Origin of the sequence: Paenibacillus qinlingensis, assembly GCF_031455095.1 — a bacterium.
Classification (GTDB): Bacteria; Bacillota; Bacilli; order Paenibacillales; family NBRC-103111; genus Paenibacillus_E; species Paenibacillus_E qinlingensis_A.
Genome location: NZ_JAVDSB010000003.1, coordinates 230687 through 287659 on the forward strand (window position 1 = coordinate 230687; position 56973 = coordinate 287659).

At 45.1% G+C, this 56973-nt stretch carries 63 protein-coding genes and 1 other annotated feature (1 of these 64 running past the window's edge); of the genes, 49 read left to right on the plus strand and 14 right to left on the minus strand.

Annotated elements, in window-relative coordinates; all coding sequences use genetic code 11:
* Positions 1-54: 54 nt before the first annotated feature.
* Positions 55-1398, plus strand: a complete 1344-nt coding sequence (locus J2736_RS11780; protein WP_310226722.1) for an APC family permease — start codon at positions 55-57, stop codon at positions 1396-1398.
* A 1-nt stretch (position 1399) separates the two neighbouring features.
* Here the strand turns inward: J2736_RS11780 and J2736_RS11785 are convergent, their stop codons facing one another.
* The 3 genes from J2736_RS11785 to J2736_RS11795 form a co-directional block, all read right to left on the minus strand.
* On the minus strand, positions 1400-2287 hold the full coding sequence (locus J2736_RS11785) for a LysR family transcriptional regulator (protein WP_310226725.1): 888 nt from the start codon (positions 2285-2287) through the stop codon (positions 1400-1402).
* 80 nt (positions 2288-2367) lie between these two features.
* Positions 2368-3126 (minus strand): twin-arginine translocase subunit TatC, encoded by a 759-nt coding sequence (gene tatC / locus J2736_RS11790; protein ID WP_310226726.1) that lies wholly within the window; start codon positions 3124-3126, stop codon positions 2368-2370.
* A gap of 25 nt (positions 3127-3151) precedes the next feature.
* A complete protein-coding gene (locus tag J2736_RS11795; protein ID WP_310226729.1) occupies positions 3152-3385 on the minus strand; it encodes a MerR family transcriptional regulator in 234 nt (77 codons plus the stop codon).
* A 221-nt stretch (positions 3386-3606) separates the two neighbouring features.
* Here J2736_RS11795 and J2736_RS11800 point away from each other — a divergent pair, with 221 nt between their 5' ends.
* The 5 genes from J2736_RS11800 to J2736_RS11820 all read left to right on the plus strand — a co-directional run bounded on the left by J2736_RS11800 (position 3607) and on the right by J2736_RS11820 (position 7695).
* Positions 3607-5214: a flavin monoamine oxidase family protein gene (locus tag J2736_RS11800; protein WP_310226731.1), complete on the plus strand. Its 1608-nt coding sequence runs from the start codon at positions 3607-3609 to the stop codon at positions 5212-5214.
* A gap of 17 nt (positions 5215-5231) precedes the next feature.
* A complete protein-coding gene (locus J2736_RS11805) occupies positions 5232-5795 on the plus strand; it encodes a RidA family protein (RefSeq protein ID WP_310226733.1) in 564 nt (187 codons plus the stop codon).
* 21 nt (positions 5796-5816) lie between these two features.
* A complete protein-coding gene (tatA, locus tag J2736_RS11810) occupies positions 5817-6029 on the plus strand; it encodes a twin-arginine translocase TatA/TatE family subunit (protein ID WP_056609959.1) in 213 nt (70 codons plus the stop codon).
* A 205-nt stretch (positions 6030-6234) separates the two neighbouring features.
* Positions 6235-7080, plus strand: a complete 846-nt coding sequence (locus tag J2736_RS11815; protein WP_310226737.1) for a helix-turn-helix domain-containing protein — start codon at positions 6235-6237, stop codon at positions 7078-7080.
* Between the two features lie 105 nt (positions 7081-7185).
* The gene (locus tag J2736_RS11820; RefSeq protein ID WP_310226739.1) at positions 7186-7695 is read left to right on the plus strand and encodes a hypothetical protein; all 510 of its coding nucleotides are present in this window, start codon (positions 7186-7188) and stop codon (positions 7693-7695) included.
* Between the two features lie 96 nt (positions 7696-7791).
* On the opposite strand, the gene J2736_RS11825 is transcribed toward J2736_RS11820, so the two are convergent.
* The gene (locus J2736_RS11825) at positions 7792-8862 is read right to left on the minus strand and encodes a bifunctional 3-deoxy-7-phosphoheptulonate synthase/chorismate mutase (RefSeq protein ID WP_310226741.1); all 1071 of its coding nucleotides are present in this window, start codon (positions 8860-8862) and stop codon (positions 7792-7794) included.
* Between the two features lie 230 nt (positions 8863-9092).
* Between J2736_RS11825 and J2736_RS11830 the strand changes: the two genes are divergently transcribed.
* Positions 9093-9680, plus strand: coding sequence for a hypothetical protein (locus J2736_RS11830; protein ID WP_310226743.1), 588 nt, complete (start codon positions 9093-9095; stop codon positions 9678-9680).
* Positions 9681-9691: 11 nt separating this feature from the next.
* Here J2736_RS11830 and J2736_RS11835 read toward each other — a convergent pair whose 3' ends face one another.
* On the minus strand, positions 9692-10711 hold the full coding sequence (locus J2736_RS11835) for a LacI family DNA-binding transcriptional regulator (RefSeq protein ID WP_310226745.1): 1020 nt from the start codon (positions 10709-10711) through the stop codon (positions 9692-9694).
* Between the two features lie 129 nt (positions 10712-10840).
* Between J2736_RS11835 and fucU the strand changes: the two genes are divergently transcribed.
* Both fucU and J2736_RS11845 read left to right on the plus strand, forming a co-directional pair.
* The gene (gene fucU / locus J2736_RS11840; RefSeq protein WP_310499100.1) at positions 10841-11266 is read left to right on the plus strand and encodes an L-fucose mutarotase; all 426 of its coding nucleotides are present in this window, start codon (positions 10841-10843) and stop codon (positions 11264-11266) included.
* Positions 11267-11346: 80 nt separating this feature from the next.
* Complete coding sequence (locus J2736_RS11845; protein ID WP_310226747.1) at positions 11347-13137, plus strand: L-fucose isomerase; 1791 nt, start codon at positions 11347-11349, stop codon at positions 13135-13137.
* A 61-nt stretch (positions 13138-13198) separates the two neighbouring features.
* Here the strand turns inward: J2736_RS11845 and J2736_RS11850 are convergent, their stop codons facing one another.
* Positions 13199-14149, minus strand: a complete 951-nt coding sequence (locus J2736_RS11850; RefSeq protein WP_310226750.1) for a hypothetical protein — start codon at positions 14147-14149, stop codon at positions 13199-13201.
* A 155-nt stretch (positions 14150-14304) separates the two neighbouring features.
* On the opposite strand from J2736_RS11850, the gene J2736_RS11855 reads away from it, so the two are divergent.
* From J2736_RS11855 to J2736_RS11890, 8 genes are all read left to right on the plus strand, one after another.
* Positions 14305-14760 carry a cupin domain-containing protein gene (locus J2736_RS11855; RefSeq protein WP_310226751.1) on the plus strand — a complete coding sequence of 152 codons (456 nt, stop codon included), beginning with the start codon at positions 14305-14307 and terminating at the stop codon, positions 14758-14760.
* A gap of 172 nt (positions 14761-14932) precedes the next feature.
* Positions 14933-15283: a hypothetical protein gene (locus J2736_RS11860; RefSeq protein WP_310226754.1), complete on the plus strand. Its 351-nt coding sequence runs from the start codon at positions 14933-14935 to the stop codon at positions 15281-15283.
* Positions 15284-15349: 66 nt separating this feature from the next.
* Positions 15350-15610, plus strand: coding sequence for a hypothetical protein (locus J2736_RS11865; protein ID WP_310226756.1), 261 nt, complete (start codon positions 15350-15352; stop codon positions 15608-15610).
* A 242-nt stretch (positions 15611-15852) separates the two neighbouring features.
* Positions 15853-17175 (plus strand): response regulator, encoded by a 1323-nt coding sequence (locus J2736_RS11870; protein WP_310226757.1) that lies wholly within the window; start codon positions 15853-15855, stop codon positions 17173-17175.
* 107 nt (positions 17176-17282) lie between these two features.
* Positions 17283-18710 (plus strand): extracellular solute-binding protein, encoded by a 1428-nt coding sequence (locus tag J2736_RS11875; protein WP_310226759.1) that lies wholly within the window; start codon positions 17283-17285, stop codon positions 18708-18710.
* An 85-nt stretch (positions 18711-18795) separates the two neighbouring features.
* Positions 18796-19710, plus strand: a complete 915-nt coding sequence (locus J2736_RS11880; protein WP_310226762.1) for a carbohydrate ABC transporter permease — start codon at positions 18796-18798, stop codon at positions 19708-19710.
* Positions 19707-20588: a carbohydrate ABC transporter permease gene (locus J2736_RS11885; protein ID WP_310226764.1), complete on the plus strand. Its 882-nt coding sequence runs from the start codon at positions 19707-19709 to the stop codon at positions 20586-20588. Before J2736_RS11880 ends, J2736_RS11885 begins: the two co-directional genes overlap by 4 nt.
* A gap of 184 nt (positions 20589-20772) precedes the next feature.
* Positions 20773-22515 carry a sensor histidine kinase gene (locus J2736_RS11890; protein WP_310226766.1) on the plus strand — a complete coding sequence of 581 codons (1743 nt, stop codon included), beginning with the start codon at positions 20773-20775 and terminating at the stop codon, positions 22513-22515.
* Between the two features lie 9 nt (positions 22516-22524).
* Here the strand turns inward: J2736_RS11890 and J2736_RS11895 are convergent, their stop codons facing one another.
* On the minus strand, positions 22525-23391 hold the full coding sequence (locus J2736_RS11895; RefSeq protein WP_310226768.1) for an AraC family transcriptional regulator: 867 nt from the start codon (positions 23389-23391) through the stop codon (positions 22525-22527).
* A 130-nt stretch (positions 23392-23521) separates the two neighbouring features.
* Between J2736_RS11895 and J2736_RS11900 the strand changes: the two genes are divergently transcribed.
* Positions 23522-25024, plus strand: a complete 1503-nt coding sequence (locus J2736_RS11900) for an L-fucose/L-arabinose isomerase family protein (RefSeq protein ID WP_310226770.1) — start codon at positions 23522-23524, stop codon at positions 25022-25024.
* Positions 25025-25105: 81 nt separating this feature from the next.
* Here J2736_RS11900 and J2736_RS11905 read toward each other — a convergent pair whose 3' ends face one another.
* A complete protein-coding gene (locus tag J2736_RS11905; protein WP_310226772.1) occupies positions 25106-25300 on the minus strand; it encodes a hypothetical protein in 195 nt (64 codons plus the stop codon).
* Between the two features lie 210 nt (positions 25301-25510).
* Here J2736_RS11905 and J2736_RS11910 point away from each other — a divergent pair, with 210 nt between their 5' ends.
* The 3 genes from J2736_RS11910 to J2736_RS11920 all read left to right on the plus strand — a co-directional run bounded on the left by J2736_RS11910 (position 25511) and on the right by J2736_RS11920 (position 27511).
* Entirely contained in the window at positions 25511-26512 is a 1002-nt protein-coding gene (locus J2736_RS11910; protein WP_310226774.1) for an LLM class flavin-dependent oxidoreductase, read from the plus strand.
* Positions 26513-26635: 123 nt separating this feature from the next.
* A complete protein-coding gene (locus J2736_RS11915; protein ID WP_068670960.1) occupies positions 26636-26851 on the plus strand; it encodes a hypothetical protein in 216 nt (71 codons plus the stop codon).
* Between the two features lie 186 nt (positions 26852-27037).
* The gene (locus J2736_RS11920; RefSeq protein ID WP_310226777.1) at positions 27038-27511 is read left to right on the plus strand and encodes a GlcG/HbpS family heme-binding protein; all 474 of its coding nucleotides are present in this window, start codon (positions 27038-27040) and stop codon (positions 27509-27511) included.
* Between the two features lie 33 nt (positions 27512-27544).
* Here the strand turns inward: J2736_RS11920 and J2736_RS11925 are convergent, their stop codons facing one another.
* The 4 genes from J2736_RS11925 to kduI are packed head-to-tail and all read right to left on the minus strand — an operon-like array spanning position 27545 to position 30808.
* Complete coding sequence (locus J2736_RS11925) at positions 27545-28378, minus strand: sugar phosphate isomerase/epimerase family protein (protein WP_310226779.1); 834 nt, start codon at positions 28376-28378, stop codon at positions 27545-27547.
* Entirely contained in the window at positions 28379-29131 is a 753-nt protein-coding gene (kduD, locus tag J2736_RS11930) for a 2-dehydro-3-deoxy-D-gluconate 5-dehydrogenase KduD (protein ID WP_310226782.1), read from the minus strand.
* 53 nt (positions 29132-29184) lie between these two features.
* Entirely contained in the window at positions 29185-29940 is a 756-nt protein-coding gene (locus tag J2736_RS11935) for a DeoR/GlpR family DNA-binding transcription regulator (RefSeq protein WP_310226784.1), read from the minus strand.
* Between the two features lie 34 nt (positions 29941-29974).
* A complete protein-coding gene (gene kduI / locus J2736_RS11940) occupies positions 29975-30808 on the minus strand; it encodes a 5-dehydro-4-deoxy-D-glucuronate isomerase (RefSeq protein ID WP_310226786.1) in 834 nt (277 codons plus the stop codon).
* A 206-nt stretch (positions 30809-31014) separates the two neighbouring features.
* On the opposite strand from kduI, the gene J2736_RS11945 reads away from it, so the two are divergent.
* From J2736_RS11945 to J2736_RS11985, 9 genes are all read left to right on the plus strand, one after another.
* Positions 31015-31194: a hypothetical protein gene (locus J2736_RS11945; RefSeq protein WP_310226788.1), complete on the plus strand. Its 180-nt coding sequence runs from the start codon at positions 31015-31017 to the stop codon at positions 31192-31194.
* A gap of 108 nt (positions 31195-31302) precedes the next feature.
* Positions 31303-32211, plus strand: coding sequence for a helix-turn-helix domain-containing protein (locus tag J2736_RS11950; RefSeq protein ID WP_397340655.1), 909 nt, complete (start codon positions 31303-31305; stop codon positions 32209-32211).
* A gap of 107 nt (positions 32212-32318) precedes the next feature.
* The gene (gene melA, locus J2736_RS11955) at positions 32319-33824 is read left to right on the plus strand and encodes an alpha-glucosidase/alpha-galactosidase (RefSeq protein ID WP_310226792.1); all 1506 of its coding nucleotides are present in this window, start codon (positions 32319-32321) and stop codon (positions 33822-33824) included.
* 130 nt (positions 33825-33954) lie between these two features.
* The gene (locus J2736_RS11960) at positions 33955-34272 is read left to right on the plus strand and encodes a cupin domain-containing protein (protein WP_056609861.1); all 318 of its coding nucleotides are present in this window, start codon (positions 33955-33957) and stop codon (positions 34270-34272) included.
* A gap of 75 nt (positions 34273-34347) precedes the next feature.
* Complete coding sequence (locus J2736_RS11965; RefSeq protein ID WP_310226794.1) at positions 34348-34674, plus strand: L-rhamnose mutarotase; 327 nt, start codon at positions 34348-34350, stop codon at positions 34672-34674.
* 197 nt (positions 34675-34871) lie between these two features.
* Positions 34872-35771, plus strand: coding sequence for a prenyltransferase (locus J2736_RS11970; protein ID WP_310499101.1), 900 nt, complete (start codon positions 34872-34874; stop codon positions 35769-35771).
* A 35-nt stretch (positions 35772-35806) separates the two neighbouring features.
* A complete protein-coding gene (locus J2736_RS11975; RefSeq protein ID WP_310499102.1) occupies positions 35807-36535 on the plus strand; it encodes a DUF6081 family protein in 729 nt (242 codons plus the stop codon).
* A gap of 120 nt (positions 36536-36655) precedes the next feature.
* A complete protein-coding gene (locus tag J2736_RS11980; RefSeq protein WP_310226796.1) occupies positions 36656-37414 on the plus strand; it encodes a C1 family peptidase in 759 nt (252 codons plus the stop codon).
* A 27-nt stretch (positions 37415-37441) separates the two neighbouring features.
* Positions 37442-37582, plus strand: coding sequence for an N-acetylmuramoyl-L-alanine amidase (locus J2736_RS11985; RefSeq protein ID WP_310226798.1), 141 nt, complete (start codon positions 37442-37444; stop codon positions 37580-37582).
* A gap of 168 nt (positions 37583-37750) precedes the next feature.
* Here J2736_RS11985 and J2736_RS11990 read toward each other — a convergent pair whose 3' ends face one another.
* On the minus strand, positions 37751-37957 hold the full coding sequence (locus tag J2736_RS11990) for a DUF1657 domain-containing protein (RefSeq protein ID WP_310226800.1): 207 nt from the start codon (positions 37955-37957) through the stop codon (positions 37751-37753).
* A 181-nt stretch (positions 37958-38138) separates the two neighbouring features.
* On the opposite strand from J2736_RS11990, the gene J2736_RS11995 reads away from it, so the two are divergent.
* The 18 genes from J2736_RS11995 (at position 38139) to leuS (ending at position 55747) form a co-directional block, all read left to right on the plus strand.
* Positions 38139-38999: a DUF421 domain-containing protein gene (locus J2736_RS11995; protein ID WP_397340539.1), complete on the plus strand. Its 861-nt coding sequence runs from the start codon at positions 38139-38141 to the stop codon at positions 38997-38999.
* 24 nt (positions 39000-39023) lie between these two features.
* A complete protein-coding gene (gene spoVAC, locus J2736_RS12000) occupies positions 39024-39494 on the plus strand; it encodes a stage V sporulation protein AC (protein ID WP_310226801.1) in 471 nt (156 codons plus the stop codon).
* 4 nt (positions 39495-39498) lie between these two features.
* Positions 39499-40518 carry a stage V sporulation protein AD gene (gene spoVAD / locus J2736_RS12005; RefSeq protein WP_310226803.1) on the plus strand — a complete coding sequence of 340 codons (1020 nt, stop codon included), beginning with the start codon at positions 39499-39501 and terminating at the stop codon, positions 40516-40518.
* Entirely contained in the window at positions 40515-40865 is a 351-nt protein-coding gene (spoVAE, locus tag J2736_RS12010; protein ID WP_310226805.1) for a stage V sporulation protein AE, read from the plus strand. Before spoVAD ends, spoVAE begins: the two co-directional genes overlap by 4 nt.
* A 576-nt stretch (positions 40866-41441) precedes the next feature.
* Entirely contained in the window at positions 41442-42401 is a 960-nt protein-coding gene (locus J2736_RS12015) for an AAA family ATPase (protein ID WP_310226807.1), read from the plus strand.
* 4 nt (positions 42402-42405) lie between these two features.
* Positions 42406-43692 carry a DUF58 domain-containing protein gene (locus J2736_RS12020; RefSeq protein WP_310226810.1) on the plus strand — a complete coding sequence of 429 codons (1287 nt, stop codon included), beginning with the start codon at positions 42406-42408 and terminating at the stop codon, positions 43690-43692.
* Positions 43685-45916 (plus strand): transglutaminase TgpA family protein, encoded by a 2232-nt coding sequence (locus J2736_RS12025; protein WP_310226812.1) that lies wholly within the window; start codon positions 43685-43687, stop codon positions 45914-45916. The genes J2736_RS12020 and J2736_RS12025 overlap by 8 nt, the downstream gene beginning before the upstream one ends.
* Positions 45917-45976: 60 nt before the next feature.
* Positions 45977-46753, plus strand: a complete 777-nt coding sequence (locus J2736_RS12030; protein ID WP_310226814.1) for an alpha/beta hydrolase — start codon at positions 45977-45979, stop codon at positions 46751-46753.
* A 135-nt stretch (positions 46754-46888) separates the two neighbouring features.
* Positions 46889-47383 (plus strand): YqeG family HAD IIIA-type phosphatase, encoded by a 495-nt coding sequence (locus J2736_RS12035; RefSeq protein ID WP_310226816.1) that lies wholly within the window; start codon positions 46889-46891, stop codon positions 47381-47383.
* 8 nt (positions 47384-47391) lie between these two features.
* Positions 47392-48507 (plus strand): ribosome biogenesis GTPase YqeH, encoded by a 1116-nt coding sequence (gene yqeH, locus J2736_RS12040; RefSeq protein WP_310226818.1) that lies wholly within the window; start codon positions 47392-47394, stop codon positions 48505-48507.
* A gap of 17 nt (positions 48508-48524) precedes the next feature.
* The gene (locus tag J2736_RS12045) at positions 48525-49388 is read left to right on the plus strand and encodes a shikimate dehydrogenase (protein ID WP_310226820.1); all 864 of its coding nucleotides are present in this window, start codon (positions 48525-48527) and stop codon (positions 49386-49388) included.
* A gap of 20 nt (positions 49389-49408) precedes the next feature.
* Positions 49409-49702 (plus strand): ribosome assembly RNA-binding protein YhbY, encoded by a 294-nt coding sequence (gene yhbY, locus J2736_RS12050; RefSeq protein ID WP_310499104.1) that lies wholly within the window; start codon positions 49409-49411, stop codon positions 49700-49702.
* Positions 49703-49714: 12 nt separating this feature from the next.
* Complete coding sequence (locus tag J2736_RS12055) at positions 49715-50302, plus strand: nicotinate-nucleotide adenylyltransferase (RefSeq protein WP_310226822.1); 588 nt, start codon at positions 49715-49717, stop codon at positions 50300-50302.
* The gene (yqeK, locus tag J2736_RS12060) at positions 50292-50864 is read left to right on the plus strand and encodes a bis(5'-nucleosyl)-tetraphosphatase (symmetrical) YqeK (protein WP_310226824.1); all 573 of its coding nucleotides are present in this window, start codon (positions 50292-50294) and stop codon (positions 50862-50864) included. The genes J2736_RS12055 and yqeK overlap by 11 nt, the downstream gene beginning before the upstream one ends.
* Before the next feature lie 19 nt (positions 50865-50883).
* Positions 50884-51231 (plus strand): ribosome silencing factor, encoded by a 348-nt coding sequence (gene rsfS / locus J2736_RS12065; protein WP_310226826.1) that lies wholly within the window; start codon positions 50884-50886, stop codon positions 51229-51231.
* Positions 51228-52124, plus strand: a complete 897-nt coding sequence (locus tag J2736_RS12070; protein ID WP_310226828.1) for a CvfB family protein — start codon at positions 51228-51230, stop codon at positions 52122-52124. The genes rsfS and J2736_RS12070 overlap by 4 nt, the downstream gene beginning before the upstream one ends.
* A gap of 1 nt (position 52125) precedes the next feature.
* The gene (locus tag J2736_RS12075; RefSeq protein WP_310226830.1) at positions 52126-52887 is read left to right on the plus strand and encodes a class I SAM-dependent DNA methyltransferase; all 762 of its coding nucleotides are present in this window, start codon (positions 52126-52128) and stop codon (positions 52885-52887) included.
* Positions 52888-52961: 74 nt separating this feature from the next.
* Positions 52962-53205, plus strand: a binding site (T-box leader).
* A gap of 82 nt (positions 53206-53287) precedes the next feature.
* Positions 53288-55747 (plus strand): leucine--tRNA ligase, encoded by a 2460-nt coding sequence (leuS, locus tag J2736_RS12080; protein WP_310226832.1) that lies wholly within the window; start codon positions 53288-53290, stop codon positions 55745-55747.
* Between the two features lie 28 nt (positions 55748-55775).
* Here the strand turns inward: leuS and comER are convergent, their stop codons facing one another.
* Positions 55776-56609 carry a late competence protein ComER gene (gene comER, locus J2736_RS12085; protein ID WP_310226835.1) on the minus strand — a complete coding sequence of 278 codons (834 nt, stop codon included), beginning with the start codon at positions 56607-56609 and terminating at the stop codon, positions 55776-55778.
* A 184-nt stretch (positions 56610-56793) separates the two neighbouring features.
* On the opposite strand from comER, the gene J2736_RS12090 reads away from it, so the two are divergent.
* Positions 56794-56973: the start of a ComEA family DNA-binding protein gene (locus J2736_RS12090; RefSeq protein WP_310226837.1), read on the plus strand. It continues 339 nt past the right edge of the window; 180 of the gene's 519 nt are visible here — the first part of the coding sequence; it begins with the start codon at positions 56794-56796; the stop codon falls past the right edge of the window.

The window sequence follows — 56973 nt, forward strand, 5'->3', positions numbered from 1 at the left end:
TCTTTGGTTTGCGCAGAAATGAAAAGAAGCAAAGTGAGGGAGGTTGGTCTGAGGATGGGGAATGAAATAGAGAAACTGAAGCAAGTTTTAGGTCTTCGGGATGCGATTGGTATTGCCATAGGACAAATGGTCGGAGCGGGTATACTCTCCATTACGGGTTTGGCAATTGCCTTAACAGGGACAGGGGTTCCGCTTGCTTTCCTGCTTTCATCAGTATTTATGCTGATCATAACGATTCCGCTCGCGATACTTGGATCTGTGATCCCAACGACAGGAGGAATGTACGCGTATACCGCTAGATTGCTTTCACCCCAAGCAGGCTTTGTGTATTTGAGCTTGTTTACATTTGGTCATCTTACGATAGCGGTGTATGCCATCTCGTTTGCGCAGTATTTTCAGGGGATCGTAGCCAGTATTCCGATTATGCCAGTAGCTTTTGTAGTATTGACATTTTTCTATCTCATCAACTTGTTCGGTATTAAATTCATGTCAACATTGGGGAAAGTGCTTATTCTAACCAAATTGTTATCGTTGATGATATTCGTTGCATGGGGAATGTCTGAGGTGGATTATTCGGTATTTCAACCCAGTTCCTATTTCCCCCAAGGTATAAGCGGCTTTCTGATGGCCGTTGGCATGACTTCCTTTGCTTCTGGCGGGGCCTATGCAGTGGTTGAACTCGGTGGCGAAATGAAACGGCCGAAACGGGATATTCCCTTAGCCATTCTAATTAGTTCCGGCATTGTAGGTGTTCTATACATTGGGATGGGTATTGTTGCGACAGGGGTACTTCCGATTTCGGAGGTTGCAGGGGAGTCGTTGATTGACGTTGCTACATCGATATTGCCGAGGCCTTTGTTCTTATTCTTTGTGATAGGTGGCGCGATGTTCGCATTGGCATCTACATTAAATGTGACGTTCTCGTGGGTAACTAGGGGAATGCTGGTTGCCTGTCGTGATGGCTGGCTGCCAGCTGGGTTTGGAAAGGTGAATCGGCGATTCGGAACTCCGCACTGGTTGCTCACCTTTTACTATATACTTGGGATCATCCCCATTGTGACAGGCGTTTCTCTGGCAACCATTTCTCAACTAGGTGTAGGCATCTTGCTCATCGCCAGTGTTTTTCCTGTCCTATCCGCTGCCAAACTTCCACGTAAATACCCAGACTTATATCGAAGTGCACCTTTCACGATGAAGCCTGTTCTACTTTACATGATAGTAGTGATAGCTGTAGGGTTGCTCGTGTTTCAGGGGTACCTATTATTAAGTCGATTATCGCTTCCCTTATTGCTTGGAAATGTATTGATTGTAGTAATTGCAGCGAGTTATGCCATAATCAAAGGGAAAACGCGAGAACTTAGCGCGGTGAATCAAGCTAACATGCGTGATATTGCTTAACTCACATAGCAGCAATAATGGTTTTGAGTTCTTTGGTGAATTCTTTATAAGGTAAGGATAAGTGACGGCTTTTTAACCGGATGGAACGGAAGGAAACTTCTAAATCAACACCAGTGACTTCCAGTGCAACTATGCTTCCCGTTTCCAAATAAGGGTCATATCGCATGCCTGTCTCGGTGTAAAAGCCGATCGCGATGCCTTCAGCAATAATTCGTTTTGCTGCCTCTGAGTTCCCTAACTTAAATAACAGGTTAGGCTCTCCATGCTGTTTGAATATATTGATGAGGTAATCGGAAGAAATCAGTAGTGGTTCTTGAATGAGCTCATCGATCGAGATGCTCATGCGATGGGATAAAGGAGATTTTTTACCCACATAAGCCATAATTCGGCAATCCATCAGATGCTCCGAGATTAGTTGAGCGTGTGGATTATGATAATTTCGTGAAACAGCGATGAGTCCCAAATCAACTTGTCCATTTAGAACCTCTTGGATGATCTGTGGATAATTCAATTCCATCATGACAAGTTCGACATCTTTATGTTTATTTTTGAAAATAGCTAACGTTGGGGGCAGTACACTTAAACAAAGACTTGGTACAGAGGCGATGGACAGAGAACCTGAAAGTTGATTGAATTGATGTCCTGCTGTTTCACGAAGTTCTTCCACTTTATTCATAATTTCGATGGCTTTGCTAATAATTAGTTTGCCGTCTTCTGTAGGTACGGCGCCGATGCGCGAACGGTTAAAAAGCTTCACGCCAAGCTCTTCCTCTAAGCTGACAATGGCTTGAGAGATGTTAGGCTGGGAGACGTGAAGCTTTTCGGCTGCTAATGAGATAGAACCTGTTTGACTAATTTCAATAATGTAGATTAACTGTTCAATTCGCATAGTTCACCTTTTCTGCAGGTCATGTATGAAGTAACTATATCCGAATTGGTGAAGATCGACAATAAGTGAGTAGCACTATTTTAAGAGACGCCGTATTCGACTTGTCTAAGACCTTCTTCCCGTAGTTGCCCGTTATACACGAAGCGAGACAATACTATGCTGATCTCATAAAGTGCGAACAAAGGAATGGCTACCATCAGATGAGAGATGAGATCGGGAGGTGAAATCAAGCTGGCCGTAATAATTAAAATCAGATAGGCATAGCGACGGACTTTATTCAGTAATTTAGGGTTGAGCAGCTTCAGTTTCGTCAGAAACATCACGACAATCGGGAGCTCAAAGGCAAGTGAAAGTGGAATGATAATGTTTAACATAAAACTAAAGTATTGAGCAACGCCATAGGTCTGTGTTAAACCTAGATTTTGCGTTATGCCTACTGTAAACCTCATGCACATCGGGAAGACAACGAAATAACCAAATGCTAAACCAATTAGAAAGCACATGAACGTGTAAGGGATGTAACGCAAAGTAGCGACTTGTTCATCTTTGGTGAGTCCTTTTTTGACGAAGGCCCATACTTGATAGAGAATGAAAGGGAGAGTTAAGGTGAGTGAAACGGCGAATGCGAGAAGCATATAAATGCGAATGGCATCCATCGGTGAAAATACATGCCATGTCATGCCGGAAGCAACAGGGGACTGTTTGAGATAATGTAAAATGTGCTCTGCGAAAATAAATCCAAGAATTAAGGTGAGGATAACGGCGATAAGGACCCGAATAATACGTGTGCGCAGTTCAGTCAAATGTTCGACCAATGACATCATTTCTTTGATTTGCATAGAAGTCCTCCTATCTAGTTGGTAATCATGTGCTAGGAGCCAGCATTCGTCTTAACTCTACGGTGTGAAAGCCGTCAGATAGCTTCGTGTGTATATCTATAATAGTTTGAATATCCTCGAAGGAATACTTCCGAACGCCTCCCTTGCTTCGATCTGGAAAAATAAGCTTACGATCCTCGTAATAACGAATTTGCCTTTCGGTTAATCCTGTTAGTTCACTTACGATTCCAATTTGAATGACTTTCTTCTTTGTCATCATCAGCCTATCCCTCCAGTTTTAATGTAAGGTAATGTAACTTTAATGTGACGCCAATTAATGAAACTTTATCATTTCATCGAAAAACGATCAAATAAACGTTGATTATCTTAATATAAGTAATATTTATGTCATGTAACCTTACACAAATTAATGACTATTCATCTTCTCGCTGTTACGTTTAAGTAGCGGATAGCCAAACTTATACACGAGGAGATGGAAGTATGGAGAAGACACCGATCCAAGAAGATCAAATTACACGTAGACAATTTTTGACAACCGTCGGCAAATTAGGAGGGTCAGCCGCAATATTTAGTGTGATGGGTACTTTAGGACTACTCTCCCCGGAAACGATGAAGGCCGCAGATTATACACCGCCATCCGGAAGGGATCTTACCTCGACAAACCGTAATGGAAAGAAAGTCATCATTCTTGGCGGTGGGATTGCCGGGATGACTGCGGCATACGAACTTGGAAATGCAGGTTATCAGTGCACCATTCTAGAAGCGAGAGCACGGTCTGGTGGACGAGCATGGACAGTTCGTAGAGGAACGACAGTTACGGAGGTTGGTGGCGCTAAACAGGTCGCACGATTTGATAATGGCATGTATTTTAACGCAGGACCGATGCGTATTCCCCAATTTCATGTGACATTGGATTATGCACGCAAATTTGGTGTTGCGATAGAACCATTTAACAACGTGAACGATAGTGGTTATTACTATAATGAAAATGTTGGCGAGTTATCAGGGGTGAAAGTTCCGAAGAGACACGCAAAAGCTGATGTACGTGGTTACGTCGCAGAAATGCTGGCTAAGGCTGTTAATCAGAAAGCATTAGATCTACCTTTGACAACCGAAGAGAAAACGAAACTTGTTGCGTATTTGAAAAGCGAAGGAGATTTGAATGCGGATCTGTTCTATAAAGGATCGAGCAGGGCGGGGTATGTAGAAGAGCCGGGTGGTAAATTTGACTCCGGTGTTCGCAAGGATCCGTTTAGCTTAAAGGCAATTATTAATTCCGGTTTTGGTCAATTTTTTAGCAGCGAGTATGGTTATGATCAGCAAATGATGATGTTCCACCCGGTAGGCGGGATGGATATGATTGCCAAAGCGTTCGAGAAACGCGTAGGTGACAAAATTCAATTCAATTCAGAGGTACATGAAATTAAACAGTCTTCTGATGGCGTTCGTATTTTGTATAAGGATTTGAACACGGGTGCAAACAAAGAAGTCTCTGGTGATTTCTGTATTTGTACGATCCCGTTACCTGTTCTCAAGGACATAAAAGCGGACTTCTCCCCTGAGATGTCGACGGCTATTGCGAAGATTAGCTACGCTTCCGCAGGCAAAATTGGTCTCCAATTCAAACGTCGCTTCTGGGAAGAAGATGAGATGATTTATGGCGGTAACTCCTTGACGAATATGGATATTGCTAATATCTATTACCCGCCGAACGACTATTTCTCCAAAAAAGGGATTCTACTAGGTTATTATACGTTTGGAGGTAATGCGGACAAAATCGGTAATATGTCACTTGCCGCTCGTGAAGATTATGCCTTGAGCCAAGGGGCGAAGATTCATCCGCAATATCACAAAGAATTTGAAGCTTCTTTCTCCGTGGATTGGAAAAAGGTTAAATATAATCTCGGTGGCTGGGCTTCTTATACAGCGGACGATCGTAAAAACTACTATCCAACCCTCTGTAAGCCAGATGGCCGTATTTATTTGGCAGGGGAGCACATCAGCTACATTACCGCTTGGCAGGCTGGAGCTATTGAATCTGCGCGGAAAGTTGTTACTGAAATTCATGAACGAGTAATGAAAGAGTAGAGGAGAAGGAGTGAATCATGATGAACATTACAAAAAAATGGAAAACGATCATGGCTGTTACGGTTGGTTCATGCCTAATTTGTGTAAGTGCATATGCGGCAGGTGCTGAGAAATCGAGTAAATACAATGCAGAGCCTATCAATGAAGTCGAGTTCTATGGCAATCCTGCTTCATCAATTGCTGCGGGTGTGTCAGTCCCTGCGGGTTCCTCTTATTTATTCACAAGTGGAACAGTGCCGCCTGTTATAAACAAAGATGGCAAGACCGTCTATGAGCGATATGGGGATACGAAAACGCAAGGGATCGGCATTCTAAAAGCCATCGAAACACAATTGAAAGATAAAGGGCTCACGCTAGCAGATGTCGCTTATCTGAGGGTCTATGTGACACCGGATGCAGCTAAAGAGGGTAAATTTGATTATCAAGGTTGGTTTGATGCTTATGCGCAATTTTTCGGTACAAAAGAAAATCCTGTGAAGCCTGCGCGCTCTACGGTAGGCATTGCCGGCCTCGTAAGCTCGGATTGGTTGATCGAGATTGAAGCTGTAGCTGTGTATCCAAAGCACCATAACCAAGACTAAGGAAATGGAGTTGATGTTCGTATGCTGCAAAATATCGGATTACCTGGACTCATGTTAATTTTAGTTGTGGTGTTGGTTTTGTTTGGACCGTCTAAACTGCCGGAGCTTGGTCGAGCTGTAGGTCGTACGTTGCATGAATTTAAAAATTCAGCCAGGGAACTCGTTGGTGAGGGGAAAGAATCACCTGAGCATCTGGAAGCGCCGGACAAACGGGTAGAAAAGGTTAACGTATAAGTAATTTAGGAAAAACGGATCTTGTCCATTTTCTCGAAGAGGGGAAAATGGCGGGGTCTGTTTTTTTATATCAAATGAAGGCATGTAACATCTAAACAAAACACAGGAATTCCTAGTTTTTGTACAATTCATTGGTACGAAATTGTGATAGAGTGTGCTCACACGCGAAGCGTCCAACTATTTCCAATCTCGGGAGGAATGGCTGTTGAAACTTAGCACAAGTGTTGATGTCACCAGAGAACCCTTTCATTTGAATCACGAGAAATCGAGTCGAAAGCTGAATTGGGAGGTCTATCACGCACACTCCTGTATGGAATTTCTTTATGTGTATGAAGGTGTTGGTCGTGTCGAGGTGAACAAACGTTGGTATTCCGTCGAACCAGGAAGCCTGCTCATTTTTCAGCCATTTCAATTGCATCGCATTCAAATTCAAGGTCCGTTTGTCCGTTCTGTGCTCATGTTCGATCCCTACAGATTGGATGCTGCGCTTCATGCATTTAATGGCATTCGTAGTTGGTTTCACCTGCTTTGGAAGGAGTCATTAACTTGTCAGGTGATTCCTAATCAACAACATCTTGCGAAGTTTTATGAACATCTATATTGCAAAATGAGTCGCGTATCCCCTTTTAAGCAACAGGAAGAATTCGTCCTATGTTTACTTGCTTTGCTGCAGCAGCTTGAGTCCTGTGAAAGTGAGATTTGTCTGGTTCAAAAGGAAAAGCCGAAACTGAGATGTCATCATACAGCTGGGCAGATGACAGAATGGATAGAAAGACATTATAAGGAGAAATTCAATCTACAACGGATGTCAGAGGATTTACATCTTTCCACCTTTTATCTATCTCATATCTTTCGTCAGTCAACAGGGCGAACGATTACGGAATTTATTATTTCCCGCAGATTGAAAGAAGCCTGTCTCATGCTGGAAACGACGTCCAAATCAGCAAGCTTTATCGCGCAGGAGGTAGGCTTTCAGAGTGGGTCTTACTTTTCTCGCGTGTTTAAAACAGTGCTTGGTATGACGCCGAAGTCCTATCGAATGCAGGTGTGAGAGATAGTTAGAGCATACGAGATAAGCTAAATATCGACATTCTGACGTAAGTATGGGATTATGAGGAGAAGAGTTTTGGTATCTATTATGCAGGGAGTGAAAGGCATGTCACGCAAGTGGGAAAGAATGGTAAGTAAAAATACGAAAAAGGCAAACCTTACCCGTACGAAGCAAGGGAAGGCGCCGATTTCAACAGATCCGGATCGTCCGGTCGTATTTAAAGGGAGAAGTATTTTGTTAGCTGCGTTTTTCATCGTAGTTTCGCTCTTCTTGTTGTTTACGTTGACGAAAACCGAAGGGGACAAGATGTACTGGTATACAACGCTTAGCTATCTGGTCGTCGGCGCGCTCATTTATTTTGTGCGGAGACCCTACTTGCGAGTAACGAAAACGAGTCTTTCGAAGCGAGGTCTAGCCCGTGAATTAGTACTTGGAGCGGAAAATATCAAAGAGATTGTACACGCGCCTGGTCAAATCATTATAGAGCTTACCGGCAAGTCTCCGCGTTGGGTTTATAACAAAACATTGAATCGCTTTGATATCGCGGCGATGTCCGCCAAACTGAAGAAATTTGCTGAGCATAACAAAATTTCTTTTGTAGATAAAACGGTGTAGATAGAGAAGCCTCAATTCCACTTCTAGTGGAGTTGGGGCTTTTTTTGCTGCGGGGGAGTTACTCGAATTTTCCGAGTTGCAGCAGCCGCACCCCCATTAAAGCAATCCCGAACGCTGGATCGCAGCGTAAAACTGATTGAACTCCTCAATGGTCAGCTGCTGCTGTGCGTCGGATAGGGCTGTCGGCGGATTCGGGTGGACTTCCACCATAATCCCATCCGCGCCTGCGGCTAGAGCAGCCTTAGCGCAAGGAGCGAAAATGTCCTTGCGGCCGGTGGAATGGGTCACATCGACGAGAACAGGCAAGTGGCTCTCTTGCTTGAGAATCGGAACAGCGGAGATGTCGAGGGTATTCCGCGTTGCCCGTTCATAGGTGCGGATGCCTCGCTCAATCAACATAACCTGTGTGTTACCACGAGAGAGGATATACTCAGCAGCATGAAGGAATTCATCGATCGTTGCCGATAAGCCGCGCTTCAAAAGAATCGGCATACGAACCTCGCCGGCCGCTTTCAGTAGTTCAAAATTGTGCATATTTCTTGCGCCAATTTGAATCACATCGATGTATTGGCCAGCAGTTTCGATGTGTGCGGGATCCACGATTTCGCTGATGGTCTGGAGTCCGAACTCATCGGCAACTTCTTTGAGGATTTGCAATCCTTCTAGGCCAAGTCCTTGGAAGTCGTATGGGGATGTACGAGGCTTGAAGGCGCCTCCGCGCATAACGGTAACGCCGGCGCTTTTCAATGCAGCAGCAACCGCACGAACTTGCTTGTAGCTCTCCACAGAGCAGGGACCTGCGATCATAACGGGCTTACTCCCGCCGATAGCAGCTGAGCCAAGCTGAATGATGGTATCAGCTTGCTGTCTTTTTCGACTAACGAGCAGTTGTTTCTTATGTTCCGTTTGTTGTAAGGATAGCGAAGCTTGGAAAATTTGTTTGAACAGGTGACGAATGGTATCGTCCTCGAACGGACCTGTATTTCGTATGACTAATGCATCAAGCATGCTTTTCTCACGCATGGGGTCGAATTTTGGCACCCCTTGTTTTTCTTTCTCGAATCCGATTTCTTGGACAATTTGCGCTCTTTCGGAGAGTAGATCCAAGAGTCCTTGATTGATTTCATCGATTCGTCCCCTGAGTGCGTCTATCTTCGTATCTTCCATCCACTGTCCTCCTTTCAATTAAGTGGATTTAACAACAAAAAGCCCACCGTCACTATGGACGAGGAGCGTGGTATTACCTCTAAGAAGCAGGTTCATTTTAACCAGTGTATGCAAAAAGTATGAAAATCGTTTATGAGATGCCAGCTTTTTTTCAAGTGAGCCGTGTTGTAGTCATTATTGTGCTAGATTTGGAATAATAGTTTAAGAGGGAGAAGAAGGGGGTATGCGCGATGCTCACATTAAAATCATGGACGGGCTTATTTCAGAGGGGAGAGACGGACATCTACCATACGGTTAAAGTACGAGCACCTCGCGACTATTTTGACCGAGCAGATGCTTTCTTGGAGGATATCGTCTACACATCGCAAGTTGAGCTGAATGGCATCAATAAAACGTTTCTCGTTAAGCTTTTATTCGATAATTTTATGGATCACGTCCGCAAAGGTAAAGATCTATATACATACATTTTGCAATTAAGGAGTAAATTTGGCGGTGTTGTTGCGAGTACTAACGCGGCTGATCGACCAAATCCCGGAAGTGTTCCCGGTTTTCAGTGGGGGCTCTCCTTTCAGAGTAGCCAAGCAGAGAGGGCTGCCTTTCTAACACTCAATGTCCGATTACACCCCGCTGAGGTTAATCGGATGCGTGTTTTCTTCGATGATATGAATTGGAAGCATCACCAACGATTTAATATGGAGATGAATGAGCTCTTATCGCTGTTATTTATTGAGTTTATAACGGAGCTTCGGAATGGGTTGACGGAGGAGACGAAAGAAGAGATCATTGCGGCTATTGTTCATAAATGGGAAGAGCAATAGCCTCGATTTCTCTATGTCGTGAGCGGTAAAAGTTGTTGCGTCGATGAACGAATGATTAACTCGGATGGCAGCATGATTCTGCGAGATTCTACGCTTGCGTCGCCTTCGATACGTTCTATAAGGAGTTGCATGCCAAGCTGGCCGAATTGATATGCCGGTTGAGCGGCTACAGTGAGAAACGGGTTAATCGCGCCAGTCGGTCCGAAGTCATCAAAGCAAACGACAGAAATGTCCCCTGGTACCTGTAAACCACGCTGGCGCAGCGATTGAATAACACCCACGGCCAACATATTATTAGCTGCAAAAATAGCGGTAGGCGGCTCATTAAGCTGGAACAGCTCATTGAGGGCGGAATCATCTTGGAAATCTCGAAAACCAAGATGTACAACAAGCGACTCATCCAAAGCAAGACCATGAAGGAGATGGGCCTCTTTGTATCCGGTATATCGCAGTCGAGCCGTTGACACGTCTTGTTTACCATTCACTAACGCAATGCGGTGATGACCAAGCGCGATTAAATGCGCCACAAGATTGCGGGCACCTTCTTTACTATCCCCAAGGACGACATCTGCATCTATCCCAGGAATTTCACGATCTAATACGACGAATGGAATCTGATGCTTTTGCAGCTGCAGCAAGTTGTCATGGGAGTGATCGCCAGCTGGTGCGAATAACACGCCATCGACACGCGTAGAGAGAATCATATCTACATAATCCTTCTCTTTTACATAATCCTCATCACTATTGGCAAAAAGTAACCGATATCCCGCCTTTTTCGCTGCATCTTCAGCGCCTCGGGCTAAGGTTGTATAAAACGGATTCGTAATATCCGTAATAAGTAAAGAAATAAGGTTGGTCTTCTGGGATACTAGACTTCGAGCTAGAGCATTCGGAATATAGTGGAGCTCCTCCATGACTTTCCGCACGCGCTTACGCGTCTCTTCGCTGATCCGTCCCGTGTTATTGATCACTCTGGAAACCGTCATCGCGGAAACTCCGGCCTTTTCGGCGATGTCATAGATTGTTATCACGTGGTATTCTCCTTTGCTTGGCCGTTTCTGTTTATTTCATATTGTATAGAAATAAAGGATTGACAGCAAGCCATAAAGTTGTTAATTTTGAGTTATCGATAACACACTTTTAATTAGGAGATGTTGATGATGTTAAAAGGGATACCTACCATACTTTCGCCTGAGCTGCTCAAAGTGTTAATGGAGATGGGACACGGGGATGAAATCATCTTGGCAGATGGGAATTTCCCGGCTGCTAGTCATACGAACCGTCTTTTGCGTTGTGATGGTCATGGCGTACCGGAACTTTTGAAAGCGGTGTTATCGCTGTATCCACTAGATACATACGGTGAACAACCTGTTGCGCTCATGGCTGTCGTTCCTGGTGATCCAGTCGAGACACCGATCTGGCATGAATACGAGGAGATTATTCGTGAACATGCGACTCCGGCCATTGCCTACGTAGAACGGTTTGCTTTTTATGAGCGCGCTAAGAAAGCTTATGCAATTGTGGCGACAAGTGAAAAGGCGCTGTATGCCAATATTATTTTAAGAAAAGGCGTAATTAGCCAGTAAATGAATTATCGATAACTCTAATTTGCTAAGTATACGGGAAGCTAGTAGTAGCTTTTACATATGGAGGGGGATGAGTGGTTATGAGCAATAGTGATTTCAGATGGAAACAAGAGTTCCCGAAAATTGGTATTCGCCCCACGATTGATGGCAGAAGAAAAGGTATTCGTGAGTCGCTGGAAGAGATAACGATGAATATGGCTAAGGGTGTTGCGGCTTTATTAAGCGAAACCTTGAAATACCCAAATGGTCAACCTGTCGAATGTGTCATTGCTGATACATGTATCGGCGGAGTAGCTGAAGCTGCGGCTTGTGCTGATAAGTTCACGAAAGCTGGCGTAGGCGTTTCTATCACAGTCACACCTTGTTGGTGCTATGGAACAGAAACGATGGATATGGATCCTTCTACACCTAAAGCCATTTGGGGTTTCAATGGAACTGAGCGCCCAGGCGCGGTTTATTTGGCAGCCGTATTATCTGGTCATGCACAAAAAGGCATACCAGCCTTCGGAATTTATGGGAAAGACGTGCAGGATGCCGGTTCGACAACGATTCCACAAGATGTTCAAGAGAAATTGATTCGATTTGCGAAGGCAGGGCTTGCTGCAGCGTATATGAAAGGGAAATCGTACCTCGCTATCGGTTCCGTTTCCATGGGCATCGCCGGCTCGATCGTGAACGAGGACCTGTTCCAAAACTATTTGGGCATGCGCAACGAGTATGTCGATATGTCCGAACTGGTGCGCCGAATGGAGGAAGACATTTTTGATCCCGAAGAATATCAATTAGCTTTGAATTGGGTGAAAGAGAACTGCGTGGAAGGCCCTGATAAGAATCCAATTGCGATTCAAACGACCCGTGAGAAGAAAGATCAGGATTGGGAAACCGTTGTCAAAATGACGATGATCGTACGCGACCTGATGGTCGGCAATCCGCGCTTGGAAGATATCGAATTCGGTGAAGAGGCACTTGGGCATAATGCCATTCTTTCCGGTTTTCAGGGCCAGCGTCATTGGACGGATCACTTCCCGAATGGCGACTTTATGGAAGCTATGTTAAACACATCTTTTGACTGGAATGGCAAGCGTGCTCCTTACTTGGTTGCGACTGAAAACGATAGTTTGAATGGCGTCGTGATGTTGTTCGGGAACTTGTTGACGAATACAGCTCAAATTTTTGCTGATGTGCGAACGTATTGGAGTCCAGAAGCGGTAAAACGAGTAACAGGGCATACCCTTACTGGTACTGCGAAAGATGGGATTCTGCACTTAATTAACTCAGGACCTGCTGCATTGGACGGCACAGGTCAACAATCGCGCGATGGTAAACCAGTAATGAAGCCATTCTGGGAGATTTCTGATCAAGAAGTAACGGATTGCTTAGCAGCCACTTCATGGCGTCCAGCATCCCTTGAGTATTTCCGTGGGGGCGGCTATTCCACCGATTTCTTAACGCGAGGCGGAATGCCAGTTACGATGTCACGCATTAATTTGGTTAAAGGGTTAGGGCCTGTGCTGCAGTTGGCGGAAGGCTACTCCGTCGACCTTCCAGAAGATGTGCATCAGACACTAGACGACCGTACAGATTCGACATGGCCGACAACGTGGTTTGCACCTATTTTGACTGGTGAAGGATCGTTCACTGATGTTTACTCCGTCATGGATAACTGGGGATCTAACCACGGTTCTATCTCCTACGGCCATATCGGGGCAGATTTGATCACGCTTGCTGCTATTCTTCGCATCCCTGTTTCGATGCATAACGTTGCCAAAGAGCAGATTTTCCGTCCTCGCGTTTGGAGCAACTTCGGGACTTCCGATCCTGAAGGTGCTGATTTCAGAGCGTGCAGCAGCTTTGGTCCTTTATATAAGTAATACAAATGGAAAAAATAGGAAAAGAGCCGCTCTCAACTTTGGTTGGGAATGGCTCTTTTTTTCAATTGTCCAAGTTAGATTCTTCGATCCACTGGATTCGTCTTGATATCAGACCGGAAAGCGTCGCCTCTGCGGAAGAATGCTCTTTTTGCAGCTGCGCAACGAGGGGTCGAATTTTATTTAAGCTTGAAAGCGTTTGGCTTTGCGAGTTTTGGATACGACCTTGCACAATCCAATCAGCAATGAGTCCATCAAACCAATAGTCAGCCATTTTTAGCGTGTCACTGATATCAATTGAAATGTGAAAACTACGGTTCAAGTCAGTTAGCTCATCGCGAAAATTCAGAAGTTGGTGGTTTGCCTGGTGAATGAACCGTTTGGCATCATCTACATGACTATGTTTGGCATGGGTACTTATCATGCCACCGCCGCCCCATAGATCCCATTTCCCCCAATTTTCTGCTTTCTCCAAGCTATTGGAAGCATCAGTTAAGGAAGCAAGTACAAGCTTTCCAACGGTTAATGCTTCTTGAAGCTCCTTTACCAACAGCTTTTGATCATCGATTTCATCATCCATACTCTCTAACTCTCTAGATAATGAAGGTGTATTTAAAATGGTGGATTCTTTTGCGGCCAGTAGTCGCTTATAATCGTCTTCAGCGCGTTGAAAGTTGGCAAGGTCATCGCCTACTTGGATTAATGATTGCTGCGCATCCCGAAGCTGCTGCTTCGCAGCTTCCAATTGGAGCGCTGCCGCTAGGGCTTCTTGTCGCTCTAATTCGAGTTGTTCGGATTTACTTCGAAGAATGGTGTGGAATAGATTCGCAAGTGATAATCGCGTTAATTGCTCGACATCCTTTTGCTCAGACTCAAGCTGTAATTCTAATCGTAAAATGAGACGTTCTTGCTCATATACTCTTGTCAGAAGATCAGTTCTTTTGCGTTCTGCTTTGTGCAGATGAAACATCCGGTCTTTCGCTTCGCGCAATTGAAGGTTCATGTTGTTTGACATCTTCATCCCTCGTTTCCCAGCATTTGTTAGATGTGATACTTTTTCAATACGTGGTTTGCATCAGGGGGTTTCGGAATTTTTTTTGCATACAAATTGTGACTTCTCTATGGTATAATTCATACTTTGTTAGTTTAGAGAGAAATAGGAGAAATCATATGCTTACCCAACAACTTTCACCACTTGTTCAAACTTTGGATTTAAAACCGCACCCTGAAGGCGGATGGTACAAAGAGCTTTGGAAGGCTTCCTTTGAAATTCCAAAAGAAGTGCTGCATGAAGCTTACTCTGGCTCGCGGTACGCGGCAACATCGATTTATTTCTTGCTTCATCCCGATGAATTTTCAGAGTGGCACACTGTTTTGTCCGACGAGTTATGGTTATGGCACTCCGGTAGCCCGATCGTGCTTACATTAGGAGGTACGAGTGAGCAGCCAAAAGCGACAGAGGAAATTATCCTAGGTCCTGATGTGCTTAACGGTCAGCATCCACAAGCGCTTGTTCCAGCTCATGTATGGCAAATGGCGCGACCATTAGGTGATGAGCCTGTTCTTGTTTCGTGTGTAGTAGCTCCGGGCTTTCATTATGATGATTTTAGATTGATTAAGAGATAAGGTTAGAGATAAGAAACAAGAGACAAGAGACAAGAGACAAGAAACAAATTTCTTTTGCTAAGCGCTTATAATTTTGATATTGTGAAGATAACATTGATTTTACGCGTGAAGCACACGCCGTTAGCTCCTAATTGGGGCTGGCGGCGTTTTATTTTTTTTAGGAGATGATTCGATGGTCAGATCGTTCGAAAAGCAGTACGCAAGCTTTTGGGAAGAACAAGTTAGGCATGCAAGTGGTCAGAGGTTAGAGATGCTGCAAAGGGACCTGACTGGTACGAAAAAACTTTTGGAAGAACTGCTTCTGCCTGTCTTGGGGACTTTAGATGGTTTGGTGCTTGAATTTGAAATGATGAGCTTGTCAGGAATGAAGATTTACGGGGATGTAGGTCACCCTCAAATACGGACTGTATTCGAAGAGGACAGCTTTGTCACTCATGCTGAGAAAATCTCACGAGACCGTTTCTCATTCGAGCGTGCACGTGCGCGTTCAGTTGCGATACTCGGTTACACTTACTTTCCGTAAAGTCGGGATGAACTAGAGAAAAAGCCGACTTTTTGCCAAAGAAATCTATATGAATTAATTGGCCGAATGGGAAACGTGGAAGGTGTCGGGTTGCTCCAACTGCCTGTTTATGAGCGGGAAGTTTTGAGGTTCGCGTTGCTAGGTAATAAGCCTTTTCGTTTGACGGACGTATGCACGTGGCTTCAGCTTTCTAGTGAGACTTGCCGCAAAGTATTGCGAGACATGGAGGCAAAAGGCTTGGTTAATCCGATCGGTCGCGGATCGATTAGAAGTCATAAATTTATGATTACTGAGAAAGCGGTTGCTTTGCTGTATCGTGTCAAGTAGTGAGAGTAGCAAAAGCGAGTTACACGTGTCAGGCTGGGCGAAAGCAGCGCCGTAACTCGAAAAATTCGAGTTGCAGGTGTCAGGCGCGCCGAAAGCAGCCCCGTAACTCGATAAAACCGACTTAACTCCGCGCTACAGCATCATCCACACATCCCACACGATAAGCGTAATATAACACCTATTCACATCGATTGTTGTACAATAAAATGGAATTGTGCAAAGTAAACGAATGAGGTGGCAGTATGGTTAATATTCTAGTTGTTGACGATGAACCGATGATTTGCAAAGGTGTTGCGACGATTTTGAAGCAGTCTAAATTGGACATTAACGAGGTCTTTATCGCGTATAACGGGTATGAGGCGCTTGATTTTATACATTTGGAGAAAATTGACCTAGTGTTTACAGACATACAGATGGAGAAGATGAATGGCATTGAGCTGATCGAGAACATCTTCTTGGAGGATCCATCGATTCCGATCGTCATTTTGTCGGCGCATGGTGAGTTTGAGTATGCGCAGAAAGCGATCCGATTTGGAGCGAAGGAATATCTAGTTAAGCCAATAACGCCGCCGCATCTCATTTCGGTTGTGACCAAGCTGTTGAAGGAAAAGGAAGAGAAGGGGCAACGCTTCGCGAACTGGGAAGGCTCACGTACGCTGCCTGGCCACATGACGCATGAGACGAATTACTTTTTAAATGAATTGATGACAGGAACGATCCATGAATCAGAGGTCCCGGGAATTAGAGAGACACTAGAAGATCGAATGAATGGCACGTATTTTAGCATGCTGACTGTCAAATTATCTTTAGAACGCGGTGGTATTCATGATCAGGAAATTTCCACATTGAAGGATCGCAATTTGTTAAAATACGCAGCTTTGAACATTATGGAGGAAACCGCGAGTCAGTGGAGCCATCTTGTTTTCAATAATCACAACTCCATCTTCACCTTGCTGCTGCAAATTACAGAAGAGGAGAGCAGGGGCTCGATGCGCGTGAACCAGCTGTTGATGGTGGCTCAGATGATTCATACGAATCTGCAGAAATATTTGAATGTGAAGAGTCAGATTGGCATCAGTCGCATCCGTGAAGGCATTACGCAGTGGCCGGTGATCTACAAGGAAGCGCTCGAGAGCTTAACATGTTGTGAAACCAATAAGGGTCACTATATGTTCTATATTGAGGATAAAGACAGCATCAATCCCAATCCCGACTTCACCAGAGCAGCAGTAGATGAGGCGAATAACCGGATTGTGTATGAGACGAAAGTGTATATAGAGGGTCATTTTTGTGATAAAGGGTTGAAGCTGCAGGATATCGCAGATGCGGTACATCTGAGTCCCAATTATTTGAGCTACTTGTTCAAAAAGGTGATGGGGACGAACATCTGGGACTATGTCACGAAGCTGCGGATGGAAGAAGGGAAGCGACTTATTCTCACGACGGATAAACGACGCTATGAGATATCGGAAGAAATCGGTTATGAATCACCGGAGCATTTTAGCAAAATATTCAAGAAGCATTTCGGGATTAATATCTCAGAAGTGAAGCAAACAGGTACGTAACATACGACATACTAAGCGTAATACGACACATCGCTCATGGTAGAATCTCCCTTTATAATCAAACATGTAGCAACCAAGTGAAAAGCGATTCGAAAGGGGAACCACACATGAAAGTTAAGAAAGCGTCTACAATGAGTGCGATTGCGTTAACGGTTTTGATAACGGGGTGCAGCTCAAGCACTGGAACGACGAGCACAGCGACACCTGCTCCAGCGGCCAAAGAATCCACACCAGCTGCTGCTACAGCCACGCCTGCTCCAAAGAAAGTGACAATTACAGCTCAAAGCTTTAAAGCGGACCAAAAGGAAAAAAATGATCAATTAGATCAACGTATTGCGCGATTTAAAACGAAATTTCCTAATGCTGATTTCAAAAAGGATGACTGGCAGTACAATCCGTTGGAGATTGGGATCAAAATGGCTTCGAACAGTGCGCCAACCGAGTACACGACGTATGCAACGGAAGGCAAAGTGCTTGTAGATAAGAAATGGGTTGCTGATATTACCGACTCCATGAGTTCATGGGCGCATGCCAAAGATATGAATGATCTGCTCTCCAAACCTTTTGTTGTAAATGGTAAAACGTACGGTGTACCGATTGATGGTTACGTCATGACGATCACATTGAATAAAAAGTTGTTCAAAGAGAAAGGTGTAGACCTTCCTCCAATGGATTGGACGTGGGAGGATCTGCTGGTTGCCGCTCGTAAAATCAATGATCCCGCGAAAGGGATTGCAGGCTTTATTCCGATGGGTAAAGGACCGGAAGCTGGATGGAACTGGACCAATTTCCTATACGCCGCTGGTGGCGATGTTCAAAAGCTAGAAAACGGCAAAGTCGTTGGCGTATTCAATTCAGAAGCTGGTTTGCAAGCGCTTGAATTTTACAAAAAGCTGAAGGATGAGAACTTGATCCCGCAGAACTGGGCACTTGGCTATGGGGATGCTTTAAATGCATTTGCACAAGGTCGTGGCGCGATGGTTATGTGTGGCAGCGGTAATGCAGCAGATACAGCGATTAATGAAGGCGGAATCAGCAAGGATGATCTCGTTGTGTATCCAATGCCTTCCTTTACGAAAGGTGGAAAACACACAGGCGTACTTGGCGGAAACTACCGTGTTATCAATCCGAAGAGCGATAAAGATCAGCAAGAACTGGCATTCAAATGGATTACAGATGAGTACTTCACAGACGACTTCTTGAACTCCACGAAGAAAGAGATTGAAGATCGTAAAGGCAAGAACCGTGTGTATATCCCACAACCAATCAACTACTGGAAAGATTCCTCTGATTTCGGCAAGAAGTATACGGATCTCTTGACGAAGTATGATAACGTGTTCAAATACGATCCGCAATTGCTAGCTCTATGGGATGGTAAGCCTGAAGCCCAATACGAAGCTCAAAAATACTACACAGAAATGGCGAATGTCATTCAAAAAGTGTTTACGACGAAAGATGTGGATTTGAAAAAAGCACTGTCTGAAGCCGCGACCAAAGTGCAAACGGAAACGTTTGACAAAGTGAAGGTCGAATAGGTAAGCCTAATCTTACTCCTGCCTGCGGCCGCTTATCTTGGAGTGGCCGTAAGGAGGAGTTTTCTCACTATAAGGAGTGTTTAGGATGGATGCAGAGCTAAGTTCACAGCCTATCGTAGCAACAAATCGGGTATCGAAGAAGAAAATGAACTGGTATTTATGGGGTACACTGTTTATTTTACCGGAAGTCGTGTTATTCATCATTTTTCTCTGGGTGCCTATTTTTAAAGGAATTTTCTATAGCTTCTACAATGTTGATTTCGTAGATGGCAATCATTTTACTGGCTTTGCAAATTATGTGAGTATTCTGAAGGATGATCTGCTTTGGATTTCAATAAAGAATACCTTGATCTATATGGCTTTAGGTATCATTCTTGGCTTCTGGATTCCGCCGCTAGTCGCCATTGCGGTTTCTGAACTTCGTCGGTTTCAAGGCGCAGCCCGCATTATCAGCTATTTGCCAAGTGCCGTGCCCGCGATCGTTTTATACGGGATGTGGATGTGGTTCTTTGATGCCGTGGGTCCTATCAACAGTCTGCTAGCAAAAATAGGGATTGATCAGGTTTCCTTTTTCAGTCCCCAATTAGCCATGGCTTCCATTGTTGTGCTAGAAACCTGGCAAAGCTTCGGGGCAGCTACCTTAATCTATATTGCGGCAATCGTTGGAATACCAAAAGATTTGTACGAAGCCGCTGAGATCGATGGCGCTAGTGTGTGGCAGCGGGTTCGTTATATTATTTTGCCTAGTATAAAGACGCTCATGGGACTCCTGCTCGTGCTCCAACTAATCACAACCTCTCAGGGCTTCCAAGCGCAGTTATCGATGACAGACGGCGGACCCAATAACGCAACGCTAACGTACTTACTATGGCTTAACCACACCGCGTTCCGCGACCTCGAATTTGGTAAAGCAAGTGCCATGGGCAGCTTAATGTTCTTTGTGCTCATTGGAATGACCGTCCTTTATAACGTCATGCAGCGTAGGAGTGAGAAAGCATGAAGCAAGACGAACGAGGATTAATTTCTCAGCATGATTTCAAAAAAGGTTCCGTCAAATTCGGCTACACGCTAATGGTTCTACTTATCCTCGGGATTGCGGTTACGACCATTTATCCGTTTCTCAATACGTTTTTCGGCTCACTGAAAACGCGGGAAGAGTTTTTTACCTTTCCACCGACCTTTTTCCCCAAGCATTGGATTTGGAAAAACTACGACGATGCTTTCAATAGCTTCGACCTTCCTTTATTGACCTTTTTGAAAAATACCATATTTATTTATATAGGAAATGTCGTGTGTTCCTTGTTATTTATTGGGTTAGCTGCCTACGCACTATCCCATTTGAAAGTCCCGTTCAAGCGATGGGTAACCCTGTTCTTTTTCTCCACATTGTTGATCCCGCCAGCAACGTACATCGTTCCAAACTTTTTGAATTTGAAAAGCTTAGGCATGATCAACACCTACTGGGCGTTCTGGTTGCCAGCGGCGGCCAATGCGTATTTCATGCTACTGCTCAAAAATTTCTTCGATGGCATTCACAAAGAGGTGCTGGAAGCTGCACGCATCGACGGGGCAAATGAATTCAAATCTTTCCTGCGGATTGCCGTTCCACTGTCTACACCGATTATTGGCACTCTACTTATGTTATCGTTCTCTACGACGTGGAATGATTTCTACTGGCCGAACATTGTGATGACGGATAAAAGTATGTACCCGCTTGCTACAGGCATTTATCGTTATGTGGTGTACTCGAACTCGGTTATTCCATGGAGTGTGCGCTTCGCGGTGTTGACGATGGCTATGCTGCCGCCAGTGCTCTTCTTCCTGATTTTCCAGAAATTTATGATTCGGGGCTTATCGGTGTCTAGTGTAAAAGGTTAAGGAGAAAACGCCCGTCAGAATGCGAATTCTGAAGGCGTTTTCTTGTTGCTTAAAGGAGAATCCTTCAAGCTTAGCGAACGTACTGATAGCCTGCATGTAGGGGCTGATCATGTTAGCCTGGCGGAAAGCTTTTGGAAAGGATGAGGGGCACGTTATGCGCAAAATGCTGCAAAATATGAAGTTGATGAAAAAACTAATTCTACTGCTGATAGTCTTCGTTGTGATTCCAACGCTCGTCTTGGATTTGGTAGTCGCTAAGAAGCTGGAATCCATTACTGAGGAGCAAGTAGGGACTGCCCTTCTTCAATTAGTACGAGGAAGTCATTTGACATTGGATCGGGAAAGCAGCGATTTTGAAGAAAAAACAGAAAAAATTATGATATCCCAAGAAATTCAACAATTAGTCAGTGTTCCCTCATCTTCGGAATATGAGCGTTTTGAAATTTTCAAAGCGTTAGATAAATATTTGAACAATTACTCTACGAATGCTGTGCGATACTCGTTGTTTTTCTCAGACAAGGATAAATTGTATTCGTTCGTCCCGAATTCAGACTTGTTGAATAACGGGGTGTTTTATTCGACGGATATGACGGATCTTTCGTGGTATAAAGCGGTCAGTCAAGCGAAAGGAAAGGGAATTATCCGCGTGATTGATAAATTCGGGTACAATCCGAACAACACGCAAACAGTTGCCTACTTGAGGCAATTAAACAGTATTTATAATGGTGAAACTGTGATTGGCTACTTAGTTGTATCGGGTATTGAGACGCCGCTGCAGATGGATTTTGTTCCTTTTGATAAATATAAAGATGCGCAAATCCTATTGCTAGACCCGGATAATACCGTATTGGCGACGAATACGGAAGCTTTTGGCATCGGCTCGAAGATTGGTATACCCCAGGGGAAAGAGGAAGGGGTGTATAAGCAATTAGACAATGGTGAGGAGATTATGTCGGTCATTCACACGAGCGAGATTACGGCTACCAAGCTGCTCATGCGAGTGCCAGTGGAGTCGATTATTATCGATCATATCTCGGTTCAGCGACTTGTGGATTGGATTATGTTGATCTATTTCTTGATACTGATTTTGGCGAGTATGTACTTTATTCAATCGATTTTGAAGCCGATATCTCGACTTGCGCGCATCACGAATTCGTATCACCCCGGTAAACCACTGGCCATTGCCATGCATGCGGAGAGTAAGAATGAGATCGTGCTGCTTAGCAATCATTTCATTCGCATGACGAATCGTTTGAATCAGACGATTTATGATCAATACGAACTAGAACTGAAGCATAAAGAAGTTGAATTGTCGATATTGCATACACAAATTAATCCACATCTTCTGTATAACACGTTGGAGTCGGTTTATTGGCATACGTTAATGGAAGGAGCGGCCGAATCAGCTGAAATGATTAAGGATTTGTCTCTCATCATGCGAATAGGGTTGAGTAAAGGCAAGCTGCTCATCCCTGTGATGGAAGAAATCAATCACGCGGAAGCTTACATACGGCTCCAACTATTCCGTTATGAGTATGCGTTCAAAGCGCATTGGGAAATTGATGAAGAAGCCAAACGCTTTCTTATGCCGAAGGTAATTTTGCAGCCGATTATTGAAAATGCCATCCTTCATGGTATCAAGAATATGAGCCAAGACGGGGAACTTTGGATCAAGGTGAAGCATACGAATGGTAAAATTATGATCAGTGTTGAGGATAATGGCTATCGCTCAGCGGATATTGCCATGCTGAATGCGATTTTGCAAGGGAAAGAAAGCAATAAAGGATTCGGTATTATTAATGTTCAAAAGCGGATCCAGCTGCATTTCGGGGAAGGCTTTGGTCTGCAGTATGCGTCGCGGGAGGATCAGGGCGTGCGGGCTTGGATTGAGATTCCGGCTGTGAGTGATGAGACGGATTGGAAGTAGGTAGCCCCCTTAACGGGGGCGCTGCCATTTCTTGCGATAGACCAACGGCGTGTCGCCAGTGCGATCTTTGAACAGATTAATGAAGTGGCTGACGTTGTCGATGCCCACTGCGGCTGCAATTGCGGAGACGGGGATGTCGGAATATTTCAATAGCTCCTTCGCATGCGTCATACGGATGCCGATCAGGTATTCATGCGGCGATAAGCCGGTATACTGCTTAAAACGTTTGGCCATATGATACTTGCTGACGGCGTATTCCTGTGCTAGCTCGTCTAGGGAAATAGACTCTATGAATCGCAACTGGAGTGTTTGGCATATCGCATCGATGTAATCAGGCTTGTCCGACTTGGACAGGCTTATTTGTTGTGCGGAAAGGACGATCTCTGTTAGCAGCTCAACGAGCAGCTTGGAAGTAAGGAGTTCCGTTGCCGCGCTTCTCTGTTGTTGGATTTGTAGTGATTGACGTATCAAGCTTGAGGCCGTGGAATCGTTGGATAATTGCAATACGGGATCATGTGCGGCAGCATACTGCTCATAATAGGCAGCTGTAGAGCTGCCGTTCAGATGGACCCAAAGCAGCTCGAGTGGCTCCTGTGGATTGGCGGCGTAGTGATGATAGTGATCACAATGGATGAAAAATAACTGATTGGTGCCTAAAGGATAGCTTTTATTTTGAAAAGTTAATTCTCCAGTGCCTCTTAGAATGTAGGCGATTAGATAGGAATCAAGCCCTTCTCGTTCTGTGAAATAGCCAGGCAGTGTATGGAAATGCCCGATTTCTTGAATGTAAAAAAGGTTCGTCTTCGCAAATGAGGAGGGGCTGGCAATGAATCGAATCGAGTCGTCCGACCATGCGGTTGTGTAATTTTCTTTCATGTGAGGAACACCTTTCATCATTCACAAGATTCTATTATTTTAAAACAAGATCCTTGGATGTTATCTGTATTGTAAGCCATTACAATAGTTATATAAAGTTACTATTTTCCGAGTGAATGGAGATGCATATATGTCAATTTATCCTGTTATTAAACCATCCCTCAAGCCGCGAATCGGATTATACTCCGTAGGGCTTCGTGCATATTGGGAGCAGTTTCCAGGCTTAAAGGAGCGATTAGAAGAGTATGGGCGATTCATAGAGAGCCGAATGTCCGCTTGGGCAGAAGTGTATTACTATGGTCTCGTTGATACGGAAGGGGAAGGGCGGAAGGCAGGAGAATGGCTGAATGAGCGCCACGTAGATCTCGTATTTTGTCATGCAGCAACCTATTCTACAAGCTCAACCGTGCTGCCGGTCCACCAAATTTGTCAAGCGCCTGTCGTGTTTCTCAACTTGCAGCCAACGGCAAGACTGAATTATGAACAATCGACAACTGGGGAATGGTTAGCACATTGTGGAGCTTGCCCTGTACCTGAGTTTGCCAATGTGTTTAACCGAGCGGGCATCCCATTCCGGGTTGTGAATGGCTTGCTGGGACTGGATTATACACCAGCGATCTCGCTAACCGATGAAGTGACCCATGAACGTCGTGAAGCGCTGCGTGCGTGGAAGGAAATTGAAGGGTGGGTTCGGGCGGCTGGAGTACCACGAGCATTACAGCATAGCCGCTTTGGCTTTTTAGGTAATACGTATAGTGGGATGCTTGATATGTATAGTGATTTTACGTTGCTTTCGGCACAAACAGGCCTTCATGTAGAAGTGCTTGAAATGTGTGATCTTGACCGTATGCTGCGAGAAGTGACCGCTCAGGATGTGAAGCAGAAGCTGGATGAACTGCATGAGATGTTCCAGATCAGCGGCGACTCACCCTCTGACCCGATTGCGAAAAAACCAACCGAAGAGCAGCTAGAGTGGTCGTGCCGCGTGGCTGCTGCACAAGAGAAGCTTGTGCGTGCCTTTGATTTAGACGCCTTGTCGTACTATTACCACGGCGCGCCCGGCGGTGAATACGAGAAGCTCCAAGGCGGCTTCATTGTGGGGCACTCGCTGCTAACAGCGCGTGGCATTCCTTGCTCCGGCGAAGGAGACCTGAAGACGGCTGTCGCGATGAAAATCAGCGATATTCTCGGCGTCGGAGGCTCCTTCTCGGAAATTGTCGTCGTCGATTATATCGACGAGACGATTTTGCTCGGCCATGACGGGCCGTTCCACATTGCGATTTCCGAAGGAAAGCCGATTTTGCGCGGCATGGGGTTGTATCACGGCAAGCAGGGCACGGGCGTGTCCGTCGAAGCGAAAGTGAAGACGGGCGCGATCACGACGCTGAACGTGACGCAGACCGGTGATGGTAAGCTGAAGCTGATATCCAGCGAAGGCGAATCGACGAACGGGCCGATTATGAGAATCGGCAACACGCAGACCCCAGTGAAGTTCCGTGAGCATCCGGATCCGTACATGTCACGTTGGTTTGCGGAAGCGCCGACGCATCACTGTGCTTTGTCAATTGGACACAATGCGTCCCAATTTCAAAAGGTCGCAGAGCTGATGAATCTGAAGCATGTGATTTTGTAGCTCTCCTACTAAAAAACGCAACTGCCCACTAAATGGGAGTTGCGTTTTTTTACATCCACTTTCGTGGGAATGCGTTGCAAGTTAATTTTGCGGAAACGAAGTCACATCTTCATGCGATTCAGTAGCTTCCTGCAAATCGATATAATGATCGATTGAATCTAAAATTTGACTAAGCGGCGACTGAGCAAAAATAATTCGATCCGCGTGAATAGCGTTATAGGTGCTGTCATCTTTGTTAATTTTGAATCCTCTATAATTCTCGTAAATAGTTTTCATGGCAATTTCTCCTTCGCTAGGATGTATATATTAAAATAGCATCAATTGGATAAGTTTGGTAGAGGTGTAAAATAAGAGTTTCTGTCGCATTGTGATATATTACATGTTTTTCTCATTAATTTATGTGGAATGGAGAGGATAGGTAAAGGGAGATCTAATCTTTGCTATTCTGTTCTTTTTTATGTTACAGTTATAAAGAGGTGATGACAAGTGTTAAAATTAAGTATTTTGGATCAGTCACAGATTGGGGAAGGTCGCAATGCTGCGCAAACGTTAGCTGAAACGACCGAACTTGCGCAAGAAGCAGACCGCATTGGATATAACCGCTTCTGGGTATCGGAACATCACGCCTCACAAGCTTTAGCGCATTCGAGTCCTGAGGTTTTGATTGCACATTTGGCAGCCAAAACAGAGCGAATTCGACTAGGCTCCGGCGGCATCATGATGCCGCATTATAGCGCTTATAAAGTTGCCGAAAATTTCCGCTTGCTAGAGGCGCTTCATCCCGGACGTATCGATGTTGGGTTAGGCCGTGCACCAGGGGGAATGCCCATATCGACGCGAGCATTGCAAGAAGGTAAATACACAGGAGTTGACCAATACCCGCAGCAGATCGCTGATTTGACGGGTTATTTATATGATTCACTTCCAGCGGGGCATAGGTTCGCGGCGCTGCATGCGTCCCCGATCATTCCTACGGCGCCGGAAATTTGGCTGCTAGGCTCTTCCTATGACAGCGCAAGAATTGCTGCTGATCAGGGGGCTGCTTTCGGCTTCGCGCAATTTTTCGGGAATGCGGATTGTGAGCAGGCATTGCGTATTTATCGCGAGCATTTCACGCCGTCAATCTTGAATGAGAAGCCTCACTCTTTAGCAGCAGTGCTTGTCATCTGCGCGGATACGGAGGAAGAAGCCAATCAACTGGCGCTGAGCACAGATTTATTCTTCTTATCTTTAGGTCGTGGGATGCTGTTACCGTCGTTCCCGTCAGTGAATACGGCGCTCAATTACCCTTATACGGAGAATGACTATGCGATGATTCGCAATGGTCGCCACAGACGAATTGTAGGTACACCGAGCCAAGTGAAAGAACAGATTTTGAAGTTGAACGAAGCTTACCAAGCGGATGAGATCATGGTCGTGTCACCGATTCATAACATCGAAGCGCGATTACATTCCTATCGTTTGCTGGCGAAGGCTTTTGATTTGTAAGAAGTGGGCAGTGGCCATCCCTGCTCCTTCCGCGCATAAGCTGGAGAATCTATTCTGAAAACCTGCATTTGCGTTTTTTGGCAACTGCCATTACACTTAAACAAAAAACGGTGGAGTGGTGGCATGAGCAAGAATCGTGTATGGAACAAGGGAAAACGGAATGGTGGAGGTGGTCCTGCGCCTGGCACAGGGTATAAAGAGAAGCTTGCAGCGGAGCAACCTTTTCAAGCGGAAGTCATTGATCTTTCCAATCCAATTAATCAAGTGAAGCGTATGAGCCGCGAGAACTGGGTGGAACGTCCAACTCGACCTGCTCGCGCGCAACAGCCGAATAAGTAACAATGAGTACCAAGCCTAAACATCTCTCTTCATGGGATTGTCTAGGCTTTTTTTTACGCCAAAATTCTCGTTAGCTAGTCACGCATGCGACTTTTTTCGCCTTACATGCCATATACATGGAAAAAAGTGCCGAGGTGTAGGGTTATGCACGAAGCGGATAAGATTAGACAAGGGAGGCCATGCATCATGAGATCCGTTTTAAAGTTAGAAATCGAGGAAGCGAAGGTGATGATTGCTGCTGGTATTGGAGTTGCGGAGGAAGCTCAGGCAGCAGAAACGATCTGTATCGTCGACGACGGCGGTTATTTGTTAGCCTTAGAGCGCATGAATGGGGCGCGCAACACGAGCCCAGAGCTGGCCATGGCAAAAGCATTTACTGCAAGCGGGCATCGGCGTTCGACGCATCTGTTCAATCAGCCTGGCGGGCCTGCAACGATTCATGGGGAAGCATTTGGGATCCACGCCATGATGCCGGGGAAGTTTGCAATTTTTGTAGGTGGATTTCCCATCGTGGTTAACGGGCAAGTCATTGGCGGGGTGGGCGTAAGCGGAGGGGCTGGTGAGGAGGATATTGCCGTTGGTGTAGCGACCTTGAAGGCGCTGCAGCAACACTTAGGTAATCAATATGAGGTGCTAACCAATCCAGATATTAAAAAATGAGAAAACCCCGAGAAATCGGGGTTCTTTTCTTTATCAAAGTAAGCTTCTGACGTAGGAGAATGCTTCTTCAATGGTATGATCTTGGAGTCGCTCTAACGAAATATCGACACCAGGCTTATAGGAGTGGAGCTTTGCTAAGAAGGAGGCTGTCTCGAAAATGCCTTTACCGGATTCAATTTCATTCTTTTGACCATTGTTCACGACATAATCTTTCAAATGAGTCAGCACAATTCGGTTGCCAAACGTTGTGAAGGCATGATCTAAGAAAAATTTTTGATCCCGTGGCTCAACCACTGTCGGTGGAATAAGATTAACTGGATCAAATACGACTCCTAGCGTGCTGGAAGGCACTTCTTCCAGAATGCGGGCCATTTTCTCAGTACTAGACAATGTATGAGTGAAAACCGGCTCTAAACCGATATGAACACCCCATCGTTCAGCTTCTTCTGCTAACTCCTCGACGGTCTGTCTAAGAATACCCCATCCTTTGGCCTCATATCCGTTAGCATCTTCCGCAAGATACGTAGTTAGATCACCTGTTTCCGTTGCCACGATGGACGTTCCGAAATCACGGGCGTAACGCAAATGCTCCTTGAATCGATCAATTTCATAACGACGCTGCTGCGGATCAGGATGAATTGGATTAATGTAGCATCCGAGCACGCCAATCCTTACGCCTGCACGATGAAATTGCTCGCCAATATGATTGGCAAGTGCCGGGCTTAATTTGCCGAGACTTAAATCATAGTCGCTAATCGCTTTGCTGAGTGCTAATTGAACAAAGTCGATGCCTCGTCCGCTTAACTTCGCGGTCAATTCCTTCAAGGGCAGATGGCCGACAGTATGAGCGAGTGTCCCGATGCCCATCTATCTAGCCATCCATCCGCCGTCCACGCACAGAACGTGTCCGTTCATATAATCAGAAGCGCTTGAGGACAAGAAGACAACAGGTCCTTTCAAATCCTCAGGTGAACCCCAACGACCTGCAGGGATACGCTCAGTAATGGAAGCTGTACGTTTCTCGTCTTTGAGAATAGGTGCTGTGTTGTTGGTCGTCATGTAGCCTGGAGCAATGGCATTGATTTGGATGCCTTTTCCAGCCCACTCGTTCGCTAATGCTTTCGTCACACCAGCAATTGCGTGCTTACTTGCCGTGTATCCTGGTACATTAATGCCACCTTGATACGTCAACATGGAAGCAATATTCACAATTTTACCGCTGCCGCGCTCGATCATATGACGACCAATTAGCTGGCAAAGGAAGAAAGCCGAGTTCAAGTTAAGATCAATCACATCGTGCCAATCTTGACGCGCGTGATCAACCGCTGGCGTACGACGGATAATACCCGCATTATTAACGAGAATGTCTACCCCGCCATAAATACCAATCGCTTTAGCAACAACATCCTCGAGGATGTCTTCATTGCTAAGATCTGCTGCGATAAGCTCAGCTTTGCCACCTAAAGAGCGGATGATTTCAACAGTTTGAACGCTTTCAGAAGAAGATACCGCGATTACGTTCGCACCAGCTTCAGCAAGTCCGATCGCCATGGCTTGGCCTAGGCCGCCTGAAGCACCTGTAACGAATGCTGTTTTGCCTGATAGATTAAAAAGTGTCATGACGTACTCCTTTTCTATAATAGAAAGTATAGGTTCAACTTTGTATCTTGCTCTTACAGCGTTTCGATCTGTATGCCTGTTTCGCGGAACTGTGACGCCGTTTCCTCCGATAGCCCGCTATCGGTCAAGATCATAGCCACTTCAGAAAGAGAGGCGAAGGTTCGCAAAGCACATTGTCCAAATTTGAAGTGATCTATCACTCCATAAACAGTTGCGCTGGAACTGATGAGCGCGCGCTTATATTCAACAAGATCATTCGTATAAATGGTAAAGCCATGCTGCAAATGCACACCAGTCGCAGAAATAAACGATTTCTGAATGTTGAGACCGCGCACATACTCTACAGCTTCTGGGCCTGCAAGCATATTCCGCAGACGATAGCCGCCAGGAACGACTAACCGAATTTCATCCTTATGGACAAGTTCGGAGATGATATATAAATCGTTAGTTACAACCGTAAGCGGCTGATTATCCAGCCGCCTAGCGATTTCAAGCGTTGTAGATCCGCCATCCAGCGCGATGATATCGCGTGGTTGGATGTATCGAAGAGCAAGGGACGCAATCTCCGATTTTTTATCTGCATGCTTGATATTCGGTTCTTTCGCAGAAAGAATGCCTAACTGATCGCTTTGAGCTAGCATAGCACCGCCATGTATGCGGATTAGCAGCCCTTTTTCCTCCAGCTTGGCTAAATCTTCACGAATGGTCTTTCCAGTTACTTCTAGACGTTCACTCAGCTCATTCACAGTGACTTCCTTCTGAGCGAGTAAAACTTCCATAATCGTTTCATATCTACGTAAAGGATTCATCGGGTTTCATCCGTTCTTATCATGGGATTACCGATTATTTTAGATCTTGCATCGCAACTGCATCCATATCGTTGAACATTTGATTCTCGCCAGCCATACCCCAAATGAATGTGTAGTTGTTCGTACCCACACCGCTGTGAATGGACCAGCTCGGTGAGATGACAGCTTGCTCATTGCGCATAACAACATGACGTGTTTGTTGCGGCTCACCCATCATGTGGAAGACAACAGCATCTTCTGGCATGTCAAAATAGAAATAAACTTCGGAACGACGGTTATGCGTATGCGTTGGCATTGTATTCCACATGTTGCCTGGTTTCAATAATGTCATACCCATAACAAGTTGACAGCTTTGAATGCCATCCAAGTGGATGTATTTATAAATAGTACGCTCATTGGAAGTATTGATGCTGCCTAGGTGAGCAGGCGTTGCTTCGCTAATCGCTACTTTCACAGTTGGGTATGTTGTATGAGCTGGTGTTGAGTTAAAGTAGAACTTCGCTGGGTTCGCAGCATCATCACTTGAGAAAGAAATTTCTTTGGAACCAAGACCGATGTAGATGCAATCTTTGGAATCCATTGTGTACGCTGTGCCATCAACAGTAATTGTGCCTCTAGCTCCTACGTTGATGATACCGATTTCGCGGCGCTCTAAGAAGTAGTCAGCAGCCATTTCTTTCGTGTCAGCTTCTAGTTTAAGTGTTTCAGTCGTTGGCAAAACGCCGCCAATAATAAAACGATCAACGTGTGAGTAAACTAATGTCACTTGATTTTCTGTAAATAAGGATTGAATTTGAAATTCTGCTTGTAAGCGTTCTGTGTCGAATTGTTTAACTTCGTTCGGGTGTGAAGCGTAGCGGATATCCATGGGTTCATTCTCCTTAGAATTGGTTTATTTGTGTTGATATACGTTCATATAGGTTTAATTTACTTCATATCAACGATTTAGGCAAGGAGATCTTCTGCGCATTTTCGGAAATTTGAAAAGATGTGAATAAAGTAAGCGAGATGTGTACAAAACAAGCAAACGAGCGATGTTAATCATGAGAATAGGAAATAAGGAGGTACATGTGAATGGACAAAAGTCATTATTTTGATCGTGTATGTAATGATACAATTCCAACCCTGCCAGAGGAAGAAGACACAACTCCGACAGACATGTTAAGTGACGCAGTTGAAGAAATTATGGATAATTTAAGTCACCCATTTTCAAATGATGATTACACCGATCGTGACTCTGTAAAAAATGATTAACTACTATAGGAATAGCAGCAGTGGAATCCCTTCAGCATGAAGGGATTTTCTTTTTGTAGAGAGGGGAGTAGAATGTCCTTAAGAAAGGTTGGAAAGGAGCTCTCCATGATGCAAACGGCACGTCTGTTTCCAGCTTTATTGACGGATTTTCCCTGCCTTCCGCAGGTGCTGGCCTACTATTTTAAACAATGGCAAGGCTTTCATATGTCCTTTCATCGACATGATGCAACCGAGATTATGTATACGATACATGGCTTTTGTGATGTCGAGATTCAGCTCTCAGCTGCACGGACTGACAGGGTAAGATTGAAAAAAGGAGAATTCATTTTACTGGACGCCAATGTCGCTCACCGACTTATTGTAGAGGACGAAGAGCCGTGTCGCATGCTGAATGTGGAGTTTCGTTTTACCCGTCATCAAGGTGTGACACCTTCACTTCAACAGCTTGCCGCCGAAGAAAAGCAACTATCCTCATTATTGGAGGTTCAGACGGCTTACTTAGTGCTTCGTGATCCGGATGAAGTCTACCATGTGATGAAAAGCTTGGTACTAGAGTTAGATAAGCCGGCTGGCAAAAGTGAGACGATGATTCAATTATTAATTGCGCAGCTCTTAATACGCATTGCTCGGTTAAGCCGCGCAACAGTGAGTAGCTCTTTGGTTCAAAGCGAGTGGTATGTCAAGCAAAGCATGGATTATATGCACCAGAATTATGATCGCGAGATTCAAGTGAAAGATATTGCAGGTGCTGTGAATCTACACCCGGGCTATTTACAGCGAATATTCAAAGCAGTGACAGACCAAACGCTTATGACCTATTTAACGGAAATTCGCATGGAAAAAGCGCAAATGCTGCTGCTTGAAACCGACATCCCAATTGCGGATATCTCAGACTATATCGGTGTGGGCAGCAGGCAGTATTTTCATTTGTTATTTAAAGCACATACGAAGATGACACCGACGGAATATCGGAGATCGATGAATAAACATACAGTCGCCTATCCAGAAGGAAGTTAGAATTTTTGACAATTGGGAAGCGAGGAAGTTAGGAATTTGATAACGTTTTCTCTCATCTGCTTGGTACAATGTGAAACATAGACGAAGTGATAGAGAGGGCGATTCATATGGCATTTAAGGTAGCATTCATAGGCGCAGGCAGTATTGGATTCACACGTGGACTTCTAAGGGATTTACTATCCGTACCTGAATTTCATGATATTCAAGTGGCTTTTACAGACATAAATCCACACAATTTGGAGATGGTGACAGAGCTCTGTCAACGTGACATCCATGAGAATGGCTTATCCATTCAGATTCAAGCCACGACGGATCGTAAGGAAGCATTAGAAGGTGCGAAATACGTACTATGCACGATTCGTGTGGGGGGGCTGGAGGCTTTTGCCACGGATGTCGATATTCCTTTGAAATATGGGGTGGATCAATGTGTAGGTGATACCCTGTGTGCAGGTGGAATCATGTACGGACAACGCGGTATCTCAGAAATGCTTCGCATTTGCCAAGATATTCGTGAGGTGGCAGCACCAGATGTCACACTATTGAATTATGCAAATCCGATGGCGATGCTGACGTGGGCTTGCAATAAGTATGGCGGTGTTCGCACGATTGGTCTCTGTCATGGTGTACAGCATGGTCATCATCAAATTGCCGAAGTTTACGGGTTGAAGAAGAAAGACGTGGATATTATTTGTGCAGGCATTAATCATCAAACTTGGTATATTCAAGCGACTCATGAGGGGAAGGATTTGACGGCAGGATTATTAGAAGCTTTTGAGAACCACCCCGAGTATACCCGCACGGAGAAGGTTCGGATCGATATGCTGCGCCGGTTTGGTTACTATAGCACGGAGTCGAATGGACACTTGAGTGAATATGTTCCTTGGTATCGCAAGCGAGCTAGTGAAATTCAAGATTGGATCGACATGGGATCTTGGATCAATGGTGAAACGGGCGGCTACTTACGTGTCTGTACGGAGGGACGTCGTTGGTTTGAAACGGATTTCCCGAATTGGATGAAGGATCCGGCAATCGTGTATGCGCAAGAGAAGCGCAGTGAAGAGCATGGCTCCTATATTATCGAAGGTCTAGAGACAGGCCGCGTGTATCGGGGACATTTTAACCTGGTGAATAGAGGGGTTATTTCTAATTTACCTGATGATGCGATTATCGAAGCGCCGGGTTATGTGGATCGCAATGGTATTTCGATGCCGCTTGTCGGTGAGCTGCCGTTGGGGCCAGCGGCGGTATGCAATGTCAGCATTTCAGTTCAGCGCTTGGCAGTAGAAGCGGCTGTTCGCGGCGATGATAAGTTGCTGCGTCAAGCCTTCATGATGGATCCGCTTGTTGGAGCTGTCTGCAATCCGAAGGAAATTTGGCAAATGGTTGATGAGATGTTGGTTGCCCAGGAGGCATGGTTACCACAGTATGGTGCCGCGATTGCCGAGGCCAAACAACGACTCGCCGCCGGTAACCTCATTCCAACAAAGGAGTATGAAGGGGCTGCTCGTCTGAAGGTGAAGACGGTTGCGGATATGCAGCAGGATCGGGATGCAGCGAACAAGAACGCAGGAGAAGCTGATAAAGGGAAAGACCGTGCAGCAACTACGGCATAAGGTTCGTTTATTTTCAAGTATGTTCATTTGGGTTCCTTTCAGGTATAATTAGTGAGTAAGTGAAGGGCCGCTTGCGGTCCTTCTTTTTTATTCAGACTGAAAGCGTTTTATAACGAAAGGGGAAAGTCCGATGTCTAATATTGGCGTATGGGAAGCAGCAGAACCAGGTGTGACACGTTGTATTTTGAAGGCTGAAGTTGGGTTAATGATGATGGAGGTTCATTTTGAACCTGGAGCTATCGGATATCAGCACAGTCATGTGCATGAGCAAATGTCCTATTGTTTGAAAGGTAAAATCGAATTTACAATCGATGGCGTTGTTACCGTTATTGAACAAGGCCAAACGGTTTATATACCTAGTGGAGCTAAGCATGGGGTTACTGCATTGGAAGACTCTGCACTATTAGATGTATTTACACCGATTCGCGAAGACTTGGTGAAAAGATAACCAGTTGCTCCTGCAACTGGTTTTGCATTGCCAAGTTAGGAATCTAACATTTGTGAAAAAGGAAGGTAGAACCTCATGCAAAATAGCGGTAAATTTGCTTGGACATGGACGATACGTGAGGAAGTTCTTGAGGAGTATGTTCAAATGCACTTGGCTCCTTGGCCAGAGATTATGGAAGAACACAGTAAAGCAGGAATCAGAGATTATTCCATTTTTCAAAATGGTACACAGTTTTTCTATGTCTTTTTATGCGATGATATAGATGCAGCTTTCGCTTACCTTGCGGAGAGCGACGCATGTAATCGTTGGAATGCCATTACCTCAAAAATGGTCGTAGGTTCCTTCGACTTCCGTGAAGCTGTCCCGATCAGGCCAATGCGCGAAGTTTTTTATTTGAAGTAAAAAATGATAGATGATAAGGATGACTAGAGTAAATCTAGCATCCTTTTTATTTTTCCAACAATTTACCAGAGTAGGCAGGGCGTGGGTTTAGGGGAATAGAAACCTACTTGAACTACTAATAGGTTTGGGATAGTATGAGTTTCAGAGTGTTTTTTGAAAGGAACGTGAGTATGAATAACCTAAACTTAACTCTATTGATGAAAGCATCGCGATTTAGGGTTATTCCCGTTATGATCATTCCAGTCCTATTAGGTGGATTGGGCGCAATTGTGTGGAACGATACCTTTCATCCATTGCTATTTGTGCTAACCTTTATTGGGTCAATTGCAGCACATTTATTCTCAAATATGATTAATGACTTATGGGATTTCCGAAATGGTATCGATACGGCAGCCAAAGAAACGGCTTCTACGATTTCAACGAATTCGGGTTTCCTAGCAAATGGTACCATTGCAGAACGGACTTTTAGTATAATCACATGGTCGTTATTTGCAGTTGCCCTTATCTGTGGACTTATACTAAGTATAAGCAGCGGTTGGCTTGTTCTTGTATTCGGAGGCTTAGGTGCCTTGATTGCGTATTTCTATGTGGCTCCGCCTATTAAATTTGGATACCGCGGCAAAGGGTATAGCGAAATTGCTATTTTGCTTTCCTTCGGTGTTTTGCCTACGTTGGGCAGCTACTATGTTCAAACCATGCAAGTTGATTATCGACCGATTCTACTGTCATTACCCATCGGTTTATTGACGACTTTAATTTTATTTAACCATCATTTTCTTCACTGGCAAGCCGATCAAAGCGCCGGTAAGCGTACATTAGTTGTAGTATGGGGCGAGAAGCGTGCCTTGGTATTCTCCAAGTGCTTATTCGTATTATCTTACGTTTCCTTAATCGCTTGTGTCATTAATGGCGTGTTCCCATACTATGCCCTACTTGCTTTACTAACAGCCATTCCTTTCTATCGTGTCTATAAGAATTTGAAATCAGAGAATCCTTCTCCAGCCTATTTGCCACTCATGGGTGCTTCGTTAAAGGCGACGATTAGAGGCGGAATGATAATGATGTTAGCCTTACTCGTACAAGCTATCTTGCAATAATGAACGAAACTTCACAACAAAGCGAGGTCATAATGATGAGCAAACAATTTACGATTGGTGATTTTCACACGATTTTGTCCGAAGGCGAAGTTTGGAAAATAGGCGGATTCCCGATGCCTGACGGTTCTTTCTGGGAATTTAGAGAACCGAATGCGACGATTATCGTTCGAAATGGTATTCTCTATGCGCGAGCGCCGCTTAGTCGTAAGAATGATTATGTACAATTTTTAGATAATGCCAAGCATATGTACTATTCGGCTCAAGACGTTGAAGTGCCTGAAGAAGGCGAGATTTCGTTCGAGCTGCAAATTCGTGCGCGCACCCAAAACACGGAACCTAACGACCTCTATGATGGTTTTGTTTCATTGAATTTGCTTGATTTCACGACAGGTGCAGCCCTGGATTTCTTCGCGGGTAACGATAAATATGCAAGTGTGTATGCGGTACTTCCTTTCCCAGGTGTGCAGGTGCCTGAAACAGATAAAACCCGCTTCTTCTGTATCTTCAAGGAAGAGACGAATTTCCAAGTCCGGGAATTCAATACGTACAAAATTACGTACCACCGCGGTAACGATGAAGTTATTTTTTATGTAAATGGTGAAGAAGTGCGACGTGAGAAAAACGTACCCATCAAATTCAATCGTTTTACAGTCGCACTTGGTATGATGACCGAGAAAGATTTGACGCCGCAGGGAAGCGTCTCGCTTCACGGACAAACGATTATTGGCGAATGGTCCCCAGTCACAGTTACAATAACAGAATAAATAATACATGACGGTAAGAGCTCGGACTTCATTTCAGAAGTCGAGCTCTTTTTTGCACGCTCCTGCCTATGGGTGAATACACTGGATTACTCATCGATTAGGTTTTCTTAGGAGGTACACATGCGGAAATACACAGTCAAAAGAGATCCGCGAGATTTCCGTGATTTCACATATAGGAGTGTCAATTATATTCGGGAATCTCAACTGCCGCGCCAAATCGATTTGCGGAGCAAACTTTCTCCTATAGTCAACCAAGGTTCATTAGGCTCATGCACATCTAATGCAATCGTAAGTGGACTTCGTGAATTTTGGCTGCGAAACGAAGAAGACAATTCGACGCGGTTATCTCGGCTTTTTCATTATTGGCATGAACGCGAGTTAGAAAATACGATTAATCAAGATGCAGGGGCTACTATCCGAGATGGGTTTAAAGTCCTGCATAAAACTGGCGTATGCCCGGAAGCAGCGTGGCCTTACAAAATTGCCAATTTTCGCAATACGCCTAATCATGAAGCGGAATCCCTGGCTAGGTATTATCGAATTGACGGCTATCATCGTCTCCATGATCTAGCTAGCTTGAAGGCAGCTTTGGCTGACGGTTCTCCTGTTGTATTTGGGATATGGCTGTATGCATCTTTTGAGAGTAAAAAGGCGTCCCTGACGGGTAAGATTCCTTACCCCGATCGAAAAAAGGAACAACTTTTAGGTGGTCATGCCTTGCTAGCAGTGGGCTATAAGGATGATAAGAAAGCAGGACAGGGTGTCATTATTGCTCGTAATTCATGGGGAACCGCATGGGGGGACGGAGGATATTGCTACCTGCCATACTCTTTTTTCAAAAATAAAAAGTTAACTTTTGATTACTGGACTGGCAAATAAAATGGAAAATAAAGGAGGCCTAAAGCGATGATAAGTGTAGAAGATGCGAATAAGATTATTGCCTTCTTATCAGCCGCCTATTTCGCAACCACAGATGCAGAGGCAAGGAAAGAATTTAATCGCTTAGCGAACGAAGTGAGGAAGGCTTCAGGTCAGCCGTTAGAATGAGGACACGAGAAGGAATTTCAACGAAACGAGGGGCGGCATTCATGCCAAAGGAACAATTTATTATGCTCATTCTCATATTGTTTGTATTGCTCATCTTGTTTCTAAGTTTGTTTTTTTGAAAAGTAAATTGAGAAGCCGCTGCGGTTCGTCGCAGCGGCTCTTTGTTTTTCAGAATCCTTTGTATTGCGGCTCTTCATTTTCTAATTGTTGAACTCGAGAGGAGACCTGATCCACGATTTGCTGGGTTGACTGGGCAGCTGTCTCATATAATTGCTTGGCCTCTTGATTTTGTGTGCTAAGGGCGAAGGTTTCAAGACTGGCTTGGGCACTCTTTAAGGATGCTAAGGTAGTTTTAACTTGTGCTGCAACTGTCATTGTCGTAAACACTCCTCAATTGTAATCATGGGTAAACAAAGGAACTCCATGTGCGATTGTTAATATGCCCGCCAAGTAACCGGCTCATGTAAACAAATAAATCCAATTTAGAGCAATAATAGTTAGTGCCCGATTGGCACATAATGTAGGTATTGAAAGTTCGAGAAGGGGGAGGAATGATGTGCCTGAGTGGATACTTATTGCTATTAGAGCATTAGGTACCTTGATGTTTTTGTTTGTACTAACACGGATTCTGGGTAAAAAGCAAATTTCTCAGCTCACTTTTTTTGAATATGTCATCGGAATAACGCTGGGAGATTTGGCGGGAAATATTTCCACAGATGTTGAGGCGAATTATTTTCATGGTGTTATAGCGATATTAGTATGGGTGCTTGTGCCCTTAGTATTAGAATTATTGACGTTGAAAAGCAAAACCTTGCGTGGCTGGTTTGAAGGAAATGGTCGGGTTCTTATCAAGGACGGCAAAGTTTTAGAAGGTAATTTGAGAAAAGAACGCTATACAGGTGATGAGTTGCTTGAGCAGTTACGCACCAAAGGAGTATTTCGAGTTGCGGATGTCGAATTCGCGATGCTGGAGTCCAGCGGCGATTTAAGTATCCTTTTGAAGAGCGAGAATCAACCTCTAACACCTAAACATTTAGGTATGAAGCTGGCTATAGAAAAGCCGACACAAGCTGTCATGATGGATGGTGTCATTCAAGATGAGCCTTTGGCCGCGGCAGGTAAGAGTAGAGGATGGTTGCATACCGAGCTGGATAAGCTGGGGGTTGCGAAAGAAAATGTTTTTCTCGGACAGGTCAACACAGATGGGGAATTAACGGTTGATCTTTTTGATGACAAATTACAAGTCCCTTCACCAACGGAACGACCTGCTTTGCTGGCATGCTTAAAAAAATGTGAAGCAGACTTAGAGTTGTACTCCTTAACGACGAGCAATATAGAAGCCAAACACATGTATGAAGCTTGTTCAATTCAGTTAACCCAAGTAATACAGCAGGTACATACGATTCTCAGAGCGTAGGTTCTGAGAGAATAGGAGGAAGTCATGCCTAACAACAAGAAGAAAAACTTAACCATGACACAGCAGGAGTACCAACAATTAGCCAAGCAGCAAGAGCCCAAACGACCTGTTCTTAAAAACTGCGGCAGAGCCTTTCTAGTTGGTGGGACAATCTGTCTAATTGGTGAATGCTTTATGCATATGTTCATTAATTATTTTGGCTTTACGGAGAAAACAGCGGGCAATCCGACGGTTGCCGTCATGATTATTATCTCGGTTATCCTAACGAGCTTCGGTATTTACGACAAAATAGCCCAGTGGGCTGGTGGGGGAAGTTCTGTCCCTGTTACAGGATTTGCGAACTCACTTTGTTCCGCTGCGATTGAGCATCGGGCTGAAGGTTTAGTGCTGGGTGTTGGTGGTAATATGTTCAAATTAGCGGGTTCCGTTATCGTTTTTGGAACTGTTGCGGCCTTCTTTGTTGGAATTGCACATCTGATCTTCACGGGGGGCTGACGATATGTTGAAGGGACACCAAAGCTGGGTTTTTGAAAATCGACCCGTGATACTTTCGACAGGTACAGTTGTAGGTCCGGATGAAGGAAAAGGTCCAATTAATGAAGATTTCGATGTTGTGCATGGTGATTTGACACTTGGTCAAAAAACATGGGAAAAAGCAGAAAAAGCGCTGCTGGAAGAAGCCGCGCATCGCGCCCTGGCCAAAGCCGGCTTAACCGACGGCCAGATTCAATTCTATGTTGGAGGCGATTTGATGAATCAAATTATCTCCAATACTTTTGCTGCGCGGACGTTGAATATCCCCTATCTAGGGATATTCGGCGCTTGCTCCACTTCCATGGAAGGGCTGGCGCTAGCCGCGCAGCTGGTGGATTCAGGCGCCGCCAACTATGTGATGGCAGGCACCTGCAGCCATAACTGCACGGCGGAGAAACAATTCCGTTATCCAACGGAATACGGTTCGCAGAAGCCGCCGACGGCGCAGTACACGGTCACGGGTGCAGGGGTCGCCGTGCTTGGGAAGAGCGGAGACGGCCCTGTCGTCACCGCTGCCACGATCGGAAGGATCGTGGACATGGGGATCACGGATCCGTTCAATATGGGCGCAGCGATGGCGCCAGCCGCTGTGGATACGATCCAAACCCATTGTCGCGAGTTGAATCGCGATCCTTCCTATTACGATCTTATCGTTACGGGAGATCTAGCCTCGGTAGGGATTAACATAGCACGCGAGCTCTTCCGCAAGCATCAGTTTCCAATCGAGCAAACAACGTATGATGATTGCGGATTAATGATCTTCGATCGGGAAACGCAAACCGTTCAGGCGGGAGGCAGCGGCTGCGGTTGCTCTGCTACAGTTACTTATGGTCACTTGTTGAAGCGGATGGCGAAGGGGGAACTGAAAAGAATCCTCGTTGTCGCGACAGGAGCCTTACTTTCACCGCTTTCATTCCAACAAGGTGAGAGCATTCCGTGCATTGCACATGCTGTTTCCATAGAGTCTGGAGGTTTATACGTATGAGCTTTTTTTGGGCATTTGTCGTTGGAGGCGCCATCTGTGTGCTCGGTCAACTCATGATGGATGTTGGCAAATTAACGCCAGCGCATACCATGAGCACATTAGTCGTCCTTGGTGCCATTGCAGATGGCTGTAACTTATATGAACCGCTGATTGCCTTTGCCGGCGCAGGCGCTACGGTGCCGATTACGAGCTTCGGGAATGCCCTTGTGCATGGGGCGTTAGAGGAGCTTCATAAGGAAGGTTACATTGGCATCATTACAGGGATTTTTAAGGTGACCAGCGCAGGGATATCGGCTGCGATCATTTTCGCTTTTTTAGCGGCGTTGTTTGTGAAACCCAAAGGGTGAGGTTTGAAGGGAAGGGGGCTTATCCGGAAGTGATACGTCCCCTATTTAGTTTCTAGTAAGCATCTCGATATGAGATGAGAACTGCAAAAATGATTATTGAAGAATTGCTGCCCAAATACATCTTTTTTTACCGATATTCCATAAAAAAATTAAATGTGATGGAAAAAGATGCGTTATTCGCATCTTTTTTTAGATTCTGACTATCAGAGGACGTAGCAGGTCAATTTCAACTCCCCAAATCACCTGCCAATCAGCCCAATCAACCCCCAAAATCTCTCTACCTCGCATCCATAAATTCATTTTGTGACTATCTTCAGCTCCAAATCATCTTGCCCTTAAATACGTGGGTAATTTTAACAAATAAGTTTAGAGGATTTACAAGTATACGGAAGAAAAACTTTCCTGTACACTAGATTTACGTACATTTTGTTTATTTTCTGAGCCATACAGAAGATGAGGCAGGTTCGTACAAAAAAGCCATGTTTACGCATACAATTTTTCGAGGAATACCCCTGTAATTAGCTAGTTTGCAAACGAAGTTAACTTGACAAGCAAAACTCTAAGGAGGATCAACACATGGAAACTGCCACCCAGCATCATGTAGAAGTACTAGCTAATCTGAAAGCAAATTTAGAATCATGTATTCTTGGCAAAAGCGCTGAAATTGAATTGTTGCTTACTGCGATGTTGGCAGGTGGTCATGTTCTGCTTGAAGATGTCCCAGGAACAGGTAAAACAGTGCTGATTAAAGCATTGGCGAAATCCATAAGCGGGCAATTCCGCCGTATTCAATGTAACCCGGACTTATTGCCAACAGATATAACTGGCGTATCTATATATCACCCCAAAGAAGAGAAATTCCTATTCCGTTCAGGGCCGATCATGACCAATATTTTGCTTGTGGATGAGATTAACCGTGCCACGACCAAGACGCAATCAGCCCTGCTGGAAGCGATGGAAGAGCAGCATATTACGGTAGATGGTGATTTACATGAACTCCCGTCTCCGTTCCTAATGCTTGCGACTCAGAATCCAATCGACTTCGAAGGCACTTACACATTGCCAGAGGCGCAATTAGATCGTTTTATGATTAAGTTAAGCTTAGGTTACCCGAGTGAAGCAGCTGAGAAAATGATGATTGCATCCCAAAGCAAGGTACACCCGATGGAGGCACTGCATGCCATAGTGGATACCAAGCAAGTCCTTGACATGCAAGAGCAGGTTCGTCTGGTACATTTGGATGAAGCTGTAGCTGATTACTTAGTTACGATTTCGAGAAAAACACGTGAGCATCACGCTGTCTTCCTTGGTGCGAGTCCGAGGGCTACACTTTCACTGGTGTTAGCTTCCAAAGCTTATGCCTTCATACATGGTCGTGATTATGTCATCCCGGATGATATTAAATATTTAGCTCCGTTTGTACTCGGTCACCGTATGATCCTTCAAATGGAAGCACGCATGGATGGTATTACCATTGCCTCTGTGCTTGCTACGATTTTTGAGCAAGTACGGGTCCCGGTCAGATTGGAGAAGTGAGCCTATGAAACGACCGGTATTCAAACGATTCGGGGAATTTCCCCGGCTTCCGGCAGCTTTTTGGCTACTTGTTACTTGCTTGGCGGCTAGCTTGTTATTCATGTTGTATCAAGGTGGAAAGCTAGCCTCCATGTTATTCATTACGATGTCGTTTTTGACGGTTTATTTACTCTCGGGGAATTGGAGCGGAATCAAGCGAGTTCAAGGTACTCGAAAGCTCACGAACACGGGTTTAGAGGCCAAACTCGAGGCAGGACAATCCTTACAGATTCAGATTGGACTGCAATTGCCAGGCTACTGGCCCGTTCCTTATGTGATGATTAAAGATCAGCTCATCCGTCAGAATGGCGACGAAGCCCTATTTGAAGGGTCGATCGTTCCCGATTGGAAACGTCGAGGTGAATTCACTTATAGTACTCCGCCACTGCGGAGAGGCTACTATCGTTTCGGAGAGACAGAGTGTTTAACCGAAGATATATTTGGTTTTTTTCAACACAAAGGCCGCTTAGACTTGCAACAGCCAATTACTGTTTATCCACAAACGGTTGCCATTCGTGAATGGGCGCAATTTCATCAGATGCTCAAAGGTATGCAGCATCACTCCACGGTGACTAGCGCGCATCGGGAAACGACGCAAATCAATGGTGTTCGTGAATACATTTATGGCGATCGTCTTTCACGCATTCATTGGAATGCGACGGCCAAGACAGGAACTTGGAAGTCGAAGGAGTTCGAGCGCGAATCTTTGCCCAAAACGATTATTTTACTAGATCGGACTGCACGTGCTTACCGAGATAACGCTGAATTTGAATTAGCTGTGTCTGTTGCAGCTTCCTTATTCCGATACGGAACCGGACGTGAAATGTCGCTGGGACTACTGTCGATTGGCAAAGAATTTACTTATTTTGAACCGAAGCACAGTCAGCATCACTACAAAGAGATTGTTAAACATCTCGTTGGTGTTGATGCGGATGGTTATCAATCTTTGGGTCAAATTTTGAAGGAACGCTCGCAGGAGTGGCCAGCAGGCAGTTTAATTGTGCTTATTTCTCCGCAAAAAGGCAGTGCGATGCTGCAGATGTTTCAGCAAATGGCACTTCTCCAAATGAAACCTTGTCATATTTGGATTCATGCACAGGATAACCATAGCTTTGGAACTCCGGGCGTAGAACACCTTCCAACGCATGAAGATTACATTAAAGCCATTCGCTCACAGGGCTATATGGGGTATGAGGTAAGTCAATTGACCGACTTGCCTAACCTACTGGGAGGAGCGAAACGGTATGCCTAACACATGGTGGAGCAGAATTCTTCTCAAGGATTGGGCGATGCGCGTTTCGGCGATCTTCGTCGGTGTCTTCCTTTATCAATTTCTGATTTGGATTATGAAAGAAGATGGCTTGTGGCTTCCAGAGACGGTTTCTTTCGTAACATGGACGCTAGTGCTTACTACGGCAACGTACTTTATTCCCAAAATGAAGGATGGTTGGCGTGCATTTCTCCAATTCGTTCTCATGGTCTGGTTCCATGGATTGAGCATGGGCTATCATTGGGTATCTGTACAAATTACGAGTTGGAAAGAAGCACTGCGTTGGATTGGGCTCAACGCGGGTCAGCTTGAACCGTATATTTGGTTTAGTTTAAGTGCTTGGATCATTTATTTATTCGCAATGTGGTCTGTGAAATCGAGATTTCGTATTGTCGTCCTTATTTTTGTAAGTATTTTGTTTTTTGCCGTTCGTGATTCGTTTAGTATGATTTTCCTATGGCCGCAAGTGGCCATGATTCTGGCTTGTGGCTTTTTGCTTCTTATCGTGAGACATTTCTCGCAGTTGAAGAAGAAAGCGCCGGATGTGTGGGAAACCATTTCCGACTACCCGTCATCATTCGCTGTTCCTATCTTTATTTTAATTGTCATTATTGCTTTAGCAGGCATATTTGCTCCAACGGTAAATCCAATTTTAACGGATCCATATACAGCCTGGAAAGTGAGTCGCGGTGAACCGGTGCCATTGCTTGGCAAAGGGGTTAGCATTGCGTCCTCAACGGCGGATGCTTCATCAGGTTATAGCCGAGATGATAGCCGACTCGGCGGCGGCTTTCGGTTTGATTACACACCTGTGATGACCGTTGAATCCAGCAAACGAACTTATTTCCGTGGTGAAACGCGCTCGATGTACAACGGGAAAGGTTGGGAGCTTGGACCAACGGAGAAGAGATTGCCTATGTTTCGGGTGAATTTAAATCCGTTACCCCTAGATGCACGCTTTAACGTATCGCAATTGAAAACAACCGAAGTGACGCAAAGCGTTGTGATGGATCGAGAAGAGGTATTTCCTGTCTTGTTCGGTGGCTATGCCATTCAGAAAATTGTAGGAATTAACCAAGGTGAGAACCAATTCCAACGCATTATCTGGTCACCTCGTCAATCAGAGCTTCGTTTCACGGGAAGAACCAATTATCCCAAAGATTATTCAATTGTTACCCAAGAGCCGATTCTAGAGGAAGATCTATTACGCAAAACTGAGCAAGACTTCGTTAACAAGCCAGATTGGGCAGAGTATTTGCAAGTTCCTGCTGATTTGCCTGAGCGAGTGAAGCAGCTAGCACTTGATATTACGAAAAATGCAACGAATCCTTACGATAAAGCGAAATCGATTGAGAAGTATTTGTCGGAGAATTATCCTTATACGAATACTCCGGACGAAACGAAGGGGAAAAGCAAGGACTTTGTGGATCGTTTCCTTTTCGAAGTGAAGCAAGGGTACTGTGATTATTACTCCACGGCTATGGCCGTACTCACACGATCAATTGGTTTGCCTACGAGGTGGGTGAAAGGTTATTCCTCCGGAGCTTCATCCATAACAGATGAGATTCGTGAGCAGGGAATCCTGAGTCTACTAGGTACAACGATTGATACAGATGGTGCGGGCACCTATACGATTCGCAACTCGGATGCGCATTCCTGGGTTGAAGTTTACTTTGAAGGATTTGGTTGGATATCTTTCGAGCCCACCTCCGGGTTTGCATTGCCCAATGTATTTCCAGAAGCGACACCAGTACCTGAAGATGTAACAACGGATACAGAAACGACGACAACGCCAGAAGAAACGACGACTGCACCTAGCTTCACATGGCTTTGGTTAACACTAAGCAGTGTAGTGGTTGTAGGACTTCTAGCTGTTGCTGTATTTTTCTTACTACGAAGCGAAGCATGGCATAACTGGCGCGCACGTAGGAAGCAACTGCAAGTCGTGAACTTTAATCAGAAAATAGTGGTAGAGTTTGAACGAATGCTTCGTTCTTCTCGTCGCAAAGGCTATACGCGATATGAGTATGAAACAGTGCGTGAAGCAACCACCAGGTGGTCATCGCAGAGTAAATGGTTAAAGAAAGAGCTTGATGCTTTGATTGAACTATTTGAACGTGCGAAATACAGCCAATTAGCTGTAACTGAAGGTGAGTATCAACAAGCGAATCAATTAATTTTACGTGTAAAAGAACAAATGAAATAGTTAAATGAAGCCACTCTCCATCCATGGAGGGTGGCTTCCTATGAGAGGAGCTTTATTCAAATGGCGTTTATCGATTGTCATTTTCATTCAGAATCCCTTGGTGTTGCAGCTTCCATGCATGTTATATTACCTCAAGTCGCCAAAAGTCAAATCGGATTGACGTCTCGTGCTTACGGTGGGAAGCATCCGACACTGCTTTTGCTGCACGGCTTGTCTGATGACCATACGATTTGGATGCGGAGAACCTCCATCGAGCGGTATGCATCTCAGCTCGGAATTGCCGTCATTATGCCGGCTGTGAATCGCAGCTTTTATGCGGATATGGTGTCAGGACCAAAGTATTGGGAATTTATTAGTGAGGAATTACCTGTACTGGCAAGATCATTCTTTCCACTAGCCGAAGAACGAGAGTTGAACTACGTGGCAGGTCTATCTATGGGCGGTTACGGTGCTGTGAAGTTAGCTCTCTCGCATCCGAATCGATATGCAGCTGCGGCAAGCTTGTCGGGTGCAGTTGATATCGTAGAGCGAGCGGCTGCATTTCCAGCCGATTCTCAACTCATTTTTGGCGAGCTGTCTACAATTAAAAATAGTCCCAATGATTTGTTTTATCTAGCAGACCAACTCGTTGCAAGTAAACAGGATAGACCGCAACTCTATCAATGTTGTGGTACAGAAGACTTTCTATATGCGGATAATATTCGTTTTAGAGATTATTGTCGTGCTCAGGGCTTGCAAATTACGTATGAAGAAGAGTCTGCTACGCATGACTGGGGCTACTGGGATCGCAAAATTCAAAGCGTTTTAGACTGGTTGCCTTTGCCATCAAGGTCCTAGTGAGAAAAACTTCTATCGAAGTCTTTCGAGGATGATCGACCGCGTGGGAAAATATGTTCTTTTCTTTTTGCAACAAACGAGGCACTATGGTATAGTTTCACGTATATGTCAAGGAAGCAGTTGGAGGGAATTTGTTTGCTGAAAAAGCTTGTACCCAGACAGTCTGTTCATACGATTTACGATATTGATGCGAATCACCTGTGGGATTTCGGGATTCGCGGAATTATAACGGATCTTGATAATACACTTGTCGGTGCACGTGATCCACATGCGACGCCAGAGTTAATAGAATGGCTGAATCATTTGCAGCAGATTGGCTTCAAAGTGGTCATTGTGTCGAATAATCATCATAACCGGGTGTCGACCTTTGCAAAGCCATTGGACATTCCGTTTATTCACCGTGCCAAAAAGCCGACGAATGCTTCCTTCCATAAGGCGATGAAGCTGCTTGGGACGAATGCGCGGCAGACGACTGTTATCGGGGATCAAATGCTGACAGACGTGCTTGGCGGTAATCGAATGGGGCTATATACGATCCTCGTTCAACCTATCTCAAGAAAAGATGAAGGCTTCTTCACGAAAGTGAACCGCCAGATTGAGAAATGGGCTCTAGCAAGGATGAAGAATTAGGAGGTTTCATGAGTACAGAAACATTACAACATTGCGCGGGTTGCGGCATTGGGCTGCAAACAGAAGACAAAACGAAACTGGGCTATATTCCAGAGGCTGCCTTGGAGAAGGAGCCTTTGATTTGCCAGCGTTGCTATCGAATTAAGCATTACAATGAATCTTCAAGTATTACGCTGGAGCAGGACGACTTCCTTAAATTATTAGGACATGTTGGCCAAACGAAGGCGCTTGTCGTGAAAATCGTGGATATTTTTGATTGGGAAGGCAGCATGATTAGCTCGCTTGCTCGATTTATTGGGAATAACCCGGTTTTGCTCGTTGTTAACAAGATCGATTTATTACCTAAAGTGACGAATGCGAACAAGATTATCAATTGGGTACAGCGCAGAGTAAAGGAAGAAAACCTGAAGGTTGTTGATATCGTGCTTTGCAGCGCGAAGAAAAACATGGGTTTCGATCGCGTTATCTCAGCTGTGCAAGAATACCGCGGTAATATGGACGTATACGTGGTTGGGGCTACGAACGTAGGGAAGTCGACGTTAATCAACCGCTTGATCAGTGATTATAGTGATCTGGAAGCTGAATTGACGACGTCGCAATATCCGGGAACTACGCTTGATTTGGTCAAAATTCCACTTGATGATGGCAAGTTCATTATCGATACACCTGGAATTGTGTACAAGCATCGATTGACTGAGGTTGTGAAGAAGCGTGATTTAACGCCGCTAATGCCAGATAAACCGCTTAAACCGATGGTATTTCAACTAAATGAGGAGCAGACCTTATTTTTTGGTGCGTTAGTTCGGTTTGATTTTATTCAAGGTGAACATCAATCTTTCACTTGTTACACGTCGAATGCGATTCAGATTCATCGTACGAAGCTGGAGCGGGCAGATAGCTTGTATGAAGAACATAAAGGTGTCATGCTGACGCCTCCGGCGCAGGCTGATCTTGAAGAGCTGCCGAAGTTGGTTAAGCATCCGCTGCACATTCCGAAGGGGAAACAAATGGATGTGTTGATCTCTGGTTTAGGCTGGATTAAAGTGAATAGCTTAGCAGGTGCGACGCTTGCGGTTCATGCACCGAAGGGGATTAAAGTCATTACGCGGGAGTCGTTGATTTAGGGGGCATAGGGGAGATCATGGAGAAACTTGTGACGGGGATCGATAGTCATACGGTATTATATGGGGTATTCGGGGATCCGATTCGGCATTCCCGTTCTCCGATCATGTTGAATCGCGCTTTTCAGGAAGCGGGAATCAATGGCGTTTATGCAGCTTTTCACGTTAAGCCAGAGGGTCTTGGCGACGCAGTTCGGGGAATTAGAGCTCTAGGCTATCGCGGTGTGAATGTAACTATTCCGCATAAAGTGGATGTGATGAATTACCTCGATGAGATCGATGAGGGCGCTATGATCGTTGGTGCTGTTAATACCATTGTGAATGAGAATGGTAAACTCAAAGGTTTTAATACGGATGGGATTGGCTATGTGCGATCCTTGAAGGAAGAAACAGGCATTGAGCTCACAGGTAAACGTGTTCTTCTACTTGGTGCAGGCGGGGCGGCGAGAGGTGTTGCCTATGCTTTGGCTAAGGAAGGCGCGAGCTGTATATATATTGCGAATCGGACCAAAGAGCGAGCTGTCGAACTAGCAGCTACGATTGGTGCATTTACGGAAACCGTGGGATTAGGGTTGGATGAGCTTGAGAACGTTGTGGACCAAGTTGAATTCGTGTTGAATACGACGTCGGCTGGTATGCATCCTCATGTAGATGATCTCCCTTTACCGCTTCATCTGCTTCGACCGCATCATCTAGTAAGTGATTTAATTTATAATCCACGTATCACGAGATTTCTTCGTGAAGCGGAAGCTATTGGCGCGCGCATTCATGGCGGGCTAGGCATGTTTATTTATCAAGGCGCATACGCCTTCGAGTATTGGACGGGAACCCCTGCTCCGGTTGCGGCAATGAGACAGGTGGTAGAACAGTCATTAACTGAATAAGAATGAATAGAGGGACATCCATGTTATCAGGCAAACAGAAAAGATTTTTGCGTTCTTTAGCGCACCACGTAGATCCAATTTTTCAAGTAGGTAAAGGTGGCGTGAATGACCATTTGATCCGCCACATCCAAGAAGCCATTGAAGTTCGTGAATTGATCAAAATTACGGTACTCAACAACAGTGGTGAAGATCGTCAAGAAGTCGGAGCAGAATTATCTGAAAAATCCGGTGCAGAGCTAGTTCAAGTAATTGGGAAGATTGTCGTGCTTTACAAAGAATCACGTGACAATAAGAAAATTGAACTGCCGCGCTAATGAGGTGGACGTATGCTTGTCGGAATTATGGGAGGCACGTTCGATCCCATTCATACCGGTCATTTAATCGCAGCTGAACGTGCGAGGGTGGAAGGGGGCTTGGACGAGGTGTGGCTGATGCCAGCTAACGTCCCGCCGCATAAACCGAATGCCCCGAAGGGAACAAGCCAGCAGCGTTGGGAGATGGTTTGCCTTGCTGCAGAAGGCAATCCTTTTTTTCGTCCTATCGATATCGAAATTAACAAAGGCGGCGTATCTTATAGTATCGATACGATCGAGCTGTTGAAATCGCAGTATCCGGACATCGCGTTCACGTATATTATTGGCGCGGATATGGTTCAGTATTTGCCGCAGTGGCATCGTATCGATGACATCGTGCGGCATATTCATTTTATTGGATTAGCCAGACCTGGCTATGAGCTGGACTTGTCACAGCTGCCCGAGCATATTCGATCCCGAGTCAAGCTAGTTCCGATGCCCCTCGTTGAAATTTCATCGACAGCTATTCGGGCGTTGAGACAGAAGCAGGATCCCGTCAGGTATCTTGTGCCAGATAAGGTTGGGCAATTCATGGAGGTGAATCACTTATATGAAACGTGAAGACCTAATGGCAGCAGTGAAAGAGCAGATGCCGGAGCGGCGTTGGCAGCACACGCTTGGTGTGATGGAGACGAGTGTCATGCTGGCCGAACGTTTTGGCGGTGATGCGGTCAAGGCAGATCTTGCAGCGATTTTGCACGACTACTGCAAGTATTGGCCGATCGGAGAGCAAGCTAAGATTATTCGTGAGAACGATTTACCCCAAGATTTATTAGCATTCGATAAAGAGTTGTGGCATTCGCACGCAGGTGCTTTTATTGCGAAGACGCAATTTGGCATCGCTGACGAGGAGATTTTGGATGCGATTAGGTATCATACCTCAGGCCGCGAACAGATGACGCAGCTCGATAAAATTGTTTGCTTGGCGGATTATATGGAGCCGGGTCGTGATTTCCCTGGCGTGGATTCGATTCGGGAGCTGGCGAAGACAAGTCTCGAACGCGCTCTGATTGCTGGTTTTGATTCCACGATCAGCTTCTTGATCGCCAAGGGAAAACGCATTTATCCACTAACAATTCTAACTCGGAATGATTTATTGGAACAAATTCAAACACACACCTAATGACATGGAGGATGATTGCATGAGTAAAAACCCAGAAGAAATATTAGCATTCGTTGTTGAGGCAGCGGAAGACAAAAAAGCAGCAGATATCGTTACTCTAAACTTGCAAGGTGTTTCCTTAATTGCTGATTATTTCGTGATTTGTCACGGGAATTCGGAAACACAAGTCCAAGCTATTGCAGGCGAGGCTCGTAAAAAAGCACATGAACATGGTGTTCATATTAGAGGCTTTGAAGGGATAGATACAGCAAGATGGGTACTGCTTGATTTAGGAGACGTAGTACTCCACGTTTTCCATCGTGATGACCGCGAATACTATAATATCGAAAGACTTTGGTCCGATGCTAAAGTTGTGGAGCGCGTATGAGAATGGAAGCAGGATCCCTTGTTACCCTCGAGGTAGCAAGGGAAGTTCCGCCTAACGGTTTCTTCCTCACGGATGGCTACCAAGATTTCCTTCTGCCTTACGCAGAAATCGTAGGCAATCGAATCAGCCCGGGAGATAAAGTGGAAGTGTTCTTGTTCCACGATACCCAGGATCGAATCATGGCGACCATGAAGCGTCCTTTGCTTATCATGGGTGAGGTTGGACTCTTGGAAGTCGTTGATATCCACCCGCGATTTGGTTTTTTTTTAGAAATGGGATTAGGGCGTCATCTACTTCTCCCTTATCGACATGTTCCGGAACTTGAAGAACTTCGTCCCCAAGTAGGCGACAAAGTGTTCGCAACGCTAGCACACGATCGTCAAGGGCGATTGATTGCGAAGCTAGCGCTTGAAGAAGACTTAGCTCCGCTATGCGTAAGAGCGCCGTCGAGTTGGACGAACCAATGGGTGAAAGCTCGCGTCTATCGGCCTCTGCAAATGGGTACTTTTGTCATATGTGAAGCAGGTGTCCTAGGTTATGGTGTGATCGGACTCATCATTCCACAAGAACGGACCCGCTTACTTCGCGTTGGTGAGCAAGTCGATGTAAGGATTGCTTTCGTACGCGAAGAAGATGGACGAGTTAACCTATCGATGAGACTTCCTAAGGAAAAAGGACGAGATGAAGATGCGGAACGCATTCTAGAAGTTCTCCGTGAACGTCCTGGGAACGCGATGCCATTTTCAGATAAAACGCAGGCAGATATTATTAAAGATAAATTCGGCCTGAGTAAAGCGGCATTTAAACGTGCTCTAGGTAAGCTTATGAAAGAGGGGCTTATCTATCAGGAAGAGGATTGGACTTATCTGAAACAAGAGGAGACGCAAGTCTGAGATGAGTTACGAGAAATTTGCCTATACGTATGATCGCTTGATGAACAGCATGCCTTATGAAGATTGGCTGCGGTTCGTGAAGGAAAGTTTTGAACGATTTGAAGTTAAACCAACAACGCTTGTTGATCTAGGTTGCGGGACAGGCAATATATCGATTCCGTTAGCTGCTGAAGGACTGATGGTGACGGGGATCGATCTTTCCGAGGATATGTTAGCAGTTGCCGAGCAGAAGTACAGTGAACAGCCTAGTCAGCTTCGCGGGGGTGGCATCCGTTGGATTCAGCAGGATATACGGGAATGGGAGCTTGGCGAGGAAGTCGATGTAGCCATTTCATTTTGTGATAGTGTCAATTATTTATTAGAGGAAGAGGACATCGTCGATGCTTTCCGTCAGACATGGGCGGGACTTAAGCCAGGCGGTTTGTTTCTCTTCGATGTACATACACCACAGCAATTGTATGCCTATGCGGAGTCGCAGCCTTTTTTTCTAAATGAGGACGATGTTGCTTATATTTGGACAAGCGAGTTAGATGAGGATCGTGTTCAGATTGAACATGATTTAACTATTTTCGTCAGAGACAGTGGTTCAAGTGATAACTTCCGACGTATTGATGAAACGCATGAACAAAGAGCGTATCCCTTACAATGGCTGGAACAGATGCTGATTGAGGCAGGCTTTCGTGAGGTACATCAGGCGGCAGACTTTACGTGGGAACAACCAACGGAGACAACGGAGCGCGCTTTCTTTATTGCAAAAAAATAATACGGATGACGGGATTCGCCCGCGGCTTGACAGTTCGGCATTATTTTACATATAATCAAAGCTAATCAGTTGTATGGAAAGCTTAGATGAGGAATAGTACCTTGTACAGCATCTTTCAGAGAGTCGGAGCTTGGGTGTGAGCCGGCAGATGTTAGTCTTGAGAACTCGCCTCGGAGCTAGAAGGTGAACCGCCTGATCCTGGATCAGATGCGCTAGCTGGATCGTCTCACCCGCGTTAAGGGGCAGAGTGAACACAGGTGAAGAACGCCTTGTGTTAACTAGGGTGGTACCACGGGAATTATACCTCTCGTCCCTAGCGATATCCGCTAGCGATGTGAGGTTTTTTTGTGCGTATTTGCATACATGAGCAATAGAGCATTTTAAGGGAGGCATGGAAGGTATGACACAGGAATTGAAAGAAACGAAAGAGCAACAAGGCTACAATCCGCAATCGATTGAACCCAAATGGCAGGCATACTGGGATGCAAAGAAAACATTTAAAGTACTAGAAAATTCGGATAAACCGAAATTTTATGCCTTAGATATGTTCCCATACCCATCCGGTGCGGGGCTACACGTAGGGCATCCTGAAGGTTATACAGCGACAGATATCGTTTCCCGTTTCAAACGCATGAGAGGCTTTAACGTGCTTCACCCTATGGGCTGGGATGCGTTCGGACTTCCTGCGGAGCAATATGCCCTTGATACAGGGAATGACCCGCGTGAGTTCACGAAGAAAAATATTGATACATTCCGTCGTCAAATTAAGTCACTTGGTTTCTCCTACGATTGGGATCGTGAGATTAGTACGACAGATCCTGAGTACTACAAATGGACACAATGGATTTTCATCCAGTTGTACAATAAAGGGCTTGCTTATGTCGATGAAGTGCCAGTTAACTGGTGTCCAGCTCTAGGTACGGTTCTTGCGAATGAGGAAGTTATTGACGGATTAAGCGAACGTGGTAACCATCCGGTTATCCGTAAACCGATGCGTCAGTGGATTTTGAAAATTACTGAATATGCAGAGCGTTTGCTTGAAGATCTTGAGGAGCTTGATTGGTCTGAAAGTATCAAGGATATGCAGCGTAACTGGATTGGAAAGTCAACAGGAGCTGAGGTTCAGTTCGTTATTGAAGGGCATGCGGATAAAAGCCTAACGGTATTCACAACGCGTCCAGATACATTGTTCGGTGCAACTTATTGTGTATTGGCGCCTGAGCATGAGCTAGTTGCACAGATTACAACAGAAGCGCAAGCGGCTGCGATTAAAGAATATCAAGAGAAAGCTTCCCGCAAAAGCGATCTAGAGCGTACAGATTTGGCGAAAGACAAATCCGGTGTGTTCACAGGTGCGTACGCGATAAATCCGGTTAATGACACGAAAGTGCCAATCTGGATCGCAGATTATGTGCTTGGTGGCTACGGTACAGGGGCGATCATGGCGGTTCCAGGGCACGATCAACGTGACTGGGAATTTGCGAAGCAATTTGATTTGTCGATTATCGAAGTTGTGCAAGGCGGAGATGTGGAGAAGGAAGCTTACGCTGGCGATGGCAAACATGTGAACTCAGGTCCAATCGATGGATTGAACATTGAGCAAGGCATCAGCCACATGATCGCTTGGCTTACGCAAAATGGCAAAGGCCGCGGCAAAGTAACGTATCGTTTGAGAGACTGGCTGTTCAGCCGTCAACGTTACTGGGGTGAGCCGATCCCAATTCTTCACCTTGAAGATGGCACGATGAAGCCAGTTCCAGTGGATCAATTGCCATTATTGCTTCCGGAAGTAGATGAAATTAAACCATCTGGTACAGGTGAGTCACCGCTTGCTAACGTTTCTGAATGGGTGAACACAATTGATCCAGAAACAGGTATGAAAGCTCGCCGTGAAACGAATACGATGCCTCAATGGGCTGGAAGCTGCTGGTATTACCTGCGTTTCATCGATCCGAAGAATGATCAAGCGTTCTGCTCAGATGAGCTGCAAAAGCAATGGCTGCCAGTTGATCTATACATTGGCGGAGCGGAGCACGCGGTTCTTCACTTGCTGTATGCGCGTTTCTGGCATAAAGTACTTTACGATCTTGGTTTTGTACACACGAAAGAGCCGTTCCATAAGCTTGTTAACCAAGGGATGATTCTTGGCGAGAATATGGAAAAGATGAGTAAATCTCGCGGCAATGTAGTGAATCCAGACGATATCGTGAGCGATCAAGGTGCGGATACACTTCGTATTTATGAAATGTTCATGGGGCCGTTGGAAGCGACAAAACCGTGGAATACAACAGGTGTAGACGGGATCTACCGTTTCTTGAATCGTGTATGGAGACTCTTCGTTGATGACAATGGTCAAGTGCATGCCAAAATTAGCGCGGATGAGACGCTAGGCAGCGATACATTCAAACGTACATGGCACCGTTCGATCAAGAAAATTACGGAAGACTTCGATGCGCTTCGCTTTAATACAGCGATTAGTCAAATGATGATTTTTGTCAATGAAGCGTACAAAACAGAACGCTTGCCATTAGAAGCAATGAAAAACTTCGTACAGATGCTTTCTCCACTAGCACCTCACTTGGCTGAAGAGCTATGGGAGAAATTAGGCGGCGTAGAGTCAATTACTTACGAAGCATGGCCAGCTTATGATGAAGCATGGACGGTTGATAGTGAAGTTGAAATCGTCGTGCAGATCAACGGGAAAATCGTTGAACGTGTTATGATTTCCAAAGATACAGATGAAGCTGCAATGGAGAAAATGGCTTTTGAACTCGACAAAGTCAAAGAAGCGACCGCCGGAAAGGCCGTTCGCAAATTGATTGTTGTTAAAGGTAAATTAGTCAATATCGTTGTAGGTTAAGAACGGAAAGATTCAAGCATTGGGAAGGCTACTGCTTTTGCTTTATGGTAAAAAGCTGTTCAGCCTTCTCAATGTCTTCTTCATATTTGGCATGTGTAGCACTAATCACTTGAGAGAAAACCCCGCGAAGTTCCTTTTCCAAAATACGTAAACCTTCCGCAGTTATGCCTCCAGGAACCGATACCCTTTTTTGTAAACTGATGGGGTTGAAGCCGCCCGTTGTTAGCAATTTCCCAGTACCTAAAGTCATTTCACTTGCAAGCAGTGTAGCCTCTTCAGCTGAAATACCCGTTTCTTCCACCGCAGCATCAATAAAAGCTTGAATATAGCTGGCTAGAAAAGCAGGGCCGCAACTCGATAAATCCGATGAAATTCTCGTGTAATTCTCAGATACACGTATAGGTGTCGAGATATGTGTGAAAATATTTTCAAGCCATTCTTTATCTTCAGGCTGCATACGATTTCCATGAATACATAACGTAGCACCACTTAAAACGTAGTTCGTGATACTCGGTATGATTTTACTTATTTTAGCCGGGAGCAGACCTTCCAAATGCTTAATCAGAATAGGACTCGTGATGGATATTATAAATTGAGAGGAAAGCACGTCCTCTTTGATTTCATCAATAACCTTTTTGAATTCAGAAGGTTTCACACAAAGGAAAATCAAATCACTTCCGCGCACGACTTCACGATTGGTTTCTGCCACTTGCAAGCCAGGATAGTTCTCCGCAAGAAGTTCAACTTTACGTAATGTTCGATTGCTAGCGATAATTTGCTCGGGATTGAATGCCCCGGAATGAATGAATGCTTCAATCAGTATACTTCCCATACTCCCAGTACCGATGAATCCAGCTTTCATCAAGTAATCCCTCCCGATAAAATCAGTCTTTATACGAAAATACAACCGATAAGCTTAGGTTAGCTTCATCTAATTAGCACAACAATTCGTCATGTGGTCATTGGGACGCTTTTTCATGTATATGGTTGCCCATACGCAAATATGCTAAGAAAGAAGGTCGTTCGTGGATTTTATTGGAAATAAAATGAAGAGAATCCTGCTGCTGCTTGGCGTGATCTCGCTTTTTGTCTGGGTTGTTTGGCCATTTCTCCGTGGAGGGCAATCCACCATTCAAACAGCGTTTATGCCGATCAATACGCAGATGGAAGCCTTACTCGGGCAAGCCGTTAGCGAGAAACAAGAAAAGGCAGCGCAAGCGACTGCT

Coding starts and splice junctions, on each gene's coding strand:
- J2736_RS11780 (WP_310226722.1), top strand. CDS start 55: ATGGGGAATGAAATAGAGAAACTGAAGCAAGTTTTAGGTCTTCGGGAT.
- J2736_RS11785 (WP_310226725.1), bottom strand. CDS start 2,287: ATGCGAATTGAACAGTTAATCTACATTATTGAAATTAGTCAAACAGGT.
- tatC (WP_310226726.1), bottom strand. CDS start 3,126: ATGCAAATCAAAGAAATGATGTCATTGGTCGAACATTTGACTGAACTG.
- J2736_RS11795 (WP_310226729.1), bottom strand. CDS start 3,385: ATGATGACAAAGAAGAAAGTCATTCAAATTGGAATCGTAAGTGAACTA.
- J2736_RS11800 (WP_310226731.1), top strand. CDS start 3,607: ATGGAGAAGACACCGATCCAAGAAGATCAAATTACACGTAGACAATTT.
- J2736_RS11805 (WP_310226733.1), top strand. CDS start 5,232: ATGATGAACATTACAAAAAAATGGAAAACGATCATGGCTGTTACGGTT.
- tatA (WP_056609959.1), top strand. CDS start 5,817: ATGCTGCAAAATATCGGATTACCTGGACTCATGTTAATTTTAGTTGTG.
- J2736_RS11820 (WP_310226739.1), top strand. CDS start 7,186: ATGTCACGCAAGTGGGAAAGAATGGTAAGTAAAAATACGAAAAAGGCA.
- J2736_RS11825 (WP_310226741.1), bottom strand. CDS start 8,862: ATGGAAGATACGAAGATAGACGCACTCAGGGGACGAATCGATGAAATC.
- J2736_RS11830 (WP_310226743.1), top strand. CDS start 9,093: ATGCTCACATTAAAATCATGGACGGGCTTATTTCAGAGGGGAGAGACG.
- fucU (WP_310499100.1), top strand. CDS start 10,841: ATGTTAAAAGGGATACCTACCATACTTTCGCCTGAGCTGCTCAAAGTG.
- J2736_RS11845 (WP_310226747.1), top strand. CDS start 11,347: ATGAGCAATAGTGATTTCAGATGGAAACAAGAGTTCCCGAAAATTGGT.
- J2736_RS11850 (WP_310226750.1), bottom strand. CDS start 14,149: ATGTCAAACAACATGAACCTTCAATTGCGCGAAGCGAAAGACCGGATG.
- J2736_RS11855 (WP_310226751.1), top strand. CDS start 14,305: ATGCTTACCCAACAACTTTCACCACTTGTTCAAACTTTGGATTTAAAA.
- J2736_RS11860 (WP_310226754.1), top strand. CDS start 14,933: ATGGTCAGATCGTTCGAAAAGCAGTACGCAAGCTTTTGGGAAGAACAA.
- J2736_RS11865 (WP_310226756.1), top strand. CDS start 15,350: ATGGGAAACGTGGAAGGTGTCGGGTTGCTCCAACTGCCTGTTTATGAG.
- J2736_RS11870 (WP_310226757.1), top strand. CDS start 15,853: ATGGTTAATATTCTAGTTGTTGACGATGAACCGATGATTTGCAAAGGT.
- J2736_RS11875 (WP_310226759.1), top strand. CDS start 17,283: ATGAAAGTTAAGAAAGCGTCTACAATGAGTGCGATTGCGTTAACGGTT.
- J2736_RS11880 (WP_310226762.1), top strand. CDS start 18,796: ATGGATGCAGAGCTAAGTTCACAGCCTATCGTAGCAACAAATCGGGTA.
- J2736_RS11885 (WP_310226764.1), top strand. CDS start 19,707: ATGAAGCAAGACGAACGAGGATTAATTTCTCAGCATGATTTCAAAAAA.
- J2736_RS11890 (WP_310226766.1), top strand. CDS start 20,773: ATGAAAAAACTAATTCTACTGCTGATAGTCTTCGTTGTGATTCCAACG.
- J2736_RS11895 (WP_310226768.1), bottom strand. CDS start 23,391: ATGAAAGAAAATTACACAACCGCATGGTCGGACGACTCGATTCGATTC.
- J2736_RS11900 (WP_310226770.1), top strand. CDS start 23,522: ATGTCAATTTATCCTGTTATTAAACCATCCCTCAAGCCGCGAATCGGA.
- J2736_RS11905 (WP_310226772.1), bottom strand. CDS start 25,300: ATGAAAACTATTTACGAGAATTATAGAGGATTCAAAATTAACAAAGAT.
- J2736_RS11915 (WP_068670960.1), top strand. CDS start 26,636: ATGAGCAAGAATCGTGTATGGAACAAGGGAAAACGGAATGGTGGAGGT.
- J2736_RS11920 (WP_310226777.1), top strand. CDS start 27,038: ATGAGATCCGTTTTAAAGTTAGAAATCGAGGAAGCGAAGGTGATGATT.
- J2736_RS11925 (WP_310226779.1), bottom strand. CDS start 28,378: ATGGGCATCGGGACACTCGCTCATACTGTCGGCCATCTGCCCTTGAAG.
- kduD (WP_310226782.1), bottom strand. CDS start 29,131: ATGACACTTTTTAATCTATCAGGCAAAACAGCATTCGTTACAGGTGCT.
- J2736_RS11935 (WP_310226784.1), bottom strand. CDS start 29,940: ATGAATCCTTTACGTAGATATGAAACGATTATGGAAGTTTTACTCGCT.
- kduI (WP_310226786.1), bottom strand. CDS start 30,808: ATGGATATCCGCTACGCTTCACACCCGAACGAAGTTAAACAATTCGAC.
- J2736_RS11945 (WP_310226788.1), top strand. CDS start 31,015: ATGGACAAAAGTCATTATTTTGATCGTGTATGTAATGATACAATTCCA.
- J2736_RS11950 (WP_397340655.1), top strand. CDS start 31,303: ATGCAAACGGCACGTCTGTTTCCAGCTTTATTGACGGATTTTCCCTGC.
- melA (WP_310226792.1), top strand. CDS start 32,319: ATGGCATTTAAGGTAGCATTCATAGGCGCAGGCAGTATTGGATTCACA.
- J2736_RS11960 (WP_056609861.1), top strand. CDS start 33,955: ATGTCTAATATTGGCGTATGGGAAGCAGCAGAACCAGGTGTGACACGT.
- J2736_RS11965 (WP_310226794.1), top strand. CDS start 34,348: ATGCAAAATAGCGGTAAATTTGCTTGGACATGGACGATACGTGAGGAA.
- J2736_RS11970 (WP_310499101.1), top strand. CDS start 34,872: ATGAAAGCATCGCGATTTAGGGTTATTCCCGTTATGATCATTCCAGTC.
- J2736_RS11975 (WP_310499102.1), top strand. CDS start 35,807: ATGAGCAAACAATTTACGATTGGTGATTTTCACACGATTTTGTCCGAA.
- J2736_RS11980 (WP_310226796.1), top strand. CDS start 36,656: ATGCGGAAATACACAGTCAAAAGAGATCCGCGAGATTTCCGTGATTTC.
- J2736_RS11985 (WP_310226798.1), top strand. CDS start 37,442: ATGATAAGTGTAGAAGATGCGAATAAGATTATTGCCTTCTTATCAGCC.
- J2736_RS11990 (WP_310226800.1), bottom strand. CDS start 37,957: ATGACAGTTGCAGCACAAGTTAAAACTACCTTAGCATCCTTAAAGAGT.
- spoVAC (WP_310226801.1), top strand. CDS start 39,024: ATGCCTAACAACAAGAAGAAAAACTTAACCATGACACAGCAGGAGTAC.
- spoVAD (WP_310226803.1), top strand. CDS start 39,499: ATGTTGAAGGGACACCAAAGCTGGGTTTTTGAAAATCGACCCGTGATA.
- spoVAE (WP_310226805.1), top strand. CDS start 40,515: ATGAGCTTTTTTTGGGCATTTGTCGTTGGAGGCGCCATCTGTGTGCTC.
- J2736_RS12015 (WP_310226807.1), top strand. CDS start 41,442: ATGGAAACTGCCACCCAGCATCATGTAGAAGTACTAGCTAATCTGAAA.
- J2736_RS12020 (WP_310226810.1), top strand. CDS start 42,406: ATGAAACGACCGGTATTCAAACGATTCGGGGAATTTCCCCGGCTTCCG.
- J2736_RS12025 (WP_310226812.1), top strand. CDS start 43,685: ATGCCTAACACATGGTGGAGCAGAATTCTTCTCAAGGATTGGGCGATG.
- J2736_RS12030 (WP_310226814.1), top strand. CDS start 45,977: ATGGCGTTTATCGATTGTCATTTTCATTCAGAATCCCTTGGTGTTGCA.
- yqeH (WP_310226818.1), top strand. CDS start 47,392: ATGAGTACAGAAACATTACAACATTGCGCGGGTTGCGGCATTGGGCTG.
- J2736_RS12045 (WP_310226820.1), top strand. CDS start 48,525: ATGGAGAAACTTGTGACGGGGATCGATAGTCATACGGTATTATATGGG.
- yhbY (WP_310499104.1), top strand. CDS start 49,409: ATGTTATCAGGCAAACAGAAAAGATTTTTGCGTTCTTTAGCGCACCAC.
- J2736_RS12055 (WP_310226822.1), top strand. CDS start 49,715: ATGCTTGTCGGAATTATGGGAGGCACGTTCGATCCCATTCATACCGGT.
- yqeK (WP_310226824.1), top strand. CDS start 50,292: ATGAAACGTGAAGACCTAATGGCAGCAGTGAAAGAGCAGATGCCGGAG.
- rsfS (WP_310226826.1), top strand. CDS start 50,884: ATGAGTAAAAACCCAGAAGAAATATTAGCATTCGTTGTTGAGGCAGCG.
- J2736_RS12070 (WP_310226828.1), top strand. CDS start 51,228: ATGAGAATGGAAGCAGGATCCCTTGTTACCCTCGAGGTAGCAAGGGAA.
- J2736_RS12075 (WP_310226830.1), top strand. CDS start 52,126: ATGAGTTACGAGAAATTTGCCTATACGTATGATCGCTTGATGAACAGC.
- leuS (WP_310226832.1), top strand. CDS start 53,288: ATGACACAGGAATTGAAAGAAACGAAAGAGCAACAAGGCTACAATCCG.
- comER (WP_310226835.1), bottom strand. CDS start 56,609: ATGAAAGCTGGATTCATCGGTACTGGGAGTATGGGAAGTATACTGATT.